The 56,483-nt window shown below is 54.0% G+C and carries 55 protein-coding genes and 1 tRNA gene (2 of these 56 running past the window's edge); 25 read left to right on the forward strand and 31 right to left on the reverse strand.

What is annotated here, in order from left to right; all coding sequences use genetic code 11:
• The 3 genes from QJQ48_RS11010 to QJQ48_RS11020 form a co-directional block, all read left to right on the forward strand.
• On the forward strand, positions 1 to 555 hold the 3' end of the coding sequence (locus QJQ48_RS11010) for a HEAT repeat domain-containing protein (protein ID WP_346291280.1). Its footprint begins 606 nt before the window's first position; only the last 555 of its 1,161 coding nucleotides appear in the window; its start codon lies beyond the left edge, outside the window; the stop codon is at positions 553 to 555.
• A gap of 302 nt (positions 556 to 857) precedes the next feature.
• On the forward strand, positions 858 to 1,766 hold the full coding sequence (locus tag QJQ48_RS11015; protein ID WP_346291281.1) for a LysR family transcriptional regulator: 909 nt from the start codon (positions 858 to 860) through the stop codon (positions 1,764 to 1,766).
• Positions 1,767 to 1,792: 26 nt separating this feature from the next.
• Positions 1,793 to 2,866, forward strand: a complete 1,074-nt coding sequence (locus QJQ48_RS11020) for an anthranilate phosphoribosyltransferase family protein (protein ID WP_346291282.1) — start codon at positions 1,793 to 1,795, stop codon at positions 2,864 to 2,866.
• A gap of 12 nt (positions 2,867 to 2,878) precedes the next feature.
• Here QJQ48_RS11020 and QJQ48_RS11025 read toward each other — a convergent pair whose 3' ends face one another.
• Together QJQ48_RS11025 and QJQ48_RS11030 are read right to left on the reverse strand one after the other, a co-directional pair.
• The gene (locus tag QJQ48_RS11025; protein WP_346291283.1) at positions 2,879 to 4,435 is read right to left on the reverse strand and encodes a TrkH family potassium uptake protein; all 1,557 of its coding nucleotides are present in this window, start codon (positions 4,433 to 4,435) and stop codon (positions 2,879 to 2,881) included.
• 23 nt (positions 4,436 to 4,458) lie between these two features.
• Entirely contained in the window at positions 4,459 to 4,869 is a 411-nt protein-coding gene (locus QJQ48_RS11030) for a potassium channel family protein (protein ID WP_346291284.1), read from the reverse strand.
• 144 nt (positions 4,870 to 5,013) lie between these two features.
• On the opposite strand from QJQ48_RS11030, the gene gcvT reads away from it, so the two are divergent.
• Entirely contained in the window at positions 5,014 to 6,111 is a 1,098-nt protein-coding gene (gcvT, locus tag QJQ48_RS11035) for a glycine cleavage system aminomethyltransferase GcvT (protein WP_346291285.1), read from the forward strand.
• On the opposite strand, the gene QJQ48_RS11040 is transcribed toward gcvT, so the two are convergent.
• From QJQ48_RS11040 to QJQ48_RS11055, 4 genes are all read right to left on the reverse strand, one after another.
• A complete protein-coding gene (locus tag QJQ48_RS11040) occupies positions 6,108 to 7,001 on the reverse strand; it encodes a hypothetical protein (RefSeq protein ID WP_346291286.1) in 894 nt (297 codons plus the stop codon). The two genes, gcvT and QJQ48_RS11040, sit on opposite strands and share 4 nt — an antisense overlap.
• Positions 6,994 to 7,497 carry a hypothetical protein gene (locus tag QJQ48_RS11045; protein ID WP_346291287.1) on the reverse strand — a complete coding sequence of 168 codons (504 nt, stop codon included), beginning with the start codon at positions 7,495 to 7,497 and terminating at the stop codon, positions 6,994 to 6,996. Before QJQ48_RS11045 ends, QJQ48_RS11040 begins: the two co-directional genes overlap by 8 nt.
• A 9-nt stretch (positions 7,498 to 7,506) precedes the next feature.
• On the reverse strand, positions 7,507 to 8,697 hold the full coding sequence (locus QJQ48_RS11050; protein WP_346291288.1) for an MFS transporter: 1,191 nt from the start codon (positions 8,695 to 8,697) through the stop codon (positions 7,507 to 7,509).
• Between the two features lie 104 nt (positions 8,698 to 8,801).
• The gene (locus QJQ48_RS11055; protein WP_346291289.1) at positions 8,802 to 8,945 is read right to left on the reverse strand and encodes a hypothetical protein; all 144 of its coding nucleotides are present in this window, start codon (positions 8,943 to 8,945) and stop codon (positions 8,802 to 8,804) included.
• Positions 8,946 to 9,056: 111 nt separating this feature from the next.
• Between QJQ48_RS11055 and QJQ48_RS11060 the strand changes: the two genes are divergently transcribed.
• The 4 genes from QJQ48_RS11060 to QJQ48_RS11075 all read left to right on the forward strand — a co-directional run bounded on the left by QJQ48_RS11060 (position 9,057) and on the right by QJQ48_RS11075 (position 13,705).
• Positions 9,057 to 10,178 (forward strand): aromatic ring-hydroxylating dioxygenase subunit alpha, encoded by a 1,122-nt coding sequence (locus tag QJQ48_RS11060; RefSeq protein WP_346291290.1) that lies wholly within the window; start codon positions 9,057 to 9,059, stop codon positions 10,176 to 10,178.
• Positions 10,179 to 10,190: 12 nt separating this feature from the next.
• Positions 10,191 to 11,477: an aminotransferase class I/II-fold pyridoxal phosphate-dependent enzyme gene (locus QJQ48_RS11065; protein ID WP_346291291.1), complete on the forward strand. Its 1,287-nt coding sequence runs from the start codon at positions 10,191 to 10,193 to the stop codon at positions 11,475 to 11,477.
• Positions 11,478 to 11,600: 123 nt separating this feature from the next.
• Complete coding sequence (locus QJQ48_RS11070) at positions 11,601 to 12,737, forward strand: hypothetical protein (RefSeq protein WP_346291292.1); 1,137 nt, start codon at positions 11,601 to 11,603, stop codon at positions 12,735 to 12,737.
• Complete coding sequence (locus QJQ48_RS11075; RefSeq protein ID WP_346291293.1) at positions 12,734 to 13,705, forward strand: NAD-dependent epimerase/dehydratase family protein; 972 nt, start codon at positions 12,734 to 12,736, stop codon at positions 13,703 to 13,705. The genes QJQ48_RS11070 and QJQ48_RS11075 overlap by 4 nt, the downstream gene beginning before the upstream one ends.
• Here QJQ48_RS11075 and QJQ48_RS11080 read toward each other — a convergent pair.
• Complete coding sequence (locus tag QJQ48_RS11080) at positions 13,697 to 15,175, reverse strand: phosphoglucomutase/phosphomannomutase family protein (protein ID WP_346291294.1); 1,479 nt, start codon at positions 15,173 to 15,175, stop codon at positions 13,697 to 13,699. The genes QJQ48_RS11075 and QJQ48_RS11080 overlap by 9 nt on opposite strands.
• A gap of 163 nt (positions 15,176 to 15,338) precedes the next feature.
• Positions 15,339 to 15,857, reverse strand: a complete 519-nt coding sequence (locus QJQ48_RS11085; protein ID WP_346291295.1) for a hypothetical protein — start codon at positions 15,855 to 15,857, stop codon at positions 15,339 to 15,341.
• 171 nt (positions 15,858 to 16,028) lie between these two features.
• On the opposite strand from QJQ48_RS11085, the gene QJQ48_RS11090 reads away from it, so the two are divergent.
• Positions 16,029 to 16,102 (forward strand) — tRNA-Pro (locus tag QJQ48_RS11090).
• 83 nt (positions 16,103 to 16,185) lie between these two features.
• Positions 16,186 to 16,353: a hypothetical protein gene (locus QJQ48_RS11095; protein ID WP_346291296.1), complete on the forward strand. Its 168-nt coding sequence runs from the start codon at positions 16,186 to 16,188 to the stop codon at positions 16,351 to 16,353.
• Here the strand turns inward: QJQ48_RS11095 and katG are convergent.
• Both katG and QJQ48_RS11105 read right to left on the reverse strand, forming a co-directional pair.
• On the reverse strand, positions 16,350 to 18,674 hold the full coding sequence (katG, locus tag QJQ48_RS11100) for a catalase/peroxidase HPI (RefSeq protein ID WP_346291297.1): 2,325 nt from the start codon (positions 18,672 to 18,674) through the stop codon (positions 16,350 to 16,352). The genes QJQ48_RS11095 and katG overlap by 4 nt on opposite strands.
• A gap of 104 nt (positions 18,675 to 18,778) precedes the next feature.
• Entirely contained in the window at positions 18,779 to 19,339 is a 561-nt protein-coding gene (locus QJQ48_RS11105; protein WP_346291298.1) for a peroxiredoxin, read from the reverse strand.
• Positions 19,340 to 19,800: 461 nt separating this feature from the next.
• Here QJQ48_RS11105 and QJQ48_RS11110 point away from each other — a divergent pair, with 461 nt between their 5' ends.
• Positions 19,801 to 21,039 (forward strand): cation:proton antiporter, encoded by a 1,239-nt coding sequence (locus QJQ48_RS11110; RefSeq protein WP_346291299.1) that lies wholly within the window; start codon positions 19,801 to 19,803, stop codon positions 21,037 to 21,039.
• A 161-nt stretch (positions 21,040 to 21,200) separates the two neighbouring features.
• Here the strand turns inward: QJQ48_RS11110 and QJQ48_RS11115 are convergent, their stop codons facing one another.
• From QJQ48_RS11115 to QJQ48_RS11155, 9 genes are all read right to left on the reverse strand, one after another.
• A complete protein-coding gene (locus QJQ48_RS11115; protein WP_346291300.1) occupies positions 21,201 to 22,871 on the reverse strand; it encodes a B12-binding domain-containing radical SAM protein in 1,671 nt (556 codons plus the stop codon).
• A 115-nt stretch (positions 22,872 to 22,986) separates the two neighbouring features.
• Positions 22,987 to 24,036: a histidinol-phosphate transaminase gene (hisC, locus tag QJQ48_RS11120; RefSeq protein ID WP_346291301.1), complete on the reverse strand. Its 1,050-nt coding sequence runs from the start codon at positions 24,034 to 24,036 to the stop codon at positions 22,987 to 22,989.
• A gap of 2 nt (positions 24,037 to 24,038) precedes the next feature.
• Complete coding sequence (locus tag QJQ48_RS11125) at positions 24,039 to 24,902, reverse strand: segregation/condensation protein A (RefSeq protein ID WP_346291302.1); 864 nt, start codon at positions 24,900 to 24,902, stop codon at positions 24,039 to 24,041.
• A gap of 120 nt (positions 24,903 to 25,022) precedes the next feature.
• A complete protein-coding gene (locus QJQ48_RS11130; RefSeq protein ID WP_346291303.1) occupies positions 25,023 to 25,391 on the reverse strand; it encodes a lipopolysaccharide assembly protein LapA domain-containing protein in 369 nt (122 codons plus the stop codon).
• Positions 25,392 to 25,530: 139 nt separating this feature from the next.
• Positions 25,531 to 27,144, reverse strand: a complete 1,614-nt coding sequence (locus tag QJQ48_RS11135; protein ID WP_346291304.1) for an ATP-dependent DNA ligase — start codon at positions 27,142 to 27,144, stop codon at positions 25,531 to 25,533.
• A 38-nt stretch (positions 27,145 to 27,182) separates the two neighbouring features.
• Positions 27,183 to 29,120, reverse strand: coding sequence for a sugar phosphorylase (locus QJQ48_RS11140; RefSeq protein ID WP_346291305.1), 1,938 nt, complete (start codon positions 29,118 to 29,120; stop codon positions 27,183 to 27,185).
• A 336-nt stretch (positions 29,121 to 29,456) separates the two neighbouring features.
• A complete protein-coding gene (locus QJQ48_RS11145; protein ID WP_346291306.1) occupies positions 29,457 to 30,029 on the reverse strand; it encodes a YHS domain-containing (seleno)protein in 573 nt (190 codons plus the stop codon).
• A 512-nt stretch (positions 30,030 to 30,541) separates the two neighbouring features.
• Positions 30,542 to 30,943 (reverse strand): type II toxin-antitoxin system VapC family toxin, encoded by a 402-nt coding sequence (locus QJQ48_RS11150; protein ID WP_346291307.1) that lies wholly within the window; start codon positions 30,941 to 30,943, stop codon positions 30,542 to 30,544.
• A 10-nt stretch (positions 30,944 to 30,953) separates the two neighbouring features.
• Entirely contained in the window at positions 30,954 to 31,247 is a 294-nt protein-coding gene (locus tag QJQ48_RS11155; RefSeq protein ID WP_346291308.1) for a hypothetical protein, read from the reverse strand.
• A gap of 558 nt (positions 31,248 to 31,805) precedes the next feature.
• On the opposite strand from QJQ48_RS11155, the gene QJQ48_RS11160 reads away from it, so the two are divergent.
• Positions 31,806 to 32,051 carry a hypothetical protein gene (locus QJQ48_RS11160; protein ID WP_346291309.1) on the forward strand — a complete coding sequence of 82 codons (246 nt, stop codon included), beginning with the start codon at positions 31,806 to 31,808 and terminating at the stop codon, positions 32,049 to 32,051.
• Between the two features lie 99 nt (positions 32,052 to 32,150).
• On the opposite strand, the gene radA is transcribed toward QJQ48_RS11160, so the two are convergent.
• Positions 32,151 to 33,647 carry a DNA repair protein RadA gene (gene radA, locus QJQ48_RS11165; RefSeq protein ID WP_346291310.1) on the reverse strand — a complete coding sequence of 499 codons (1,497 nt, stop codon included), beginning with the start codon at positions 33,645 to 33,647 and terminating at the stop codon, positions 32,151 to 32,153.
• Between the two features lie 318 nt (positions 33,648 to 33,965).
• On the opposite strand from radA, the gene rpaB reads away from it, so the two are divergent.
• The 7 genes from rpaB to QJQ48_RS11200 all read left to right on the forward strand — a co-directional run bounded on the left by rpaB (position 33,966) and on the right by QJQ48_RS11200 (position 40,315).
• Entirely contained in the window at positions 33,966 to 34,694 is a 729-nt protein-coding gene (rpaB, locus tag QJQ48_RS11170) for a response regulator transcription factor RpaB (RefSeq protein ID WP_346291311.1), read from the forward strand.
• Between the two features lie 49 nt (positions 34,695 to 34,743).
• Complete coding sequence (plsX, locus tag QJQ48_RS11175) at positions 34,744 to 35,778, forward strand: phosphate acyltransferase PlsX (RefSeq protein WP_346291312.1); 1,035 nt, start codon at positions 34,744 to 34,746, stop codon at positions 35,776 to 35,778.
• Positions 35,779 to 36,777 (forward strand): beta-ketoacyl-ACP synthase 3, encoded by a 999-nt coding sequence (locus tag QJQ48_RS11180; protein WP_346291313.1) that lies wholly within the window; start codon positions 35,779 to 35,781, stop codon positions 36,775 to 36,777.
• Between the two features lie 128 nt (positions 36,778 to 36,905).
• On the forward strand, positions 36,906 to 37,958 hold the full coding sequence (locus QJQ48_RS11185; RefSeq protein ID WP_346291314.1) for a Rieske 2Fe-2S domain-containing protein: 1,053 nt from the start codon (positions 36,906 to 36,908) through the stop codon (positions 37,956 to 37,958).
• Positions 37,959 to 38,093: 135 nt separating this feature from the next.
• Positions 38,094 to 39,164, forward strand: coding sequence for a magnesium chelatase ATPase subunit I (bchI, locus tag QJQ48_RS11190; RefSeq protein WP_346291315.1), 1,071 nt, complete (start codon positions 38,094 to 38,096; stop codon positions 39,162 to 39,164).
• A gap of 7 nt (positions 39,165 to 39,171) precedes the next feature.
• Positions 39,172 to 39,660 carry a crossover junction endodeoxyribonuclease RuvC gene (ruvC, locus tag QJQ48_RS11195; RefSeq protein ID WP_346291316.1) on the forward strand — a complete coding sequence of 163 codons (489 nt, stop codon included), beginning with the start codon at positions 39,172 to 39,174 and terminating at the stop codon, positions 39,658 to 39,660.
• A gap of 58 nt (positions 39,661 to 39,718) precedes the next feature.
• Positions 39,719 to 40,315 carry a hypothetical protein gene (locus tag QJQ48_RS11200; RefSeq protein WP_346291317.1) on the forward strand — a complete coding sequence of 199 codons (597 nt, stop codon included), beginning with the start codon at positions 39,719 to 39,721 and terminating at the stop codon, positions 40,313 to 40,315.
• Positions 40,316 to 40,374: 59 nt separating this feature from the next.
• Here QJQ48_RS11200 and QJQ48_RS11205 read toward each other — a convergent pair whose 3' ends face one another.
• The 6 genes from QJQ48_RS11205 to QJQ48_RS11230 all read right to left on the reverse strand — a co-directional run bounded on the left by QJQ48_RS11205 (position 40,375) and on the right by QJQ48_RS11230 (position 43,846).
• Entirely contained in the window at positions 40,375 to 40,716 is a 342-nt protein-coding gene (locus QJQ48_RS11205) for a hypothetical protein (RefSeq protein ID WP_346291318.1), read from the reverse strand.
• 117 nt (positions 40,717 to 40,833) lie between these two features.
• Entirely contained in the window at positions 40,834 to 41,130 is a 297-nt protein-coding gene (locus QJQ48_RS11210) for a hypothetical protein (protein ID WP_346291319.1), read from the reverse strand.
• 71 nt (positions 41,131 to 41,201) lie between these two features.
• Positions 41,202 to 41,372, reverse strand: a complete 171-nt coding sequence (locus QJQ48_RS11215; protein WP_346291320.1) for a hypothetical protein — start codon at positions 41,370 to 41,372, stop codon at positions 41,202 to 41,204.
• A gap of 87 nt (positions 41,373 to 41,459) precedes the next feature.
• Positions 41,460 to 42,656: a murein hydrolase activator EnvC family protein gene (locus QJQ48_RS11220; RefSeq protein WP_346291321.1), complete on the reverse strand. Its 1,197-nt coding sequence runs from the start codon at positions 42,654 to 42,656 to the stop codon at positions 41,460 to 41,462.
• A 17-nt stretch (positions 42,657 to 42,673) separates the two neighbouring features.
• The gene (locus QJQ48_RS11225) at positions 42,674 to 43,282 is read right to left on the reverse strand and encodes a LysE family translocator (protein ID WP_346291322.1); all 609 of its coding nucleotides are present in this window, start codon (positions 43,280 to 43,282) and stop codon (positions 42,674 to 42,676) included.
• A gap of 90 nt (positions 43,283 to 43,372) precedes the next feature.
• On the reverse strand, positions 43,373 to 43,846 hold the full coding sequence (locus QJQ48_RS11230; protein WP_346291323.1) for an Lrp/AsnC family transcriptional regulator: 474 nt from the start codon (positions 43,844 to 43,846) through the stop codon (positions 43,373 to 43,375).
• 314 nt (positions 43,847 to 44,160) lie between these two features.
• On the opposite strand from QJQ48_RS11230, the gene QJQ48_RS11235 reads away from it, so the two are divergent.
• The 4 genes from QJQ48_RS11235 to QJQ48_RS11250 all read left to right on the forward strand — a co-directional run bounded on the left by QJQ48_RS11235 (position 44,161) and on the right by QJQ48_RS11250 (position 49,156).
• Complete coding sequence (locus QJQ48_RS11235) at positions 44,161 to 44,925, forward strand: PEP-CTERM sorting domain-containing protein (RefSeq protein WP_346291324.1); 765 nt, start codon at positions 44,161 to 44,163, stop codon at positions 44,923 to 44,925.
• Between the two features lie 176 nt (positions 44,926 to 45,101).
• Entirely contained in the window at positions 45,102 to 46,541 is a 1,440-nt protein-coding gene (locus QJQ48_RS11240; RefSeq protein ID WP_346291325.1) for a TldD/PmbA family protein, read from the forward strand.
• Positions 46,538 to 47,872: a TldD/PmbA family protein gene (locus QJQ48_RS11245; protein ID WP_346291326.1), complete on the forward strand. Its 1,335-nt coding sequence runs from the start codon at positions 46,538 to 46,540 to the stop codon at positions 47,870 to 47,872. Before QJQ48_RS11240 ends, QJQ48_RS11245 begins: the two co-directional genes overlap by 4 nt.
• Before the next feature lie 150 nt (positions 47,873 to 48,022).
• Entirely contained in the window at positions 48,023 to 49,156 is a 1,134-nt protein-coding gene (locus tag QJQ48_RS11250; protein WP_346291354.1) for an AI-2E family transporter, read from the forward strand.
• Positions 49,157 to 49,167: 11 nt separating this feature from the next.
• Here the strand turns inward: QJQ48_RS11250 and QJQ48_RS11255 are convergent, their stop codons facing one another.
• Genes QJQ48_RS11255 through QJQ48_RS11275 form a run of 5 tightly spaced genes read right to left on the reverse strand, consistent with a single transcriptional unit; the run spans position 49,168 to position 54,228 of the window.
• On the reverse strand, positions 49,168 to 50,649 hold the full coding sequence (locus tag QJQ48_RS11255) for a TrkH family potassium uptake protein (protein ID WP_346291327.1): 1,482 nt from the start codon (positions 50,647 to 50,649) through the stop codon (positions 49,168 to 49,170).
• Positions 50,649 to 51,311: a potassium channel family protein gene (locus QJQ48_RS11260; RefSeq protein ID WP_346291328.1), complete on the reverse strand. Its 663-nt coding sequence runs from the start codon at positions 51,309 to 51,311 to the stop codon at positions 50,649 to 50,651. Before QJQ48_RS11260 ends, QJQ48_RS11255 begins: the two co-directional genes overlap by 1 nt.
• Entirely contained in the window at positions 51,308 to 51,736 is a 429-nt protein-coding gene (locus QJQ48_RS11265) for a potassium channel family protein (protein ID WP_346291329.1), read from the reverse strand. The genes QJQ48_RS11260 and QJQ48_RS11265 overlap by 4 nt, the downstream gene beginning before the upstream one ends.
• Before the next feature lie 40 nt (positions 51,737 to 51,776).
• Complete coding sequence (locus QJQ48_RS11270; RefSeq protein WP_346291330.1) at positions 51,777 to 52,430, reverse strand: sigma-54-dependent transcriptional regulator; 654 nt, start codon at positions 52,428 to 52,430, stop codon at positions 51,777 to 51,779.
• Positions 52,417 to 54,228: a sensor histidine kinase gene (locus QJQ48_RS11275; protein WP_428843042.1), complete on the reverse strand. Its 1,812-nt coding sequence runs from the start codon at positions 54,226 to 54,228 to the stop codon at positions 52,417 to 52,419. The genes QJQ48_RS11270 and QJQ48_RS11275 overlap by 14 nt, the downstream gene beginning before the upstream one ends.
• Before the next feature lie 661 nt (positions 54,229 to 54,889).
• Between QJQ48_RS11275 and QJQ48_RS11280 the strand changes: the two genes are divergently transcribed.
• Together QJQ48_RS11280 and QJQ48_RS11285 are read left to right on the forward strand one after the other, a co-directional pair.
• Positions 54,890 to 55,969: a glycosyltransferase gene (locus QJQ48_RS11280; protein WP_346291332.1), complete on the forward strand. Its 1,080-nt coding sequence runs from the start codon at positions 54,890 to 54,892 to the stop codon at positions 55,967 to 55,969.
• Positions 55,969 to 56,483: the 5' end (the start) of a glycosyltransferase gene (locus QJQ48_RS11285; protein WP_346291333.1), read on the forward strand. It continues 562 nt past the right edge of the window; only the first 515 of its 1,077 coding nucleotides appear in the window; the start codon lies at positions 55,969 to 55,971; its stop codon lies beyond the right edge, outside the window. Before QJQ48_RS11280 ends, QJQ48_RS11285 begins: the two co-directional genes overlap by 1 nt.

Genomic DNA, 56,483 nt, shown 5'->3' on the forward strand with positions numbered 1-56,483 from the left:
CTGTGGGACTTGAATCCGGCTGTTTGTACTCAGGCTGCGATCGCCCTCGGACGGCTGGGCACCCCTGCGGCAGGGGAAGCACTTTATCAAGTGCTAAGTCGGCCCCATACCCCAGAGCCGCTCCAGACAGAGATTGTCAAAGCTTTGGGCTGGATATCCTCTGAGAGGACCGTAGCCAACCTAATTGCAGCCTTCGGCACCGCTTCAGCGACGGTGCAGCCAGAAATTCTACGGGCCTTAGCCAATGTCAAAGAGACGGCGCTAAAGACTGAGGTTGTAGATGTCCTGATGGTTTGGCTCAGCCAGCCTCAGCTAACCGAGGCCAGCCAGCAGGCTTTGATTATGACCCTAGCGCGTCTAGGTGACTTGAGAGCCATATCGGCGCTGATTCAACAGCTCGCTCAGCCCCAAAAGCGGATTTATCTCCACGCGATCGCGGCCCTCAAACAGCTAGGAGCCGCAGCCGCCCTGCGGCAAATGCAGCAGATGCAGCAGCAACCCGATCTGCCTCTTGACCTCAAACACGGGATTCAGTCCGCACTAGAGGAGTGGTAGCCGCTACGAAGCTGATTCAAGACCGAGAGTTGAACCGCACTTTGCCAGCATCGGGCCACTATAGTTAGCTGACTCCTGTAGCGAATCTTACGAACTGGCGGGCAGAAGTTCGTTAATGTGGAGCGTGAAATTTAGCGTGGCAGCCGCTAAACCTTTTGCGTATCGGCAAAGGGATTTTGGGGGTTAGCCCATCTGAGAGTAGTCGTTCAGTACAAATGCATTTTTAACTTGATTGGCAAATTGACTCGTTTTTTCATCTTGGCTGATGCTGTTTTCCTCACTTCTTATGCAGTTTCAGTATCATGCGCTTAGAGCAGCTACAGGCTTACTTGGTCATTGCCGAGACGGGCAGCTTTCAGGCGGCAGCGCGTCGCTGCGGCGTTACTCAATCTACGATTAGTCGTCAAATTCAGGCTTTAGAAGCAGAGCTGGGGGTATCCTTGCTGCATCGTACGGCTCAGGTGAAGCCGACAGTAGCCGGAGAATTTTTGCTGCCTCGCGCTCGTCGCATTTGTCAAGAGTGGCGGCAGGTGACTCAAGAGCTAAAGGATTTAATGCTAGGCAAACAGCCAGAGCTGTGCGTGGCAGCCATCCACTCAGTCTGCTCTCACTTTTTGCCTGCTATTTTGGGTCAGTTTGCTAAACGCTATCCAGAGGTGCAGCTCCGGATTACGGCTCTGGGCAGCGATCGCTCGCTGAAGGTGCTGCGCGACGGGCTGGTGGATGTGGCTGTCGTGATGGATAACCCACTCCTCACGACCAGCGCCGAAATGGTGGTGACGCCGCTTTATGAGGAGCCAGTCGAGGTGCTGATGGCCGCTCAGCATCCTCTGAGCCAGTATACGCAGGTGCCTTGGTCAGCGCTGGTTCGCTACGCCCAGGTCACATTTAAAGATGGCTATGGTATGCAGCGTCTGGTCCAAAGCCAGTTTCAGCGCTATGGAACCGAACTTAAGTCAGCCCTGGAACTCAACACGCTAGATGCCTTTCGCGGCGTAGTGCGACAGGGAGAACTGATTGCCCTTTTGCCTCAGTCTGCTCTAGCTGAGAGTCGGCGGGATACAACTCTAGCAATCCGCTCCACAGAAGCCCCTTGTCTAACTCGCAAAGTGGTTTTAGTCACGACTGAAGATCGGCTGAAAATCCCCCCCATCCAGCATTTCTGTGAGCTGGTGCAGCAGGGTAAAGCCCCCAATCTAGCGGTGGCCTAGCAAATTTTTTCTCCTCGTTTTCAGCTATGAGTCAGGCATTTCGATCGCTATTAAAGAAAGTAGGTAGTGGTAGCCATACCGCTAAAGATTTGACCCGTAGTGAAGCCGCCACCGCTACGCGCATGATGCTGCAGCAGGAAGCTACGCCAGCTCAACTGGGCGCGTTTATGATTGCTCATCGGATCAAGCGACCGACCCCAGAAGAACTGGCTGGAATGTTAGACAGTTACGATCAGCTTGGCCCTAAGCTGTCAGCCGTTGAGTCTGCCTATCCGGTGACGGTCTTCAGCGCTCCCTACGACGGGCGATCGCGCACGTTGCCCATCGGCCCCCTAACAGCCCTAATTTTGGCGGCGGCGGCAGCGCCTGTGGTACTGCACGGCGGCGATCGGATGCCTACCAAGTACGGTCTGCCTCTGATCGAAGTCTGGCGGGGGTTGGGGCTTGACTGGCGATCGCTCACCCTAGAGCAGGCGCGGCAGCTCTTAGCCACAACTCACCTGAGCTTTGTCTACCTGCCGCGCCATTTTCCGCAAGCCCAGGCAATGGTGCCCTACCGCGATCAAATCGGCAAGCGTCCCCCCTTTGCCACGATTGAAATTATGTGGTCGCCCTATGCGGGGCCCACCCATCTGGTCAGCGGTTTCGTCCATCCTCCCACCGAGGAACGTACCCTGAAAACCTTTGCCTTGCGGCAAACCCCTCTTTTCACCACGGTGAAGGGATTGGAGGGCAGTTGTGACTTAGCCCGTAGCCGGACAGCGATTGTGGGGCTAGGGCAGTCCGATGGCAGCTTCGATCGCTTACTCCTGAGCTGCCGCGACTATGGCTTTAGCACCGAAGACCCAGAGCTAGACAACGACGCTGATGCGATCGCCCTGCTGCAGAGCGTAATTGACGGCCAGCCCAGCGAGGTAGCCCAGTCAGCTATCTGGAACGGTGGGTTTTATCTCTGTCGCTGTGGCGTCTGTGCGGCCCTAGAAGAGGGATTTGCTTTAGCAGAGAAACTGATCCAGTCAGGGCAAGTTCGCCAAAAACTGGTAGAAGTTCAGCAGGCGATCGCCAAGCTAAGCTTGGCGCTAAGGAAGCGCCAAGCTTAGCTTGGCGCTTCCTTAGCGCGATAGGGGCGATCGCATCTTGCTCAAGTGCCGCAGCGGCATCGACAGCAGCAAAATCACCGGAATAATTTCTAGTCGCCCCATCCACATCAGCAGCGTTAGCGTCACCTTCCCTGCCCAAGCAAGGTTAGGCCCGCTAATCCCTGTCGTCAGGCCAGCGCTACCCAGAGCTGAAGATACCTCAAAAATCACGTCAGACAGCGTGTATTCGGTGCCTACAATGTGCAGCAGAATAAAAGTCCCCAGCGCAATTAGGCTAAGCCAGAGGGCTGCTAACACAGCCGCCGACTCGATCTGACGATTGGCTTCTGTTGAGGTGACAACTCTACCATTTAGCCGGTAGCGCATGAGCTGATGGGGCCGCAAACCAGTGCGCTCAAACCGCCAGATAACTGCTTTGCCAAGATAGACCACCCGGTTGAGCTTGATCCCCCCCACCGTCGATCCCGAAGCGCCGCCAAAAATCATGCCCAAACTTAGCAGCAGCTTAGCCGGAGCACTCCACTGCTGCACGTTCAAGCTGGCAAAGCCGCAGGTGGTCAGAGCCGAAACCCATTGAAAAGCCGAGTTGATCCACTGCCACTGGCCGCTGTACCAGTAAACTTCTAGCAGCAGCCAGCCAAATCCCAACCCCAACAGGATCCACAGCGCTCGATGCTGATTGTCTCGCCAAAGGGCATGAAGCCGCCGCTGCTGCAAAAACTGAAAATGGTTGGCGAAACTAATCGCCCCTAAGATCATCAGAACAATCACAGCTAGCTGAATTCCAGGCCCATAGGCCGCCATGCTGTTGTTGGTAATGCTAAAACCGCCGGTCGAGATTGCCGTCATGCTGTGATTCAAAGCGGCCCACCAAGACATACCGACAATACGCAGCAAAAATATGCCGCCTATCGTATAAATCAGATAAATCCACCAAATATGGCGCACTGTCTGCTGCAGCGTGATCCCAATCCGGCGGCTGCGACCTTCGGCAAAATATAGGCTCTCAGCATTAGTTGAAGGTTCTAAAACAGAAAGCACAAGGACAATCACGCCCACACCGCCGATCCACTGCATAAAAGAGCGCCACCACTGCAGACTGTGGGGTAAGGCTTCTTCCCGCAGAGTCATGGTCAGTCCCGCACTGGTAAAGCCGGACATGCTCTCAAACAGAGCATTTAGGGGATCTCGAAAATAAGTAATAGTGGGCAGAGCCGCTGGATCGCCGGCAATATGATTAGCAATCAGCAAAAACGGCAGCGCTCCAAAAAGAGGGATCATGCCCCAGCTTAGCGCCACCGTCATCAAGGCCTGCCGTAAATGGGATGCACTGGCCTGCCGAAACAGGCGAAACAGGCCCTGACCGACAATCAGCGCTGCGATCGCCGTCAAGACAAACGGCATCACCGCATAATCTTCACCCGCGAGTAGAGCAATTGGCACCGTCACCAAAGCCATCACAGCAGGAATGTGAATCAGCAAGCCCAGATCGCGCAGAACTGTCTTGAAATAAGGATTAATGGGCAACATCTCAGTCGCTTCAAAGAGCTGAAATTTTCGGTTTGACAAAGAAGGCAGACCCGTCAGACTCGCTAGTCTGCTTCAGATTTTTCAATCAGGTGGTAAAGCTGACGAGCAATGATGGAAGCTGGGTTAGCCAACACAATTACGCCGAGCCGCTCGAACATGGGCTGATGCTTAGGTTCATTGATGACGCTAATCAAAGCCTCAATGCCGTACTCTTTGCCCAAAAACATGGCCATCAGATTGGCGGAATCATCCTCTGTAGCAGCGACGATGACATCGGCGGCACCGGCTCTAGCTTCATCCAAGATATTGCCATCAGAAATGCTGGCCTGAAACACATCTACATCGTGCTGCTTGAGCACTTGGCGAGCCCGCTCCTCATTGGCCTCAATCAGGGCAACCTGATGCCCTCTTTCAATCAAAATGTCAATCAAACTAGCGCCTTCTGGAGTAGCGCCAATGACTAGAACGTACAACGATAACTACCTGTTTATATAAACCCAGAGGCATCATAGAAAGCTATCAAGCAGCGGAGCAATAGCCAAACGATATAAATTATCAGTAGCTGCGCTTTTGAAGGATTGCTGGCAGGATATGAAAGGCCCTTATCATTGAACCCCATGACCCTATCGCGGACACCGCTATACGCCTTAGCCTTAGAAAGTAAAGCGCGCTTTACTGACTTCTCCGGTTGGGAAATGCCGGTGCAGTACAGCGGCATTAAACAAGAACACGAAGCTGTACGACAGGGGACGGGCCTGTTTGACATCTCGCATATGGGCAAATTTAGGCTGCAAGGCCCGGATGTCCTCGGCCAACTCCAGCGGCTAGTCCCCTCCGATCTCAGTCAGCTCCAGCCTGGAAAAGCTCAGTATACGGTTTTGCTCAATCCTGACGGTGGCATTATTGACGACCTGATTGTTTACTATCAGGGCTTAGACTCTCAGGGCTGGCAGCGAGTTGTCACAATTGTCAATGCGGCCACAACCCCAAAAGATAAGGCTTGGCTGCTGGAGCAGCTTGACTCCACTCAGGCCAAGCTGATTGATCAATCCCTTGATTTGGCGCTGATTGCGGTGCAGGGACCCGCCGCCACTGCCCAGCTACAAAAGCTGACAGCAGAAGATCTAGCCGCTGTTGGCCGCTACTGTCACACTGAGGGCACAGTGTTGGGACAGCCTGCCTTTTTAGCCCGCACCGGCTATACAGGAGAAGACGGCTTTGAGGTAATGGTGGCTCCAGAAACCGGGGTAGCGCTTTGGCGATCGCTGCGAGAACTGGGGGGAGTGCCCTGCGGTCTGGGCGCTAGAGATACCCTGCGTCTGGAGGCGGCAATGGCGCTTTACGGCCAAGATATTGACGAAACCACTACGCCGCTAGAAGCAGGACTTAAGTGGCTGGTACATCTCGATCGCAAAGGCAATTTTGTAGGCCGCTCAGTGCTTGAGCAGCAGCAAGCCGCAGGGGTTCAGCGGCGACTGGTTGGCTTGCAGCTGGAAGGTCGTAATATTGCTCGACACGACTACCCGGTGCTGCATCAGGGTGAGACTGTGGGCCGGGTAACCAGCGGCACGCTCTCACCCACCCTGGGCTACCCCATCGCTTTAGCCTATGTCCCTGCCGCCTTGGGCAAGGTGGGACAGTCGCTCTCGGTAGAAATTCGCGGCAAAGCCTATCCGGCTCAGGTGGTGAAGCGACCTTTCTACCGCCGCGCTTAGGCCAGCCGCAACAGGAAAAAGATGGCCTGGGGCAGGGGTAGCCACAGCGGTATCAGCAGGAATAGGTTGAGATAGAGGGCCGGCTTGAAGCGCTGGCTGCGAGAACACTGAGCCAATCCCATCAGCAGCAAAATAGCGGCAAAGCTGAAAACTGGAATAATGGCATAGGTGCTGATCACAAAAAACAGCAGGCATTCATCCCGGTGCTGGAACAGCCAGCGGGGCCAGGGAGACAGAAAGGCGATCGCCACAAGGCCCTCAATCAAAATTGTCCAGTAGGATAGCACAATGCTCATGGCTGACATCAGGGGACTGGTGTTGAGCGTGGTCGGTTCGGTGAGGCCAGTCGCTTGGATATCCAGCAGCAGGTTGTAATTATCCTGCAAAGTGTCAGCAGCGACCCCCCCCAGCCAGGTGGCGCCCATCGCCAAGCGCGGATCGACTAAAAAGGTGAGATGCAAAAAGGAGCCGTCTAAGTACTCACCGCCAATAAACTTCCACAAAGTAGCAAACAGAAAGCACAGCCCGATCAGCAGACGGGCATTCCAGGCAAAAATATTGAGGGTGAACTGGCTGAAGGCCGCGATCGCGCAGACTAAAACCCAGTAAGTAATTAAATATTCGTGGTTGACCAGCAATGACCAAAAATAGACATTGTTCCAAACCATCAGCGCAGCTAGGCCACACCAGGCTGTGCGACTGACCAGCAGCCCCGGCAAAAACAGCATAGTCACCGCCAGCAATTTCTCAGGCAGTCGCTCTAGGTAAATATGATCAATGCTCTGCAGCGCCACAATTACCAGCGTCAGTCTTAGGATCAGCCGGTATCGGGGCTGGTTGAGCAGATTGGCGATCGCCTGCCGCCAGCGCCGCCCCAAACTGTTAATCATGGGCTGACACCTCAACAACGGGCGATATCGGCTCATACCAAACCTGACCCAAATGACGGCGATGATAGGGCCGCCAAACCTGCACCGCGACCTGCTCTAAACAGGTTGTGGGTTGACTGGCAGGCTGGGCTACCTGAGCGGTATATACCAGGGGGCGATCGCTGGGCTGCAAGTCGGCCGCTAAAATTCGCTGGGCTAGTGACTCCAGCAGAATTACCTTGGGTACTGTCGTAGTGTGTAGCAGTTCTGCCTGACTCAGCAGCGTACTGGGGGGCCGCAGATCGATGCGAATTAGCTGCCCCTGGCAGGTGGTTGCCTGCACCTGTAGCAGCCGCCGCTCATCGCGATCCACGGAGGCAAACATCCCAAAGCCGCCCCCATGCCAAGCACTGAGACCCACCGTATGCGCTAAAAAAATTTGCCGCAGGGCAATGACCACCAGCAACCCTGGCACGGCCCAGCGCTGCAGTAGCCGCATTGAAGCTTCCTGAAACATGGCTTTTGTCTATCGTCGCTGCCAGCTTAGAATGCCTATAATAACCGCTACACCTGCTGCCGCATAGAATACGCTTTCTCCGGCAAATTTCCAAACTGGCCCAAACACTAGGGGTGAAACAAACTGGCCCAAAGAAGCAAAGCCGGTGCCCAGCGCCAAGACCCCCGATCGCTGACTATCGGGCGACAGGCTGGCCAAACCGCTGTAAAAATTAGGCATTACCAGGCCAAAACCGACCCCGAACAGCAGGGCCGTCAGCAAAATTAGCGACGGATTGATCAGATTGGGGATAGCGGCCAAAGACAGAGCCATGCACAAAAAGCCCACAGCAATCGTCGCTGACAGACCAATCAGCTTAGCTAAGCGATTTGCGCCTACGGCTGACAGCACAGCCGCCCCGATAGAGCGGGCCGCCAGCACAATTCCATTCAGCAGCGAACTGGCCCCAATGGCAGCCTTGAGGTAGAGCGGAGCATATACCACCACCACGTAGAAAACCGCTGAAACTGCGGCCAGTGACATAAACAGCAGCCAAATTTTGCGCTGCCGTAGCACCTGCCGTATACCTTCAGCCTGCTTCAAATCCACCGCCTGCCCCTGCCGCTGATTGCGGGTTAAGAGCGCGACCGCCGCGATCGCCGCTGGCAGCCCCAGCCCATAAAGCCCAAAGGCCCAGCGCCAGTGATACAGTCCCAGCCAGCCCCCCAAAATGGGAAAAATCACCGTGGCGCTAGCAAGAGCGCTGGTGGCATAGCCCATGACGCGCGATCGCGCCTCCCCGCTATACATATTGCTCAGCAGGCCAATACTGCCTGCCGCAATGCCGCCGCTAGCAACGCCTACCAAAGCCCGGCAGAGCAGCAAGGTGCTAAAGCCCGGCGCGATCGCCCCGGCAGCGCCAAAAACGGCATAGGCTACTAGCGACGGCAGCAAAATAGGCAGTACCCCCAGACGGTTCGCCATAAGTCCCAGCGCCGGACTGGCCAAGGCCGTCGTCAGAGTGTGGGTACTCACCAGCAAACCGGCCCAGCCCGGATCGATCTGCAACTGCTCAATAATTTCGGGGAAAACCGGCGCAACCATCGAGCCAGTAGCGCTGGACAAGCAGCCAGCCAGCAAAAGCACGAGCATTACCAGTAGCTGATGCCGAGACTGAATTAGGCGATCGCTTTGGGGTCGGGGAGAATCACAAACGGCCAAGATAGAAAAAACGGCTCCGAAATAGGGGGACAGGGCATTCTGAAACTATAGCCCGAAAGGTTAATATTTGTTAAATCCAGGATTTGCCGCAGCGGTGGCTAAGCTTAACTGAGCGATCTGCCGCTGACAAAGTTCCAGCTTTGGGGAGAAAATGGGTCGGCGATCGCGTCTAACCATTCACGGCTGGGCCGATCATTTTCAATTGGCGCAGTATCGGTATTTGCCCGCCGCTTCCAGCCAAATTGCATCTTCTTCTAGGCAGACAGCCTGTGGAATTCACGGTATGCTAAGGGCTACTCAGAAATAATTAAGCTTTATTTCGTAAAATTTATCTTTACGTTACAGTCTTGCCCTTATCTATGGAACTAGCTGTTCTCAAAGGCCAATCTATTTACCGGCGTGTTCGCGAAACTAGCATCAATCCCAACTACTGGTATCCCGCTGGCTGGGCCGAACAGCTCAAACCCGGCGAAGTTATGCCTGTCACTATTTGGCAGCAAAAAATTGCGATTTATCGCGATGCTTCTGGGCAAGTTCATGCCTTAGAGGATGCCTGCCCTCACAAGGGGGTCGAACTGCACAAAGGCGAAGTTCATGGCTCTCATCTCACCTGTCCCTACCACGGCTGGGAATTTGATAGCGCTGGAAAATGTGTTCAAATTCCCTACTTTCCAGCGGATCAAAAGCTACCCTGCGCTCAGGCTCGCAGTTATCCCACTCAAGAAAAGTATGGCATTCTTTGGCTCTTTCCCGGCGATCCGGATTTAGCCAGTTTGCATCAGCCGCCTGCAGTGCCTGAGTACGATGCCAAAGAATGGTTTATGGTGCGAATTCCAGGCGAGTTCCAGGCTCATTTTTCCATCTGCAACGAAAACACAATGGATGTGTTTCACGGCTTTTTGCACAAAGAACTGCAGGGCTGGTTTGATCCAGTTTTGCTGAAGCTGAAGCAAACCGAGGCCGATGTCTATGCGGACTATCAGGTGTCCTACCAGGGTGTATTGACCAAGCTGATGGGACTGGGCACGGGCAGTGGGGTGACGACTCGCACTGTCTCAATTCACTATCAGTATCCGCACTATCACAGCTCTTTAGAGGGAGTTTCCTCGCTGTACTTGATGCGGCTACCTGTAGGCCCGACGCTGACGCGCTCTTTTTCCATGCTGTTTCTGAAGCTGCCAATTCCTCGCTGGCTACGTCAGGGTAAGCTTGGCAATCTGCTAGAAAAAGCGGTGCTGCATCAAATCTTTCTCAAATTTCTCCATCAAGATGTTGAGATGATGGAAAGTGAGCAGCGCAACTATACGGCCAATCCCCAGCGCAGCTATGTGGAAGTTAATCCTGCCATTATTGCCCTGCAGCGAGTGATTATCGGCCAGTACGAAAAGTTCATGCAACAATCAGATCGGTCATTGAACCCACCAACTGAGATTGCAAGCGACCGTGATTTCGAATTAGTTCAGGATTCTAAGTGTAGGTGAGAGGAATAGATTGTGGACGTCGTTAATGACTACATGCAGCATCTTTATGCCAGTGGCCTCTATCCCGACAAGTTTATCTGCCATCAAAAGCAGGGTAACCTGGTCGAGATTGAAGAACAGACGACTGGCAAGCATCACAAGGTCTTAACTTTTTGCACAAATGATGTGTTGGGACTGGCTCAGGCTGAACCTGTGAAGCAGGCCGCAATTGAGTCGATTCTTCAATACGGTACTTCCAATAGCTCTTGCTCGGTTCTCAGCGGTCGGATTGATCTGCATCGACAGCTAGAGCAAGAAATTTCCGCCTTTAAGCATCTACCCCATACCCATTTATTTCTCAATGCCTGGATGGCGCTGCAGGCGCTGATGGATGGTTTTTGCCATTTGGCGGTGCCCGTCCCTGGCTTTGAGCATACGCGAGAAACCGTCATCTTCACTGACGTACTCAATCATGGCTGTATTATTTCAGCCGTGGTCAACGCTAGCAATCGCTCTGGCAAGATGTTTAGCCACAGTCCCAACGTGCGGGTGAAGGCTTATCGGCACTGCGATATGGACGATCTCGCTCGAAAAGTACGGCGCTATGCGCGTCCGGGCGATCGCGTTATGGTCATCTCGGACGCTGTGTTCTCGATGGACGGGGACGTGGTGCCTCTGCCTCAGATGCTTGACATTTTAGAAAGTCATCCCGGCAGCGTGGTGGTTATGGATGAAGCCCATGCCAGCGGTGCCATTGGTCCCAAAGGCGAAGGAATCTACGATCACTTTGGCATTTCGCCCCAATCGGTAATCGATCGCGGCATTGTGCCCTTAATCATGACGACCTTCTCGAAGTTTGCCGGGTCGGCCGGGGCTGCCATCAGCGCTCCCAACCGGGAACTGATCGACCTGCTGGATGTTTCTCCCACCTCAATTGGCACGATTTCGCTGCCGCCGCCGGTCACAGCCGCCGCCCTAGAAAGCATTCGCCAAGTTCGCCAACATCCGGAACTGGTAGCAACGCTGCAGTCTAATACCCGCTATCTGCGATCGCGCCTGGTTGACGCCGGATTTGAGGCAATTGGTGAAACCAACGTCATTCCGGTGATCTTGCCCCCCGAACTCAAGCCCAAGCCCTTTGCCCGCTGTCTGATGGAAGAGTTCGGCCTCTGGGTTTCACCGATTTGGTTTATCGCCAAGCCGCGTCTGCGCATTACCGCCAATGCCCTCCATACTCAGGCGGAGATGGATCAGCTCGTCGAGGCGATGATGGCCGTCCGTGAAAAGCTGTGCGGCTCGGTGGTGCAGTACACAGCCTAATTGCGGTGTAGGGTGGGCATTGCCCACTCTCTGGTTAATTACGCGGTGCAGATTGTAGGGTGGGCATTGCCCACTCTACGCCTTTTCCGCGACAATGACGGTGATGCTGCCCGGTGATCTGTTATGACCGCAGTTAAAACCCAGTTTGAAATTAAACCTGTTACCACCCCTGACGAGCAGGCCGCCTTTCTCGCGGTACCCGATCGCGTTTATCAGGGCGATCCAAACTGGGTGCAGCCGCTCAAATCCAGTATTGCCAAACAGTTTCAGCCCGGCAATCCGTTCTTTGACTACGGCGAGCTACAGCAGTTTGTCGCCATTTCTAACGCTCAGCCCGTAGGCCGAATTGTGGCGGCTATCAATCAGCGGCTGATTGAGCGAGAAGAGCAGCCTGTGGGTCTGTTCGGCTTTTTTGAATGTATAGAAGAGTTTGCGATCGCTGAAGCGCTGCTAGAACAGGCTTGTCAATGGCTGCGCGATCGCGACATTCCCCTCGCCCGGGGCCCCATCGATCTGTCCACCCACAATAACTGCTTCTTTTTAGTCGATGGATTTGACACGCCGCCGATGGTGATGATGCCCTACAATCCGCCCTACTACGATGAGTTTATGCAGCGGGCGGGCTGGCACAAAGCCAAAGACGCCTACGCCTATGACTTGCCCTTAGCTCACACATTGCCTAGCCAGTTTGAGCGCGCCTGCCAGATTGCCCAGAAAGCGGGCATTACTTTTCGGCCCATTCACACCAAGGGTGAAGCCTTCGAGCAGGACTGCCGCAGCCTTTATCAGCTTTTCACGACCGCCTTTGCCCACAACTGGAGTTCTTCGGCCCGAACTGAGGCGGAGTTTATGGCAGAGGCCAAAGAGCTACAGCAGCTTGTCGATCCAGATGTCTTTGTTATTGCAGAAGATCAGGGCCAAATGATTGGCTTTTTTATGGGGTTACCGGACTACAACATTCCCCTAAAGCAGGTCAACGGTCGGCTCAACTGGCTGGGGATTCTCAAGTTTCTCTGGTATCGCCGCCAAATTGACCGGGGCCGGGTGATTGCCATCTGCGCCCTGCCGGAGTATCGCCGTAAGATGGTGCCGCTGGCGCTGGTCTATCTGGGGATGAAAGGCGGCACTAAAAAGCAAAAGCCTTACAAGCAGGCAGAACTGTCCTGGGTGTTTGAAGATAATCTACCCTCGCGCAAGATTATTGAGGCTTCGGGGGCCCACATTACCAAGACCTATCGCATTTACGAAAAAGCGCTATGAAAGCTTTAGTTACCGGGGCCAATGGCTTTACCGGATCGCACTTGGTTAAAGCCCTGCGCGATCGCGGTGATGAAGTGATTGGCTTTGTCCGCCAAACCAGCGATCTTGCGCGGCTAGCCGATACCGATATTAAGCTGGTTTACGGTGACATTGGCGATCGCCCCGCTTTGGAAGAAGCAATGCAGGGCGTTGACGTGGTGTTTCACATTGCCGCCTATGTAGATCTAGGGCTGGTGGATGCCGCTCGGATGCAGCGGGTTAACGTGGAAGGAACCCGTACGGTTTTAGCAGCGGCAGCGGCGGCTAATCCTCAGCCTAAAGTCATTTACTGCAGCACCATCGGCATTTACGGTGACACCCAGGACCAAGTGGTCAATGAGACTTTCCAGCGCACCCAGGCTGATTTTTCCTCCGCCTACGATCGCACCAAATACCAGGCCCAGCAGCTTGTCGATCAGGCCGCAACTGAGGGACTACACACGGTTAGCCTCATGCCCGCCGGTATCCTCGGCCCCGATGACCCCCATTTTGGCCCGGTGATTCAGCTTTTCCGCCAGCGACGGCTGAAGCTGTGGCCGGGAGGCGATCGCATTACCGGCGTTGTCCATGTCGATGATTTGGTAGCCGCGCTGCTGCTTGCGGCTGAAAAAGCGCCCGCCGGAGCCCACTACATCATCTCTGCCGGAGAACTCTCCACCCGCGAGATGTTTCAAATTTTGAGCCAGCAGACAGGCATTGCTCCCCCGGCTGAACCGCCCGCCACGCTGGTTAGGCTGCTCGGCAACTTGCTCGATCCGGTAGGACGATTACTCAACTGGAACCCGCCCCTCAGCCGCGAGCGGGTTCACTATATCTACGATCGCTGTGTGCGGATTGACGCCAGCAAGGCTCAGCGAGAACTGGGCTGGCAGCCACGAGCCGTCTCAGAAATTTTGCAAGAGCTGGCTGTTTCCGAGTACTTAGTTTGAGGCGTTGCTCACAGCTTCGGCCCAGTCTTTGGCCCAGCTCAGACGGCGATGGACGTCTTCTAAACTGCTGGCTTCCGAGTAGAGCCGCAGCACCGGTTCCGTGCCGCTAAAGCGCACCAGCAGCCAGCTCCCGTCTTCCAGGGTAAACTTATAGCCGTCAATGGTCAGACAGTCTTTAACCGCTTTACCGGCTACGGTTTGAGGCAAATTGGTTTTCAGCTCGTCCAGCAGCCGCGATCGCACTTCCATGCTGGCTAGGGGGAGGTCAATCCGGTCGTATTCAGACTGGTAGCCTGTGGCCTGCTGTAGCTGACTGTAATAGTCACTCAGGTCGAGGCCAGACATGACGACTGCCTCCAGCACGTAAAGCGCCGACATCAGCGCATCCCGCTCAGGAATATGATGACCGTAGCCCACACCGCCCGACTCTTCGCCGCCGATGAGAGCATGATGAGACTGCATCCGATCGGCAATGTACTTGTAGCCAATCGCCGTTTCATGCAGCGACAGGCCGTGCATATTGGCAACAGCGGGAATCAGGTTAGAGCCGCTAATGGTTTTAATCACCTCGCCTTTCAAGCCCTGACGAGTTGCCAGATGATCAATCAAAACCGGAATTAAAATTTGCGAGCTTAGAAAGTTGCCGTGACCGTCTACAGCCGCAATCCGATCGCTGTCCCCATCAAAGACCAGCCCTACCGTCAACCCACCGTCAACTTGGGGCTGATAGGCTTTGATCGTTTCCAAGGTTTTCGCCAAATATTTAGGTAGAGGCTCCGGGGAACCGCCGCCAAATAGCGGATCGGCAGCCCCATTGAGCTCATCAATCGGCATTTCCAGCAGTCGCTCTAGTCCGGTTGCGGCGGCTCCATGCATGACATCGGCAAACACCGTCAGCTTGCCGCTGGCGATCGCGGCTCGAATCGGCTCTAGATTCACCTTGGCCTGCAGCCCTTGGCAGTAGCTAGGCCACGGATCGAAGGTTGATAGCCGACCGGGTGTTGCTGCTGGAGCAATGTCAGTCTGGAGCTGAGCTTCTACTTCTTTGGTCACTTCGGGGGGGACAGAACCGCCAAAAGCGCCTTTAATCTTTAGGCCAGAATAAATGGCTGGGTTATGGCTAGCGGTAATTACGATCGCGCCTAGCGCCTTCTCGGCCTTAGCCGCCCAGCTAAAGGCGGGGGTAGGCGCGTAGGTATCACTCAGCATGACGTCAAAGCCGGTACGAGCGATTGCCTCAGCCGCGGCGCGGGCAAACTCAGGGGAGAGAAAGCGGCGATCGTGACCCACAATTACCGTGTTGCTGCCGGTCATCTCACCATAGCGCTGCTGCAGTACCTGAGCCGCCACCTGCGCTACCTGCACCACCCGCTCAAACGTAAAGTCTGCCGCCATCATGCCGCGCCAGCCATCCGTACCAAACTGAATGGGCTTGCCAATAAACGAGGTGGGAGAGAGAGCGACCGCCATAAAAATACCTTTAGTGGGAAAACCTAAACCGCTTTCACGAGTTTAGCGAGTTGCTTGTAATCCCTACTAGGTTTCACGCTCAAATCCATAAAGAATTCATTTTGCTCGCCCCTTTATTGAGCTTGACCTCAAGCCTCAATAGTCAAAAAGCATAGTCAAAAAGCTAGGCCAGTCGCACCGCTTCAACTACAAAAGGTGCCCTAGCACTTAAAACTAGGCTAGCCATCTGAGACGCTGTGACGCTGAGCCACGCAGACCCTATTGTTGGCGACGACGGGGAGGTCTGGGACAACTCGCGCGTATAGCCGTGGGCAATACAGTGGCCGCAGCTATCTAACGCCGTCAGAGAAACTTCGCCTAGGCTGCGTACCCGAACCTTGATTTGAGAGAAAGGCCGATGGAGCTGAATGCTAATATTGCCCTGTTCTTCCAGCGGCATGATTACCAGGGGAGCGGTCTGGTCATAATATCGAGGATTAGAGGGATACAGGGCGATCGCCCCTTCAAAAACAAGCCCCAACTTTTGCCAGCGATCGCCTACTGGCTGAAACTGCTGTAGCTGCTTAAAATCAGGCTGTAGCCGATAGGGCTGATAGCAAAAAGTAGCTGACTGAGACTGGTGAGAGAGCGGATACTGAAACTGAGGGCTAAAAGCTGATTTAGGAATAGTTTGACTATACACGGCAGTGGTTCCCTGATTGGTGACGATGACTCCTACAGAAAGGATCGGCTGCTTTACGCATAGATACTGACCTGCCTGTGTCACTAATCAAATTGTCTCGGCCTGCAGGCGATCGCCACTGTCTGATTCTGCACAGTGCCCGTCAATATGTGATAGATTGATCGGGTATTACGGGATGTAGCGCAGCTTGGTAGCGCACTTCGTTCGGGACGAAGGGGCCGCAGGTTCGAATCCTGTCATCCCGATTTGTTGAATAGCACTTGATCTGTCATCCATGACAGATTCGTGTCGTCATCACTGTTTTGATGTCGTCAATAACAGATTTGTGTTGCGAAGCTGGCGTGTGCGATCGCTAACGCAGCACCGCCGCAACCCAGCCCGGCAAGACTATCTACTCGTCAGTTCCGCCCGCATCAGAGTAGACCTGTATCACAAAGATAGTGCAGGCGGTTTGGGAGGGCGGACAACTGCCCGCCCTCTATTTCACTGCAATTAAGCAAGATCAAAGCGATCGAGGTTCATCACCTTGTCCCATGCCGCCACAAAGTCATGCACGAACTTCTCTTGGGAATCTCCACAGCCATAGACTTCTGCCAGGGCGCGGAGCTGAGAGTTAGAGCCGAAGATTAGATCAACGCGGCTACCGGTCCACTTAAGTTCGCCCGTTTTGCGATCGCGCCCCTCAAATGCTTGTTCCTCATCCGAAACCGCCTTCCAGGTGGTACCGAAGTCGAGCAGATTCACGAAGAAGTCATTCGTCAACGTCTCCGGGCGATCAGTAAAGACACCATGCTTAGAATCGCCGTAGTTCGCCCCTAAGACGCGCAGGCCACCGACAAGCACCGTCATTTCAGGTGCCGATAGGGTCAGCAACTGGGCCCGGTCTACTAGCATTTCCTCCGTCGATATGGTGTGATCACCTTGATCGTAGTTACGGAATCCATCGACTTTGGGTTCGAGGTAGGCGAAGGACTCTGCATCCGTTTGCTCCGGTGACGCGTCCGTGCGTCCCGGCGCGAAGGGAACAGTAACGTGATGACCCGCATTTTTAGCCGCTTGCTCAACCCCAGCGCAGCCAGCCAGCACAATCAGGTCAGCTAGGGAAACCTGCTTCCCACCGGACTGCGAGTTGTTGAACTCGGTTTGGATACCCTCTAGGATTTGCAGCACTTTAGCCAACTGCTCTGGTTGGTTAACCTCCCAATCTTTCTGCGGTGCCAACCGAATCCGGGCGCCATTGGCCCCGCCCCGCTTGTCAGAATCGCGGTAGGTCACGGCTGACGCCCAGGCGGTTGAGACGAGCTGAGAAACAGACAGACCCGACGCCAGAATCTTGCTCTTGAGAGCGGCAATGTCCGACTCGTTGATCAGTTCATGACTGGCGGCAGGGATGGGGTCTTGCCACAGGAAGTCTTCTGCTGGCACCTCCGGGCCGAGATAGCGCGATTTGGGCCCCATATCGCGGTGGGTCAGCTTGAACCAGGCTTTAGCAAATGCCTCAGCGAATTCATCTGGATTATCGCGGTAGCGCCGCGCAATCGGCTCGTAGATCGGATCTATTTTCATCGACATGTCCGCCGTGGTCATCATCGGGGCATGTCGTTTCGACGGATCGTGGGCATCAGGCACCGTCCCGGCACCAGCATCACCCTTGGGCTTCCACTGCCACGCGCCCGCAGGACTCTTGATCCGCTCCCAGTCATATTTGAACAGGGTTTCAAGGTAGCTGTTATCCCACTGGGTCGGTGTGGGCGTCCAGGCCCCTTCAATACCGCTAGTGATGGCATCGACGCCGACGCCCGTATTGAAAGTACTCTTCCAGCCGAGGCCCTGATCTACAATGGTTGCGCCTTCAGGCTCAGGACCTACATGCGCCGCATCCCCTGCCCCATGACACTTACCGAAGGTGTGCCCACCAGCCGTGAGAGCGACAGTTTCTTCGTCGTTCATCGCCATCCGGCCAAAAGTCTCCCGAATGTCGCGGCCTGAACCCAGGGGATCTGGCTCGCCATTTGGCCCTTCTGGATTCACGTAGATTAGGCCCATGCGCACAGCAGCCAGGGGATTTTCTAGCACGCGATCGCCGCTGTAGCGCTTATCACTATAGTCTGCCTCCCCGTGCCAAGTGGTTTCAGAACCCCAGTAGATGTCTAACTCCGGCTCCCAAATATCTTCGCGGCCTCCAGCAAAGCCCAATGTTTTGAAGCCCATAGACTCTAGCGCACAGTTACCGGCGAAGACCATCAGGTCGGCCCAGGAGATTTTCTGACCGTATTTCTGTTTGATCGGCCACAGCAACATGCGAGCCTTGTCCAAGTTGGCATTGTCGGGCCAGCTATTGAGGGGAGCAAACCGCTGACTGCCTGAGCCAGCACCGCCGCGACCGTCACCGATGCGATAGGTACCAGCGCTGTGCCACGCCATCCGAATGAATAGGGGGCCGTAGTGCCCATAGTCGGCGGGCCACCAATCCTGGGAGGTGGTCATCAGTTCAAAGATGTCAGCCCGCAAGGCGGCTATGTCAAGGGTTTTGAACGCCTCAGCATAGTTAAACGCCTTGCCCATCGGATCGGCTTTGGGAGAATGCTGATGGAGAATGTTCAGGTTCAACTGGTTCGGCCACCAGTCTCTGTTTATCGTGCCTCCACCGGCAGCGAAAGCTTGAGGACTGCCGACGAAGGGGCAGCCGCTAGTCGCACCATTGGCTGAACTGACACCGCTGGCTGCATTGGCTGTCGTGGACTGCAGCACGTTGTCTTCAGTATTGTCTCCGCGACTTGATCCCAGAATAGATGTCACTGCTCGCCAGATTTCCATCAGTTTCCCGCTCATTGGGAACGGACATCTCATTTGGCTATTCGTCATAACTTGTTTCCTACTATGGTTTGAGTGTATCTATGGTGTCTCTGCCCTGCTTTTTCTCAGACAGAAAGCATTGTTCGCCACACTTGCATCAGCACAGCCGTTTGCTCAGGTTTCTGCGCCGCTGGATTGAGATAGTTCAACAAAGTCTCGGCATTGGAAACCACGGGCATGGCCTCAAAGCCATCGGGTTCCACAAACATTTTTTCAATAACTCCGTCTTTCACAAGCATGGAATAGCGCCAAGAGCGGTATCCCATGCCCCGCTCCGAGAGGTTCATCAGCATCCCCATCGCGCGGGTAAAGTCTCCGTTCACATCAGGGATAAAGCGCACCTGATCGGCTCCTTCTGCTTGCGCCCAGGTCGCTAGGGAAAACGGATCGTTGACCGAAATGCAAAGAATTTCATCAACGCCGTTCGCGCGAAACACCTCGGCATACTCGTTGTAGCCTAATAGTTGAATCGGAGAATACGGGCAGGTAAAGGCTCCTGGCACCGCAAACACCACCACGGTTCTATCTTCAAAGAGATCTGCTGTGGAAAGCTGGTACCAATCTCCTGCTGCAAACATCCGAAAAATGACCTGAGGAACACGTTGGCCCTCATGATTTAAGAGCATTTGCCCATCTCCTTACTCGCATTCAGCATCAGTTAGACTCCTAACTACGAGATTGATGAGTAAAGACATTACCCTCGGAACAGCAGTAGCTTGCTCTCATCCCTGGCGAGTTGCCTCGGCAAAGCCAAGAGATAGCCAGTGCCATTAAGCTGAAGAAACCAGCATCTCCATCAAGTCATACTCATCACGAGTTTGTGTATCGCAAGTTTAATCAATCAAGCCCGCCTTTGAGCCTCAAAAATGAAATTGCTTTGCAACACTTAATATCTCTACAAAGTAAGGTGGCTGAGTGGAGATAGCGATGACTTGTCTGCAAGAGAGAGTTTAAGGGCGATCGCAGATTTGCAGCCAGCGGTAAGCGTTTTGGCAGCGCAATCTAGCTTTTAGACGATGGAAGCAGCCGCACTTGCTTTCTAGACTGAAAGACGTTCAATTTTTTTCTACAAAAGCGGCTTTACTACGTGACTTATATCTCACTTTTGCTAATTCTAGGGCTGCTTTTGCTGGTGGTGACGCTGGGATCCGGCTGGATTGCTCGCCTGCCCTTTTCCTACGCCATTCTTTACCTGGTGGTCGGTATTGCTTTGGGGCCACAGGGAACGGGCTGGATTGCCCTGCGGCCCGATGCTGAACTCATAGAGCGCCTCACCGAGTTTGTCGTCATTGTCTCGGTCTTCGGCTGTGGTCTGAAGATGAATCGCCCCCTGAAACCCTGGGCCTGGCAGTCAACAGCACGGCTGATTGGCTTTTTAATGCCGCTGTCAATCGTGGCGATCGCGTTTGCCAGTCACTGGCTGCTGAAGCTGGACTGGGGGGCAGCTATCTTACTAGGAGCCTGCTTGGCCCCAACCGATCCGGTATTGGCCTCAGAGGTGCAGATGGAAAACCCTGACGATGGCGATGAGCTGCGGTTCGGCCTTACCTCGGAAGGAGGGCTGAACGACTCCCTGGCCTTTCCGTTTGTTTATTTTGGCATTTACTGGCTGACGAAAGGCAACTGGCAGGACTGGTTTACCCAGTGGGTAGCAGTTGACCTAATTTGGGCGATCGCGGCGGGGATTGGGATGGGAATAGGCGTAGCTAAGGCGATCGCCTGGATTGATGGCAAGCTACAGCAGCAGCGCCCAGCAGATGACCTGATGGAAGATTTGCTAGCGCTGAGCGCGATTTTGCTGACTTACTCGCTGACGGAGCTGGTTAACGGCTATGGCTTCTTGGCTGTCTTTGTTGCCGGCATCACCATTCGCCGCAACGCCCACTGTGACCCCGGTAAGCGTTTAGCCCAGCTTGAATTCACCGAACAGATTGAAAAGCTGTTGGAGGTCGCCACCATCTTGCTGCTGGGGTCGCTGCTGCAGTTTTCTTCTCTAGTACGCTACGGCTACGACGGATTGATTATTACCGCAGTCCTGCTGTTCTTTGTCCGGCCTATCGGTGCCTGGCTCAGCTTTTTAGGCTGCCGCCTGCCCAAGGCAACCCGGCGACTGGTGGGCTGGTTTGGCATTCGCGGTATTGGCTCAATCTACTACCTGACCTATGCGCTGGGCCATGACATTGGCAGCGCTGTGTCAGAGCGGCTTTCATGGATTATCTATATTGTGGTGACTGTTTCTATTGTGCTGCATGGTATCAGTGCCACACCGCTGATGCAGTGGTACAAGAATCGTCGTCCCGGTCAGGCAGTTTCTGAATCTAGTTAGGCCGGTGCCAGTGCCTGGATTAGGTGATATCCAAGGCATCAGCAATGTCTTGACAGACATTGTTGAAACGATTGGGCGGCTGGATTGACAGTATGGCACCGCCGTCTCTCACTAGAGGCCAACCAGACGCATTCTGAAGCCTAATACCAGAGCCAATCAACTTAAACCAGTGCAGTCGGCGCGGCAGGATTTGCTAACACCGATCGCGCTGTTTTCTGCGCTGCCGGAAACTGTTCGGTTGCTGCCGCTAGGTGCTTGAGCAGCGTCGCCTTCGGCAGCGGCCCCTGAATATGATCCCAGGGTAAAACCTGCTGGGGTTCCCAATCCTGGTGCACGTAAAACTCCAGGGGCGGTATCTGCCCTTTCAGCTCCTTGAAGGCGCGGCGATAGCTGCCTAGGGACTCGCCATAGTGCCGTACCAGCAGCAGCAGCTTAGAAAGGCGGCGATCGCCCCTGGAAATTAGAGTCTGAATCACCGACCAGCTATAGCTTTCTGGGCGAAAGTCAATGCCGCGCGATCGCAGTTGTTTTTGCAACAGCTTCAGTCGCTTCTCGGCCTCTCGGTTAACGCCAAACCACTGAAACGGCGTGTGGGCCTTGGGCACAAAAGTGCTACAGCCCAGAGTCAGCCGCAGTCCGGGAGCCGCCTTTTTCAGCCGCTTCATCATCTCCACCGTCAGATCGAGATCCGCTGCCTCTTCCCCCGGAATCCCCACCATGCCGTAGAGTTTGACGGCGCTCAGCCCTCCGGCTTTAGCATTGACTGCCGCTGCCACAATTTCGTCATTGTCTAGCTTCTTGTTGATAATCTGCCGCAGCCGCTCTGAACCGCTCTCAACGGCGATCGTAATCGATCGCGTGTCATGCTTTACCAAAGTTGCCGCCAGCTTCTGGTTCACCGTCCCTGTCCGCACCGAAGCAATACTCAAGCGCACATCGTCATACTCTGGCTGGTTGAGATAGTCCAGCAGCGCCTCAAACTCAGGATGCTGAGTCACAGAAGCGCCCAGCAGTCCTAGCCGCCGCGTCACGCTCAGTCCCCGCTCGATCGCCGGTATCAGCGAACCTTCCAAGCTGGCAGTGCGAAACGGCAACGTCAGATAGCTAGCTAAGCAAAAGCGGCACATTTCCGGACAGCTCCGCACCACCTCTACCATATAGATGTTTTCCCAAGCGGCCTGCTCCGTGACAACAGTTGAGGCTGAAAGCACGTTGCCGCGATAGGTTTGCTTCTGCACCTGGGCAGGCACCTCTGCGATCGCCTCAATTGCCGCCACTGGGCCATCGGCGCTAGCGTAGCTCACCTCGTACAGGCTGGGCACATAGACCCCCGGTACCTGGGCTAAATGCAGCCGTTGACGCTGGCGATCGGCGTGGCGTACCTGCTGATAAGCATCTATGAACTCGTCTAACAGCGTTTCCCCATCCCCTAGCAGAATCAGGTCAAAAAAGTCGGCAAAGGGTTCTGGGTTAGCCGTCAGCACGGGGCCACCGCCGAAAATGAGGGGATGGCCCTCCTGTCGTTCAGCAGCAAGTAGCGGTACCTGTAGCTGCTCCAGCAGCGCCAAAATATTGACATAGTCCAGTTCCCAGGAGACTGAAAAGCCGACTAGCTCTGGCTGGGAGGGCAAAGACTGGCTAGCATCCGTAAACAGACGCCCGACCTGCAGATCGCTCCGTTGGGCCAGAGTCGCCCATACAAGCTGATAGCCCAAGCTGGTGATGCCGACACTGTAGGTATTAGGAAAACCAAAAATGACCGGAACGGCTTTGGCGTCCGGAACGGCAGGGGTAAACAGCAGCCGCTCAGCGGCAAAATCAGCAGTAGACACGGTTGAAGCAGGCAATTGTTGAGAGTTTGGTACCCCTTCAGGCTAACACTTGGTCCAAAATGAATTAGCTGTTTGATGCCCGCGATCGCCTTGTCCAGTGCCTAGCTGCCACAGCTTATATCAGGCTGACCAAAGCCTCCAGCAGCATTTGGTTCTGAACTGGCGTCCCTACCGTAATCCGCAGCTTGTCAGCTAGCCCTGGCTGATCGAAATAACGCACCAAAATTCCCCGCTGCTTTAGGGCCGCCTGCAAGTAGGCCGCATTTCCCGCTGGCGGCGCTGACAGCACAAAATTGCCCTGAGACTCCAGCACTGCAAATCCCAGATTCTTGAGATCTAGCGTCAGCTGAGCGCGAGCGGCTTTTACCTTTGCCGCGCAGGCATTTTTGTAAGCCTGATCCTGCATGGCAGCGGTGGCAACCTGCGTGGCGATCGCGTCGATGTTATAGCTGTCTTTCACCTTAAATAAGCCAGCCAGTAGCGAAGGTTGAGCAACTCCAAATCCCAGCCGCAACCCGGCCAGGGAATAACCTTTTGATAGCGTGCGTAATACGATTACGTTCTCAAATTCATGCACCAACGGCAGAGCCGAACTTTCAGCAAAATCCACATAGGCTTCATCAACTACCAGGACACCCGCTAACTGGGCTGCCAGTTCTCGCAATTGGGTCAGCGGTACAACATGCCCAGAGGGGCTGTTGGGCGAAGCAATGAACGTCACTGCCCCTTGGGCCGCAACTAGGGCCTCTAGGGGAAGCTGAAAATTCTCGCCATAGGGCACTTCAATTGCTGTCGCCGGATGCAGCGCCGCCAGTGTGCGGTAGAGCACATAGGTCGGCATGGGGTAAACGACTGGGCGAGCGCCTCCCTCAGCGCAGGCGCGAATAATCACGTTTAGCAGCTCATCACTGCCGTTGCCCACAATCACCCAGTCCGGCGGCACGGCCAAAACCTGGCTCACCGCCTGACAAAAAGACTTGGCATAGGGATCCGGGTAGCGCCGCAACCATTCGCTATCGAGCGATCGCAGTACCTGAATTGCCTGAGGGGAGGGCGGATAAGGATTTTCGTTGGTGTTGAGTTTGAGAAAAGGGGTTCCAGGCTTGGGCTGCTCGCCGGGAATATACCCAGAAGTGGTGTCAATAGCGGGGCGAAAGTAGCTCATGGTCAGTCTGGCAGCACGTAGGCAGGCAGGTCTTGCAGATCGGCAAGGGGCATTTTGTTGAGATTGCGGACATGCAAATCCTGATAGAAAGTTTGCTGGTGCATTTCTACTTTGGACTGGGCCGAGAGAAACAGCAGGCCCCAAAAAACGCCAACTTTCTCATGCTTATAGGCTTGTTCGGGCGAGTCGAAGTGATGCTGCTCTAAAGTATCAGGGCGAAATTTCGGCCACAGCTCAATCAGCTTTTCAAACTCAATCCACTCTAAGGCTTCTGTCAGTTCGTCCCAGTAAGCATCTAAAAATTCTTCCAAAGCCGCCGCAATCTCTGAAAGATTTTCCTGGTGAGCCAGCTGGGCGATCGCCCGCACAGCCTGTCGTTTAGACTGCGGTTTGGCAGGGCGCTTCCGTGGGCGGACAGGTCTATCTTCTAAGACCGTAGCAATTAGCTCTAGCTGCTCAATCAGCTCATTTAATGTCACCTGTCGCTTGACAGGCGGCGCAGCCACGGCGCGGCGGCGGAGCTGTCGTTCTAGATTGCGCGGTAGGGGCGCGTCTATGGGGGTTTCAGGGTCTACAAACTCGTCGGCAACGTATTCTTCTTCCACCTCTTCTATTTCACTGCGCACTAGCGTGTCCGCCTTCAACAGCACCAGCATAGCGGCATAGAGAAAGGCCTGTCCTGACTCAGAAAGGCTGGCTTCATAGGCGGTGCGGCCATTGGCAGGGGCGCTGCTAGGCTGCATCTGTAAGGTACTCAAAAAGCGATCGATTACGTCAATCACCTTCACATCCCAGGGATCAATTTCTCCTTGTTCGGCTAGGTCAATCAGAAAAGCGATCGCACTTTGTGCCAGAGGAAGGGCCATAATTACGAGGCGTAGCAGACAGGTTGGGTCAATTAGGTTTCAGCCCGGTCAGGATTTGGCGGATCAAACCGCTGAGATTCAGGCCAAATCCCTACGGTTTGCGGATCTACTAGCCGTTATCTAGTTAGCATAGACTTCACTAGATTCGGCTTCATCCCCATTGCTATTTTTAGAGGCCGGTAGCATCAGCTTTTGTTCCTCTAGCTCCACCCGGTAGCGCTCAATATTCTGCTCTAGTTCTTCAATCCGCTGATCGCGCTGCTGCACCGCTTGGCCTTTGTCCAAGTAGTTTTGCACCTGAATCCAGACGCTGAATACCCAGGCCAGCACAGCTCCGACCCCCATTGCCCCAATCAGCTCTATGCATAGGGGAGCCTGCAAATCCACGCCGCGTACGACATGAATCACCGTAGGATCTGTATTTTCAATGCCAAAGAGGACAAGCGCTAAACAAATTACGAAAATAACTACAAAGTTAACCTGTCGCATCAGTCCGCTCCATAAATCGGCGATCGGTCAGAAACATAAAGTTACCCTCTACTGTAACCGCCAAACTGAACTGTGGCTTGATTACTCAAGAAGTAATTCTGATCGATACAGAAGACAGGCTAGAGGCAGAACTACGAAGTCAATGCGCCGGCTCTATTGACAGCAGCGCCAGGGCCGACTGCAAGGTGTCAGCTTCTTTGGCAGGTTTATCATGTCGCCAGCGCAGGATGCGGGGAAAGCGAACTGAAATGCCGGACTTGTGTCGGCTAGACTCGGCAATGCCCTCAAAGCCAATTTCAAACACGTGAATCGGCTCTACCGATCGCACTGGGCCAAACCGCTCAACCGTGTGGCGGCGAATCCAGCGATCGAGCTTTTCAATTTCGGCGTTGTCTAGGCCAGAGTAGGCTTTGGCGAAGGGCACCAGCTCATCCTCTCGCCAGAGAGCAAAGGTGTAGTCTGTAAACAGGTTGGCCCGCTTGCCGCTGCCGGCCTGGGCGTAGATCAGCACGGCATCTAAGGTCATCGGCTCTACTTTGTATTTCCACCAGTAGCCCCGCTTGCGACCCACTAAGTAGGGACTGTCTAAGGCTTTAAGCATCAGACCTTCAGCGGCTTCAGAGCGCGATCGCCCTCGCAACTGCTGCAACTGTTCAAAGCTCTCGGCTATCACCACTTGGGACGGACTGACACAGTCTGCGCTCGACTGGTCTAACACATTGAATAAATACTGGCGGCGATCGCGCAGCGGTTTTTCCCGAATGTCTTGCCCCTGGTGTTCTAGCAGGTCGTAGGCGATGAAGTGCACCGGACTTTCCTGCATCAGCTTTTTGCTCACCCGCTTACGGCCCAGTCGCTTTTGCAAGGCGTTGAAGTTCATCGGGCGATCGCCGTCCCAGCAGACAATTTCGCCGTCGAAGACGAGGCCATCGGCAAAATTTTCTAGAAAGCAGGTTTCCAGTTCGGGAAACTGATGCGTGACTAGATCTTCTCCCCGCGACCAGATAAAGGCTTCCCCTGCTCGTCGAATAATCTGAGCCCGAATGCCGTCCCATTTCCATTCCGCCTGCCAGCGCGACAGGTCTTCTAGCTGAAATTTAGCTTCGTCAATTTGCGAGGCTAGAAAAAACGGATAGGGCTGGCTAGGGGCGGTTTCTGCGGCTTCTGCGCTAACAAGCTGCTGAAAAAATTCGGCGGTGGGTTCAAAGTCGCCCATGAGGCGATGGGTCAAAACCGCTTCTGGCAGGTCATAGGCGCGGGCTAAGGCCCGGATCACCAGCTTGCTAGAAGCGCCAAAGCGAAAGGCACCCGTGAGCACCTTATTTAAGACAAACACCTCAAATTCCGCCAGTGAAGCCCACCAGGAGACAATCAAGTCCCGCAGCTCCGCCTCAGTCTCCACCTGCTTGACGGTGGGAATCACCTCTTCCATCCAGACGTGGAGCGGCAGGTCTAACGGTTCCGCCTCTAATGAGACATTCTTGAGCAACAGGGCGATCGCCTCGGCAGAGTCTCCCACATGGGCATAGCAGTCTTTAAATAGCCATTCCGGAATATCAGAAATTTGCAGAAATACCTCCCGCAGCACGCGAGAAGTCACCAGGCGGCGGCGGGTTTTGCCCAGCAGCAAATACAGCGCCCAGACCGCGTTGCGGGGCTTTTCAGTTTGAAAATAATCCTGCAGTGCCTGCACTTTGGCATTGGTCGAAGTCGTGGCGTCTACGGCCTGAAAGAGCTGGGTAAATCGCTTCATGGCGCTGAGCTGGCGTCTTACCCGTCATTATGACAAGCTCAGGCCGATTCGATCGCCTGTTCCAGTTCCACAAAGGGCACCAGCCACACCACGTCATAGGGCTTGAGGGCGATCGCTAACGTTTGGTTCTCGGCCCGCCAGCCCCGACGGCCCACCAGGTCATACCAGTGACTATCGGCGGGCATAGCGCAAATAATTGCCCCATCGCTAACCTCAACTTCGGCAACATCTGAATACAGTCCTGAAACGCCCAGCTCCAGCAGAGAAATTTCTAGCTGACAGGGACGGGGGGTGACATTGGTTAAGGTCAGAATGTGCTGCGAGCAGTCCGGTGAAACCCGCAAAACGGCAAATACTTCCGGGGCCAGCGCCAAAATCCGCTGATCGCCATTAGGATGAAAAGCGCTCTGACGCACGCGAATTTCTAGCAGGCGTCCGAGCTGCTGCACAATATGAGCTAGCTTGGACTGAGGATCGGCGATCGCCTGCGTCACCTCAGCCTGATGGATGGCTCGGCGGTTGATATCTCGCTTTGACTGGGTGCGCAGCACTGTTTCGACATCGTTGCGGCTGCCAATCAGGCCGTGTAGATAAATGCCCGGTACCCCCCGTAGCACCAGCGCAATGCTGCGAGAAGCCACATACCGCTTCACCTGAAAGCCAATTTCCTCAGAGCTGCTTTCTAAATTGAGGGCGCTGAACCAGGTGGTGTTGATTTCGTAGGGTTCTTTTTGCCCGTCTTCACTGGTGCGATAGGAGATAAACGCCCCCTGATCGCGAGCCTTCTGTAGAATGAACTGAATTTCCTCCGGCGGTATAATATTTTTCACCCCCATCAGGCCAATGCCGTCGTGGGTGTCCAGGATATTAAAAAAGGTGGTGGCTTCAGAAGGATAGTCTAGGGTCTTGGCCCAATTTGTCAGCGCTGTGGCGTCTTGTTGATAAAAGGTGTAGAGCACCAGCGGCGGCAGGGCAAAGTTATAGACCATGTGGGCTTCGTCTGTGCCATCCCCGAAGTAGGCCACATTGTCGGCATGGGGAATGTTGGTTTCAGTAATCAGCGCCACCTCTGGAGCCGCCAGGCTGAGAACGTCCCGCAGCAGCTTGATCACCTCATGGGTTTGGGCTAGGTTAGCCCCGGTGGTTCCGGGTTCATCCCAGAGGTAAGTCACCGCATCGAGCCGGATAATATCGGCTCCCCGCCGCACGTAGAGCAGCAGTGTTTCCACCACGCCTAGCAAAACGCGGGGATTGCGATAGTTGAGATCAATTTGGTCGGGAGAGAAGGTAGTCCACACCCAGACCGGGCCGTGAATAGAGTGATACTGGGTCAGGATGTCAGAGGTACGGGGCCGCAAGATAATCTGCCGCTGCTCTGGCGAGAGTTCTCCGGGTGAGGTGTAGGCGGTAAACACGTCACGGTAGAGCGGGTTGCCGTTCAGCATTTCTTGAAACGCCTGGCTCTGAGCGGAAACGTGGTTGAACACCCCGTCAAACATGAGCTGATACTGGCTGCCCAAGGCTGAAATATCCTGCCAAGATCCCAGCTTTGGATCAACGACGTGAAAATCCGTAATCGAAAAGCCGCGATCGGAAGAATAGGGGAAAAACGGCAGAATGTGCAGCGTGTTGATCGCATTGGCGAACTTGGGCAACTGCTGCAAAAACTGGGCTAAAGACTCTAGCGGCGATCGCCCTGCTCCCTGCACTAAGTCGCCATAGGTAATCAGCACCAAGTCTTTTTCACTAAAGCGATCGCTCACCTCAGTCGGCTTGCGCTCTGCGGTGCTGGCTACCTTGTGGGCGCAGTGCACCTTAAGTAATCTCTCTAACTCTCCCAGGTAGCGTTTCGCCTTGCTCTGCCCGTAGAGAAAACAGAGACGAGCGAAAAAGCGATCGCGGACTTGAGCGGGTATTTCAATTAGAGGCTGCGTATAATTCGGCGTGGCCTGATAAGCAACTCGTTGACCAGCCATGATCTTATTTAGTAACAAACGATACGGTTTTGTCTCCTATTCTGGCAAAAAGCCCACCGTTTCTGCCAAGCACTTACAATCCTCAACATCTCTGCCGCTTCTATTTCTTTACAAGTCTGGGGACACTATCAAGATTGGCTTTAAAGTGAGCCAGCCTTCGCCTGCGCGTTTATACTGGATGCAATAGCAATCGGGTCGTTTGGAATCAGCACTGGCTAAGCAAAGTACTGATTCGTTATCAAGCTCTCCTTGCATTGTCTAGCTCGTTAAGTGGAAAGTGAATAGGATGCCAAATCTTGTTTGAGATCTGGCATCTTTTTTCTGTGCTATTGAGGTTTAGCTTTCCGGGTTCAGCACGTCCGGCCAGTTTTGATTGGCCTTGGCGATATTGCCAGGAATATCTCTGGCCCAGCGCTGCTGCACTCGCTTGTCGTAGTTGAGATAGAGCTGACCGTCTACAATCTTCCAAGCTTCAGGATCAATCGAGGCGGTATAGCCCTGACTGACAGCCCAAGCGCAGTAGCCTCCGTATTCAGGTGCATACTGTTCCGGGTTGGCGGCGAAAAGATCGCGGTGTTCGGCGCTGGCAAACTGCCAAGTAGCGCCGTTCCAGTCGTAGGTATATTCGGCACTCCCCGACACTGACTCGCCTTGGGTGAAGTAGGCCACTGGATCGGTGCCACGAATGGCAATGCCGTTCTCAGCGTAGACCTGCGGTTCTCCGGTAGGAGCATCATCGGCTGCTGTTTCAGCAGCGGTTGGTTGAGCGTCTGAGGGAGGCGCCCCTGTTTCGGTCGGCGTGGGTACTGTTTCGGCACTGGGGGGAGTAGAGGACTGAGTGCAGCCGACGAGTAAGGCAACGCCTAGCAGCAGCGTGGTGGTCGCAAGCTTTAAGTTGGGATATTTCACAGCAGACTCCAATTAGATACTTATCCGTCTCATCGCCATCAAACTAGGACTGGCTGAGAACTCAATGAGAGCGAACTAGAAATCTCTTTAGAAAGCTATCTCCCAATCTTGTTAAAACCGTTGCCTGAGGCAATTTGACTCTGCACCTGATCCTGAGAATATCCGCGCCAAGATGAAGCAAACGGCTCCAACCGAATATTCGCACTATGCCCATAATCATCATCTGCCAACCTACGGGAGATTGGCGATCGCACTCAATATTGCCTGATATTTCTTGAATAATTCTGACAATAAAGAGTTTATTCTTTGCATTTTGCCAGTAAAGAAAATATTTTTGGCAATAAAATCATCATTGATTGAACTTTTTTTGAAAGAATGCTCTTTTTTCACTTAACATTTTTCTGATTTAGTGAATGTCTAAACAGTTTGTTTATGGCACTGCTTAATTAAAATTCAAAGGCAGAAATTTTAATGTTGTAGTCACAATATTCGTTTCAGTTAATAAGAGCACTCTAGGTTGGAAGCGTAAGAAGTTGCAGTTTAGAAATTGCTAAAAAGTCTTTGGTATTGTGAGTGAGTAGCGGCAAGTCGTGGCGTAAAGCTGTGGCAGCAATCCAAGCATCTTGAGGAGAAATTGGCCGTCCTGCACGCTGGCGATCGCTACGCACCTGTGCCCATTCCCGGCAAAGCGGTTGATCAACGGGAATGACGAGATAGTTTAATAGGTACTGTTCTAGCTGCGAAAGGCGGCGATCGCCCCATTGTCTCAGAATTGCCCACTGAAACAGTTCAGCAATGCTCATAAATGAAAGAGCTAATTCTTTATCCCTCAAGAATGGCAGATAAGGATCAGCATAGTTACTACCTTTGAAAATGAAGGAGGCAATATCTGAATCAATTAGAAGAAGACTCATCAGATTTCAGCTATGTTTTCTCTTGACGCTGATCTTGTAAAAAGGCAAGGAATTCCTCAACTGAGTCTTCTGCGGGCCAAAAATCAGCGGCAAGATCTTGAAGGTCATGAACAGTAGTGGGGCTGCGGACGGCCTGCAGCTGTGAAAGTGAGATGCCTTGCCAAAATTCGGTACTCAGCGCTTTGAGATTAGGTTGCGAATTAGAGGCTAAATCGTTTTGAATCAGGATTTGCAAAAGTTGCTGACGTTCTATTGGTGAAAGTGGTTGAATAGCGGCGATCGCGGCTTCGAGTTGTGGAGTCATAGCACATCTCCCTATAAAGCTTCTAATAAAAGGTAAAAGTGGAACAGTAAAGTGGACATTGCTCACCTTGCGATTGGGTAGCAGCAAATTCGTAGTCTGAAGCGCTTTTGTTGATTGTATTCGCTACATGTTCAAACATATCAAAAGCAAACTATTGACGCCGATCGCCCAATATTCTAAACTCACTCATTAAGCTGTGGCAGTCCAAACGTTACAGCCGTTCACACAGACTCAGAAACCTAGCGGCCCCTGGAGGTGCTGGACACACCAACAGGAGCCTAAACCCCCCAAACTCACACGCAGTTCGGGCAGGTCTAGGGGCGATTTTACCCTTAGCCACCCTACTTTGCGCTGCAATTTTGTGGGGTGGCTATGTTTTTGGGTTCTGGGAATAGGGGAAAGGCAGGAGAAAAGTCAGAAGTTAGAAGGCAAAGGGCAGAAATTAAGCGACGGGGTGATAAAGGCTGAGCGCCTTTCACTTCATCGTTCTGCCTTCATCCTTCATCCTTCGCTTTCCGCCTTCCCCTCCCAGACTCAAACCTAAAAGAGGGAAAAATCATGTTTCAAGAAAACCACGTCAGCGATCGCCCGTCCTGCGCGATCGCCCCGCCTGCCCATGAATCATCTGACTCTGGCGATCAGGTGCGCATTCTCATGTATGGCCCCTGGCCCTGCGTGCGGCTAGAGATTCACCGCCTGCACGTCCTGGGCTATGCCGAAGCGATCGCCTGGAGCAAGCCCATGCCCACCGATAAGCCTGGTGAAGTTAGGGTCATCCTCACTAAACGCTGTCGGTTGGACTAAGGGGGACGGCGAATAGGTCAGTAAAGGCTAATAGGACAAGGCGATCGCACCACTTTCATTCTCTGACCGCGATCGCCGCCTGCTTCTACCTGCCATTCCCTACGATGCCAGCGCCGCCGTAATCGCGTCTACCACCCGCGCCACCGGCATCACCTCCAGCGTGCTTTTCAGCCCCTGTCCCTTGGGCACGATCGCCCGCTTGAAGCCCAGCTTCGCCGCTTCCTTCAGCCGCAGCTCCATCTGCGATACAGGCCGCACCTGCCCCCCCAGGCCCACTTCGCCAATCAGCACCGTGTAGGGATCCACCAGGCGATCGCGGAAACTTGCCACTACCGCGATCGCCACGCCCAAATCTGCGGCGGGTTCCCCCACATTCAGCCCTCCCGACGACGCTACATAGGCATCCAGCTTCGACAGGGGAATTCCTACCCGTTTCTCCAGCACCGCCAAAATCTGTAGCAGACGATTGTACTCAATCCCCGTAGTTGAACGTCGGGGTGAGCTGTAGCTAGTCGGACTCACCAAAGACTGCAATTCCACCACCAGAGGCCGTGTCCCCTCACAGGCCACAATCGTGGCAATCCCCGGCACCACCTCATCCCGGTTGCCCAGAAACAGCTCCGACGGGTTGCGCACCTCCTCCAGCCCTCGATCCACCATCTCAAACACCCCCAGCTCATTCGTCGCCCCAAAGCGATTTTTCACCGAGCGCAGCAGGCGGTGACTGGCAAAGCGATCGCCCTCAAAATACAGCACCGTGTCCACCAGATGTTCCAGCACCTTCGGCCCCGCGATCGCCCCTTCCTTCGTCACATGGCCCACAATAAACAGGCTAATCCCCTCTCGCTTGGCCACCTGCATCAGCGCTGACGTACATTCCCGCACCTGAGACACTGACCCCGGTGCCGAGGTGAGCTGACCATAGTACAGCGCCTGAATACTATCAATCACCGCCACCTGAGGCCGGAGAGACTCTAGCTCCATCAGGATAGTTTCCAGGTCAGTTTCGGGCAGGAGGTAGAGAGAAGAGGGAAATGAGGCAGGTGAGCCTTCATTCTGTTTTGAATTTTGAACTTTGAATTTTGAATTTCCCCCTCCATCTCCCCTCCCTTCCTTATCATCTCCACCTCCCCCTTCTTCCCCAATTCCTAGCCGCTGCGATCGCAGCTTCACCTGCTGCCCAGATTCCTCAGCACAGACATAGAGCACCGGGAAAAAGCGAGCAAGCTGATTGGCAACCTGCAGCAGCAGCGTCGATTTACCGATCCCCGGATCACCCCCTACAAGGGTGAGCGAACCTGGAACAATGCCGCCGCCTAAAACGCGATCGAGTTCTTGGTAGCCAGAGCTGAGGCGGGCTTGGGGATGATCTTGGACCTGGGCTAGGGTTTGGGATAGCCGGGGCTGGGGATCTGACTTGGCAGCGCGGGAAGCGGAACGCGATCGCCTCGCGGTTGTGGAACTAGCGACGGCGCTTTCAGCCGCAATCTGTTCAACCAGGGAATTCCAGCTGTTGCAGACCGGGCAGCGGCCAAAGTATTGGGAAGATTCAGCCCCACATTGATTACAGACGTAAACGGTGCGAGATTTTGGCATAAGCTATAAAACTGATAAAAGCGACTCAACCCTAGGGCAAAACAGCAACATTAATTTACAGAAACATAAGGATTTCTAAAGAAAAGTACGCCTTTTTTAGCAGATGACTTAGCGCTTCCTAACGATATTTTTGCTGGATCCAGGTAGGTAATTGAGGAATCTTAAAAAAGCTTGAAAACACCTTATATAGGGCGTTATCAATAGTTAAATATCGAACATAATGATTTATGATCTTAATATCACTGTACTAAAAGTTTATTAACAGAAATCTATCTGTTGATTCTAGAGATAGACCGTTTGGTAGGAGCATAGAGAGCATTGGAAAACGCTAAAGAAAAGATATTAGTTGTTGACGACGAGGCCAGTATCCGCCGAATTCTTGAAACTCGCCTCTCCATGATTGGCTACGACGTTGTGACGGCAGCAGACGGCGAAGAAGCCTTAGAAACCTTCCGTGACGCCATTCCTGACCTAGTTGTCTTAGACGTCATGATGCCCAAGCTAGACGGCTATGGCGTTTGTCAGGAGCTGCGCAAAGAGTCAGACATTCCCATCATTATGCTGACGGCGTTAGGAGATGTGGCCGATCGGATCACGGGTTTAGAGCTGGGCGCTGACGACTACGTGGTCAAGCCTTTCTCTCCCAAAGAACTCGAGGCCCGAATTCGCTCCGTTCTCAGACGGGTTGAGAAGAACAACACCACAGGCATTCCTAGCTCTGGGGTGATTCAGGTCAATAACATTCGCATCGATACAAACAAGCGTCAGGTCTATAAGGGCGATGAGCGCATTCGGCTAACGGGTATGGAGTTCAGCCTGTTGGAACTGCTGGTAAGCCGCTCTGGAGAACCCTTTTCCCGCTCTGAGATTTTGCAGGAGGTTTGGGGCTACACGCCAGAGCGCCACGTTGATACCCGCGTTGTAGACGTACACATTTCTCGCCTGCGAGCCAAGCTAGAAGACGATCCTAGCAACCCTGAACTGATTTTGACAGCGCGAGGGACAGGCTACCTGTTCCAGCGAATTGTTGAGCCGGGGGAAGAGTAGTCTGAGGATAGTCTGATAAAATTTCTTAAAGTTTCTAAAGATTCAATCAATGGGGTTGACTCAGGCACGAATCGCAATTGATGCGATGGGTGGGGATCATGCGCCCGCCGAAATTGTTTCTGGAGCTATCCGAGCTGCGGCTGAACTCGGTGTGGATGTTCTTTTGGTAGGTGAGCCAGAGGCAATTCGCGCTTCTACGCCCCACCCTGAGAACCTAGCTCAGGTGGAGATCGTTCCGGCAGAAGGCTCTATCGAGATGCATGAGGAGCCATTGAGCGCTTTGCGGCGCAAGCCACAGGCTTCCATCAACGTGGCGATGGACTTAGTAAAGCAGGGGCGAGCCGATGCTGTGGTTTCTGCCGGACATTCCGGTGCGGCAATGGCAGGCTCTCTCCTGCGTTTAGGCCGGATTAAAGGCATCGATCGCCCGGCAATTGGGGCAGTCTTTCCCACCGTGATGGCCGACAAATCGGTGCTCATTTTGGACGTGGGCGCCAACGTGGACTGTCGACCTAAGTTTTTAGAGCAGTTCGCCGTTATGGGGACGGTCTACTCCCAGTATGTCTTGGGGGTAGAAAAGCCTAAGGTGGGGCTGCTGAACATCGGGGAAGAACCCAGCAAGGGTAATGACCTAGCGCTGCGGGTTCACCAAGCCCTGAGCGACAATCCCGCCGTCCCTTTTGTCGGCAACGCTGAAGGGCGCGATATTCTGTCAGGCGACTTTGACGTGGTAGTGTGTGACGGCTTTGTCGGCAACGTGCTGCTCAAGTTTGCAGAAGCCGTAGGTGAGTCCATCCTGCAGATTTTGCGGGAAGAGCTGCCGCAGGGCGTTCGAGGCAAACTGGGTACGCTGGTGCTCAAAAATAACTTGCGGCGGATTAAGCAGCGGGTAGACCATGCTGAACACGGCGGCGGCTTACTGCTGGGCGTGGCTGGTATTGTAGTAATTAGTCACGGTAGCTCTCAGGCACCCTCTATTTTCAACGCTGTCCGCCTAGCCAAAGAGGCAGTAGATAATCGAGTACTGGAGCGAATTCGAGCGCAGTACCAAAAGGTCGCTGCCCCTGCAACAGATGGAGAATAGATGCGGCAACAATTTGAACACGGCGTTTCAATTATTGGCAGCGGCTCAGCCAAGTTAGAGACGGCACTCAGCAACGCCGACTTAAGCCAGATCGTGGAAACCTCGGACGAGTGGATTGCGACTCGTACCGGCATTCAGCAGCGTCACGTCGCCAGCCCGCAGGAGTCGCTCAGGAGTTTAGCAGCGGCAGCGGCGCGGAATGCGATCGCCATGGCCGGACTGACGCCAACCGATATCGACCTAATTCTGCTGGCGACTTCTACGCCGGATGATCTGTTTGGCACCGCCAGCCAGGTGCAGGTAGAAATAGGCGCTGCCAGGGCGGTGGCCTTCGATCTAACGGCAGCCTGCTCCGGTTTTGTCTTCGCGCTAGTGACGGCGGCTCAGTATATTCGCACTGGCACTTATCAAAATATTGTTGTGATTGGGGCAGATTTGCTGTCTCGCTGGACAGACTGGGGCGATCGCCGCACCTGCGTTCTCTTTGGGGATGGCGCGGGAGCTGTGGTGATGCAGGCGAACTCCCGCGATCGCCTGCTTGGCTTTAAGCTATGCAGCGACGGCACTCTGAATCACTGTCTCAATCTGGCTTACCGCAGTGAGTCCCAAACGCTCGTAGATGACATTACCGTTCAAACAGGCAGCTTTGCCCCCATCAGCATGAATGGCCGCGAAGTCTATCGCTTTGCCGTCAGCAAGGTGCCTGAGGTGATTGAAAAAGCCCTGTTTCATGCCGGACTCTCGACTGACGATATTCGCTGGCTGCTGCTGCATCAGGCCAATCAGCGCATTCTAGATGCCGTAGCTCAGCGCTTAAAAGTGCCTGGCGATCGCGTCATCAGCAATATGGCCCGTCACGGCAACACGTCAGCCGCTTCGATTCCCATCGCTCTAGACGAAGCCGTTCGTGATAACCGAATTCAGCCAGGCGATATCATCGCCTCCTCCGGGTTTGGCGCTGGGCTAACTTGGGGAGCCGCTATTTTCGAGTGGAACTAGCTGCCGGTGGCGGCTTGATTAACAACAAGGGCAATATCCCCCTATTTTTTCGTCAACCAGCTGCTGGCTACAGAAGGCCAAGCGGCGTGCTAAGCTGCGATCTTGGCGAGAATGGGTGAGAGAAATCCGTGTCGGCGACAAATCAGTTTTTTCTGCGCAATATCTGGTATCACGCCATGCCTAGCCGGGCGCTAAAGCCGGGCAAAATGCTGGTAAAAACCCTTTTGGGTGAAGCTATTTTGTTCGGCAGAACTCAAGCAGGTGAGGTCTTTGCGCTGAAAGATGTCTGTCCCCACCGGGCTGTGCCCTTGAGCTGCGGCTGGTTCGACGGCGAGGCCGTCCAGTGCTGCTATCACGGCTGGAAATTTGACGCGGCTGGCCGCTGCACCGAAATTCCTTCCCTCATGCCCGACCAGCAGATAGATCTCAATCGCTTCAACGTCCAGGCTTACACAGTTCAAGAAACCCAGGGCAATATCTGGATCTATATGCCAGAGTCCTATCCGGCAGAGGCCGCACCGCCACGGTTTGACGTACCCAAAATTCCGGGGTTTGCCCCCCAGGCTCAGCCCAACGTCACCTATACCATGCGGTTTCCCTGCTTTATCGATCACGCAGTGGTGGGGCTGATGGATCCGGCCCATTCTCCCTACGTCCACCGGGCCTGGTGGTGGCGTACCAGCGAGCTGCATGACGAAGTGAAGTGGTTTGATCCGTCCACCTACGGCTTCACCATGCGGCGACACCGTATTGCCCACGCCGGACGGCTGTACGGCCTAATCGGCGGCGTCCCGGAAACCGAAATTATCTTTTATCTACCGGGACTGCGGACTGAGGAAACCACCACGGCTAAACACCGCGTCGTCAACCTGACAACGGTGACGCCCCTTTCTGAAACCGAAACCGACGTCACCTTTGAGCTGTACTGGGATATTCCCTGGGGCTGGCTGTTGCAGCCGCTGATGATTCCTTTAATCAAAGCCTTCTTGGGGCAGGATCGAGACGTGGTGGCTAAACAGCAAATCGGCCTCCGGCAGGATTCGGTGCTGCGGCTGATCAAGGACTCCGATACCCCCGCCCGCTGGTACTATCAGCTCAAAAACGAATACGCGCGATCGCAGGCAGAAAAGCGCGAATTTGTCACGCCGGTCAAATCGCAGCAGCTCCGCTGGCGGGCTTGATAACTTCCTTGTTTTGCCGTCTCCCTCCTGTGGCACAATGAGAAACAGTCATAAATTTTTGGTTAAATCTGCTCATACGTCTTCAGGCGTAGCCGCAGATTTTTGTTCACTGCTGTTGCCAGTTTTGCGAGTTTTATGTCAGCTCCCCGTCGCGCTGTTTTTCCCTTCACTGCTGTTATTGGCCAGGAAGATATGAAGCTGGCCCTGCTGCTTAACGTCATCGACCCCAAAATCGGGGGCGTCATGATTATGGGCGATCGCGGTACGGGTAAGTCCACTACAATTCGGGCGCTGGCAGATCTGCTGCCTGAGATTGAAGTAGTGGTTGACGATCCCTTCAGCCGTGCTCCGGATGATCCGGCTGTTCTCAGCGAGCGCCCAGGGCAAGGAATTGAAACGGCCAAGAAAAAAGTGCCGATGGTAGATTTGCCGCTGGGCGCTACCGAAGACCGGGTTTGCGGCACCATCGATATTGAAAAAGCCCTCTCTGAGGGGGTGAAAGCTTTTGAACCGGGCCTGCTTGCTAAGGCTAATCGCGGCCTGCTGTATGTCGATGAGGTCAACCTGCTAGACGATCACCTCGTAGACGTACTGCTCGACTCCGCCGCCTCTGGCTGGAATACCGTGGAGCGCGAAGGCATTTCCATTCGTCACCCGGCCCAGTTTGTCCTGATTGGCTCCGGCAACCCCGAAGAGGGCGAGCTGCGCCCGCAACTGCTCGATCGCTTTGGTATGCACGCTGAAATTCGTACGGTCAAAGAGCCAGAACTGCGGGTTCAGATCGTGGAAGAGCGCTCTGAGTTTGATCGCGATCCAGAGGCTTACCTGGCGGAGCATCAAGAGCCACAGGCTGATCTACAGCAGCGGCTAGTCAGCGCTCAAGAACAGCTCAAGGCCGTCAGCATCGACCATGACTATCGGGTCAAAATTTCTCAGATCTGCTCAGAGCTAGACGTAGATGGTTTACGGGGTGACATCGTTACCAACCGGGCGGCCAGAGCGCTAGCGGCTTATGAAGGTCGCAGTGAAGTGACCGTAGATGACATTGGCCGGGTAATTGCCCTCTGTCTGCGGCACCGCCTACGCAAAGATCCGCTGGAGTCAATTGACTCAGGCGACAAGGTTGAAAAAGTCTTTCGACAGGTATTTGGCCTGCCCGAACCAGAACCTGCCGCCAACGGCAGACAGCCAGCAGGGGTACGCTAAACATTACATGGCGCAGCGAATTCTGGGCCTAGACCCAGGACTAGCCATTCTGGGCTTTGGCGTTCTGGACTGTGAATGTTCCAGTCAGCTAGGGGAGTCCAGTACGGCTATTCTTGACTTTGGCATTATCGAGACGCCTGCCAAAACAGCGGTGGGCGATCGCCTCTGCATTATTTATGACGATCTCCACAGCCTAATTGACCAGTGGCAGCCCGATTTAATCTCTATTGAAAAGCTGTTTTTTTATCGCATGGGCAACACAATTCTGGTGGCCCAGGCCAGAGGCGTAATCATGCTCGTTCTGGCCCAGCAGAAAACCCCTTTTGTGGAATTTACCCCGGCCCAGGTAAAACAGGCGCTGACAGGGTATGGCAATGCCGATAAGCAGGCGGTACAGGAAGCAGTCGCCAGAGAACTGTTTTTAGAAAAGATTCCTCGGCCCGACGATGCGGCAGACGCCCTGGCCTTGGCTTTGGCTGCCTGGTTCCAAAGATAGACTTACAATTGCCAGTAGCCGTTTTAGCTATCTGCATAATATCCAGTCACGCAAACACATGGGACGTAACGCAAAACTTCGCCAACAACGACGCCAAGAACGCCAGGGAGATTTGGCAGCAACGGCTGAAAATAGTCCTTTATTTCGTCAGCCCCGCAAAAAGACTCAGCTAGAAGTAGCAGCTCTGCCTCAGCCCCAGCCGCAAACGTCCGCAAACAAATCTTTCTTCGGCAAGCTGTTCTCGCGATCGCGGTCAGATCAATCCGCCTCTTTGGTTTCCGCCGCCGATGAAATGGATCGCTTTTTCGCCACTTATCAGCAGTGGTTAGGCGCGATCGCCTGGGAAGGCTATCAGACTCTAGGCCCAGGGCTGCTCTTGGCTGTCAATACAGCTCAGCAAACTGTCCAGGTGGAATACCTGTCGCGGAAGCTGCTGAAACGGTACTTTCCGCCAGAGTCCCTAGAATCGGCCCAGACAACCCTCAAGCTGTGTGACTTTGGCGAGGAGATAGCCCTGGCTTACACCACTCAGTCTGGAGAAATGATGCTGGGTTCACCGCGATCGCCCGCTCCCCTGCCCGCTGAGTGTCATCGACTTTGGCAGGCCAATGAGCTGGTCATGCCCGACCTGGATCAGCCTGAAGAGGATAGCTAACACAACAAAGGCACCGCAAACTCACGCGGTGCCTTTATGCAATCAGCCTGCAAAGGCTATTACGAATTTTGCTTCACAACCGGGGTGATGCCCTGGCGCTCTAGGCAAGCCTGAAACTCTGACTCGGCCTGGCTGATTTCGTATTCGCTGTAGTCTTCTTTAAGGTCAAAAACACGCTCTAGGTAGTCATTGCCGAACTTGTCTAAAGCCCGCTGCAAGTCGCCTTTGGTGAGCTGTTGCGGTAAGCACTTGGCGATCGCGGATACATCATTACCGCTAGGATCGACAAAATCATTCGTAGCAGCCTGAGCCGGTAGAGCCTGCAGCCATACCGTCATCAGCAAAACAGCCGCTACGGCCCAGCGGCTTAGCTGTTGCAAAGTTTGCTTAAAAGTTTGCATAAGAAATTTCCGTTTAACAACTTTTCTAGCTTTGCAAATATTCATACTTTCAGCTTCCCCCTAAAGAAGGGCCTCAGCTAGAAGTTGATCTCAGCCAGTAGAGGGAATATTGGCGCGCTAAGACTGAGGCGGCTGCTTGTGAGACAGTCCCAGCATGGGTAAAGGGGGACGGGCTGAGCGATCGGGCAGGTAGCGCACTGGCGATCGCTCGGTGAATCTGACTGGCCGGCGCTGACTACGCCACCAGTGCCAAGCCAAAGCACCGCCGCTGGCAGCTAAACCAAAGATGAGGAGTGACCCGCTACTTTCGAGGCCGCCTAAAACAGCATCAACTAGACCCGCCGTAAAAATGAAGCTAACGACTGGCTCTCGCCGATAGGCCAGTCTCAGTAATCGTGAAAACGAATGACTCATGAGTAAATCACACTGAAATACTGTTTCTGAAGCGACCTATTAACTCACTGATGTCTTAAAGCTGGCGCTGACTAATGCAGTCCTAACCAGGTGAGTACGCCTTTTCCGGTAATAAACTCAATCAGTACGACAATAATAAATCCGACCATAGCCGCCCGACCGTTGAGGCGCTCAGCGTATTCATTGAAGCCGGTTTTGGGTCGCTCTATATTAGGTACAGCAGTCGGTTCAGGCTTTGACACAGTTAGCTCCCTTGCTCTCTTGTTTCCATCTTCGACGGAGGTGAAGCTGCCGTCAATGGCGGATTGCCGTCCTGGAGGGCTGAGCGATTAGAGAAAGTTCATAGGATTGACCGGCTCGCCGTTACGCCGTACCTCAAAGTGGAGGTGTGGCCCGGTTGATAGACCAGTGGAGCCAACGGCGGCGATCGCCTGCCCCTGCCCTACCCCCTGGCCTTCACTGACATAGAGCTGGCTAGCATGAGCGTACAGCGTCGTAATTCCTTCCCCATGATCCACAATCACGGCGCGGCCATAGCCCCCGTACCAGCCCGCAAAGATGACGCGGCCTGAGTCAGCGGCCTGAATAGTGCTGCCGTGACTAGCGCCAAAATCAATGCCGGAGTGAAAGCGGCGATAGCCCAAAATGGGATGAACGCGGGTACCAAAGTTACTGGTAATGCGGCCTCCAGCCGGATAGATCATCTGTCCGGTGCCGCGAATAGTGCTGCTTTGGGCCGCAATGCGCTGGCGGATTAGCTCAGCTAGCTTGGCGGAGTCGCGGGCTAGCTGGGCTTCGGCGGCTTCTAGGGCGGCGCTGTCTTGCTTGAGGCGGCTGATCAGCTGTTCTTGCTGCTGAGCTTGGGCTTCGTACTGTTGCTTTTGGGCTAAGAGTTCCTGCTTCGCAAGGGCCACCTGATTCTTCTGATTTTCCACCTCAGCTCGCCGCTGCTGCAGTTCGTCCGCTTTGCGTTTGAGGTCTGCCAGAGTGGAGCGATCGGCAGCATAGACTAGCTTGAGCTGACGCCGCCGGTCGATAAACTGGTTCAGGTCTTGACTCTGCAACAGTACGGCCCAACCGCGACTGTGCTGCTGCCGCTGCAGGAACTGGAGCCGCGCCACTGCAGCCTGCTGCATCCCCTGATAGTTTTTTTCAGCCACTATCAAGTCTTGCTGTAGCTGCTGCAAAAGCTTTTCCGCGGCAGCCAAACGGCGCTCAGTTTCCTGAATTTGGGCGGCAGTAACCTGTATGGTCTCCTGCAGTCCACTCAGGTGCTGCTCAGCAGCCTGCTCTAAATTTTGCAGGCGATCGCGCTCCTGATTGAGATTCGATCGCTTGTTTTCAATTTCCTGCTGCTGCTGCTGTAGCTCTTCCACCGAGGATTCAGTCTGGGCGATCGCTGGCTGGCTTCCTAAACGAATCGGCCAGAAAGCCCCTAGATAGGCAGGCAGAGACAGCAGCAGCAGGCTCAATAACCCGGCGCAGCCCCACCACAGCCACCGCTGAATTCCTTTAGGTCGTCTCATTCGCTGAACCATTTGCCTCAACGCCAACCTAGGGCAACAACACCAAAAGCAGCCATCATCAAGCCAGAAATCCTATTTAACCATCGCAGCCGCTGCAGATCGAACCTGGCTCGAAAAAGATTAACACTCCAGCTCAATAACCACCACCACAGCGCCGAGCCAAAAAACACGCCTAAAACTAGCACGCTTGAGTCTAAATAGCTGCGATCGCCTTCAGCCAGTCCTAATCCAGCGAAGATAGCCACAAACGAAAGAATAGTTGCCGGGTTGGTCAGGGTCAGTCCCAGCGTAGAAAGGTAGGCCCCTAGCAAAGTGGACTGGGGGGCGATCGCAGCGGCATCAGTAGCAGGCCGACTGACAAAAATCTTGGCACCGAGATAGATCAAAAACAGGCCACCGACGAGCCGTAACCAGAGGGTCTGACTGACTAAAAACTGGGTCAAAAAGGTCAGCCCAAATCCGGCAATGCAGCCATAGAGGCCATCAGCGGTGGCCGCGCCCAAGCCAGAGACTAAACCTGATAGACGACCCAGAACTAGGGTACGGCGAATACAGAGGATGCCGATGGGGCCGACCGGGGCGGCAATGGAGAGGCCGAGGAGTAAGCCTTGGAGGAGCAGGGGCATAGTTTGGGAAGGTGGTAGAGGTAAGGAAGGTGGTAGGTGAGGAAGGTGGTAGAGGTGAGGAAGATGGTAGAAAAAAGCGCGGGTGATGGGTTAGGAGTTTTCGTCAAAGGGGGGAACGGGCAGGAGGAAGTTTTCTTTGACGGTGGAGAGGACAATGATGGTGCGGGTTTTCTGAATACCGGGGAGGCTTTTGAGCTGATCGCTAATTAGGTGTTCGAGGGCTTGGGTACTGCGACAGCGAACCTTGAGCAGGTAGTCATCTTCGCCGGTAACGTGGTGGCATTCCTGAATTTCCGGCAATGCCATTACCTTGGAGATAAAATCCTGCCGGGATTGGGGCTGGTCGAGAGTGACGGCAATAAAAGCGGTGAGGAGGTAGCCTAGCTGCTGCGGATCGACCTGGGCGTGATATCCCCGGATAATTCCTCGTTCCTCTAGCCGTCTGACCCGATCGGCAGCCGCTGGTGCGGAAAGTCCTAGCACAGCAGCCAGTTCTGACCAGGTGATACGAGCGCGCTGCATCAGACAGGCGATCGCTTTGAGATCGAGCGGGCCAAGGGGCATAAAAATCTTGGTTGAACCGGGTGGAGTGGCTGCGGTTGATTCAGCTTGACTAGCCTATAGCCTACAAAAACCAAGAATTAATGGCGCATTAGGCTTAGAAAATAAGGTTTTAACCCTATTTTTCTTTTGAATCAAAAGTTAGCCGTCAGTTTTTAGCCTCGATCTTGAGCGTCTTCGATGAGGCGATTGTGAAGCAAGTTCGCTGCTGTAGTTAACTTTCGGTGAATAGGGGCGGTTCTAAGCCGAATGGCCGAGTGAGGTCAAAAAAATTCTGTGTAATTTGATACTTATAAGCCATTTGGTAAAAGCTAAAGATGATCAAGTTAAGCGCGATTTTGGGCTTGGTGGTGACGGTTTCTCTGGGGATGGTGAGTGGGGCAGAAGCCTTCACCTTAACGCCAGCTCCAGACTTCACCGATTCTGAGTTCGAGGACTTAGTGCGCAGCGGCGGATTTACTGAGCTGTTTGTAACTGAAAGTCGCGCCGGCAATAACGGCAATTCCGGCGATCGCGAGTTGGGGATTAACGGGCCGCTGGTGCCTAATAGTTCAGGCGGATTTGACCCCGTGACTCCGGTGGCTGAGGGGCAACGCACCTGGAATAGCGGGCAAGTTATCAACTTTGAGCTAATTTTTGACGCCGTGACTAATCTGGCGCGCTACACCGTGGGCAGTCAAACCCTGACGGCCAATTTTAACGCCTTTGATCCCAACAGCCTCTATATTCGCACCCGGTCTGAAGGACGCAATGGCGGCACCGCAGCTTTCACCCTGCAGAATCTACAGCTTGACGATGGCACTGGGTTTCAAGCTTTGCCTAATGTGCTCTCTAGCGGCAGCGATCGCGACGTCAGCTACCTAATCGTTTCTGATCTAAACGCCTCGTTTACGCTGCGCGGTGAGCAAATTCTAGCCTGGAGTGGCGACTATCCCAGAGGCTCTCGCCTAGCCAGCCAGATTAAAGTAGGGAGCAGCCCGGCTGAACCGGTACCTGAACCGATGACCCTGCTTGGCAGCCTAGCCGCAGTCGGCATGGGTCTGGGTCTAAAGCGCTATCAGGAAACAGCCAGAGAAGCTTGAGGTCTGCACTAAGGCAACTTGGCCGATAGCAAACTTAAACCTCTCAAAGCAAGCGATCTTAGCCGTAGTGGCAGAGATCGCTTGTTTGGTATGAGATATAGCGGGCTGATCTCAAGAAATTACTAGAATAGGGAAAGCCCCCGCATCATTGCTCAACCAAAAATCAAACAGCCAACATGATCGAAGCGCTATCTCAGTGCCTGAGTACCCTCTCTCTTCCGGCAGACTGGATCGGTATCCGAGCCGTCAAAGAGTCTATTAACCAGCGATCAATGCGGGATGAGAAGCCTCAGCGCAACTCGCGATTGCTCAATCGGGGCGCTATGGTTGAGGTGCTGGCCCAAGGGCAGCTTGGCTACGCCGCCACAAACGTTCTCTCCCCTACCGGACTGCAGCAGGCAGCAAAAGCCGCTTATCAGCAGGCGATCGCTGCTAGCCAGTGGCAGCTGCATCAGACTCAGCCCGCCGTCCGGCCTGCCGTGACGGGGCGCTATCAGTCAGTCCAGCGGAAACCTTTTGACGCCCTGAGTCCGGCAGACATTAATGATGTGCTGGCCCGTCTCTGCCAGCAGCTGCAGGTGTCCGACAAGATTGTGCAAACCAATGCCACCGCGATCGCCAACGAGACAGAATCTTGGTTTGTCAGCAGCAGTGGCGCCGAAATTTACCAGCAGTTTTTCTTAGTAGAAACTCACTTTGGCGTCACAGCCCAGGATGAAGGCGTGGTGCAGCAGCGCACAGACAACGGCCCGCTGGCTCACTGCTATCAGGGGGGCTGGGAATTTTTTTTAGGGCCAGATCTGTGGCAGCGGGCAACCAATATTGGCGAACAAGCGATGGAGTTGCTGAGCGCGCCAGACTGCCCGGAAATGCCGACGACGCTGGTTTTAGCGCCTGACCAGATGATGCTGCAAATTCATGAGAGTATCGGCCATCCCCTAGAGCTAGATCGAATTTTAGGCGATGAGCGCAATTACGCCGGAGGCAGCTTCGTCAAGCCAGCAGACTTTGGTCAGTTGACCTATGGCTCACCGCTGATGAACATCACCTTTGATCCGACGGTGGCTGAAGAGTTTGCCAGCTATGGCTTTGACGATACCGGCGCACCCGCGACGCGAGAATACCTGATTCGCGCCGGCATTCTAGAGCGGGGGCTGGGCAGTCTGGAAAGTCAGGCGCGCCTGGGCGTGCCGGGAGTTGCCTGTGCCAGGGCTTCCCTGTGGAATCGACCCGCGATTGACCGGATGGCAAACATTAACTTGGAGCCGGGCGATCAGTCCTTTGCAGCGCTGATTGGCAATATTGAGCAAGGCGTCTATATGCAGACCAACCGCTCTTGGTCAATCGATGACCAGCGCTACAAGTTCCAGTTTGGCTGCGAATATGCCCAGCTCATTGAGCAAGGAAAACTGACAAAAACCCTGCGCAATCCCAACTACCGGGCCACAACGCCCCAGTTCTGGCGCAGCCTCAAGGCAGTGGGCGATCGCTCCACCTGGCAGGTCTATGGCACGCCCTACTGCGGTAAAGGTGAACCCAATCAGGTGATTCGGGTAGGGCATGGCGCCCCTGTGTGCGTTTTTGAGGCGATCGAAGTTTTTGGGGGAGCGGCATGAGATTAGTCTGGGAAACGCTGTTTGAGCAGCTAGCAGACCGTCTGCGATCGCAGCTTCAAGCTGAAGAGACTTTTACCCTGACGCTGTCGGGGGAGTCCAGCCAGTTCGTCCGCTTCAACCAGGCCAAAGTACGCCAAAGCGGTCTGGTGCAGGATGGGGAACTGCAGCTGACGCTAATGAAGCAGCAGCGCATCGGCGATCGCCACCTGCCGTTTACCGGCGATCAGGCTGAGGATTTAGCCCAGTTGCAGACCGCTTTAACCGAACTGCGGGCTGAAGTCGAGCAGCTTCCCGCCGATCCCCATATCGTCCTGCCCAGCGGCAGCGCCACCAGCCGTGAAAGTCACCACGGCCAGCTACTGGCTCCGGAAGCCGTCGCGGCGACGATTCTAGCGCCGGTGCAGGGGTTGGACTTTGTCGGTATTTATGCTAGCGGTCAGGTGATCCGGGCCTATGCTGACTCGGCGGGGCAGACTCACTGGTTTGAAACTGACACATTCACGCTGGACTATTCCTGCTTTACGGCTGATGGACAAGCCGTCAAGGGCACAGTAGCCGGTAGTGACTGGGATGAAGCCGTCTATCAGCACACTATTGACCAAACTAAGGCACTGCTGGCTAAACTGGCGCAGCCGCCTAAGCCGATTGCACGGGGTAGCTATCGCACCTATCTAGCGCCCGCCGCAGTCGCAGATTTAATCTCTATGTTCTCTTGGGGCGGCGTCAGTGAAAGCGCTATCCGGCGGGGAGGCAGTCCTTTTGGGCTGATGCGTCGAGGCGAAAAGCAGCTATCGCCTAAATTTACCCTGGTTGAAGACTTTTCCCAAGGTCTGGTTCCCCGATTTAATGAACTGGGAGAAGCAGCGCCGCAGCGCCTGCCGATTATTGCTGCAGGAGAGTTGCGCCATAGCCTCATTAGTTCTCGGACCGCCAAGGAATACGATATTGACTCAAACTATGCGGCGGGAGGAGAATATTTGCGATCGCCCAAAGTTGAGCCAGGCGATCTGGCTGAGTCAGACATTCTGGCGGCTTTAGACACGGGCCTGTACGTTTCTAATCTGCACTATCTCAACTGGAGCGATCGCCCCCAGGGCCGCATCACGGGCATGACTCGCTATGCCTGTTTTTGGGTAGAGCAAGGAGAAATCGTCGCCCCGATTCAAAATCTTCGCTTTGACGACAGCTTCTACCGTATCTTCGGTGAGCAGCTATTGGCCCTGACTGATTTCCGCCAGTTTATTCCCGAAGTAGGCACCTACGGCAACCGTTCTTTGGGCGGTGCTTATGTGCCTGGTGCCCTAGTCGCAGACTTTACCTACACCCTTTAGCAATCTAGTTGCCTAAAAAGATTGCTAGCCAACAAAATAGCTATAGGATTAGTTCTTGCGGCTAAGCCTGTCAAACAACAGTAATTGCTTCATTTGTCTGAGCGTGAGCTGTGATCAATTTCTTCTTTGGAATAGTGACCTGTGAATCGCATATCTGAGCAGCGGCTGACGTTTTCATCCGGCAGTCTAATTATTCTGATTGCCGCCGTTCCCCTCCTAATTTTGCTATGGCAGCTAAAGGGGCTGATTTTACTGCTGTTAATCTCAGTAGTTTTGGCCTCCTCAATTGCTCCCGTCGTGGATTGGGCAGAGCGCTATCGGGTGCCGCGCTGGCTTTCGGTAGTCTTAATTTATCTGCTTCTAATTAACGTCATTGTTAGCGCTATTTTTCTGGTTGGTCCGACTATCTTTGAGCAGATTGAACGGCTAATTCGGCAAATTCCGCTGTCTCTGAGAAGCGTATTCGCCTACATCGAAGCGCAGGTGATGGATCTCAACGATACCCGCCCTGATCTAGCGGGTGAGCTATTCAACCAGGTTCTAGACGTTCAGGCTCTGACCCGCTGGGCGATTCAGTCTAGCCAGCAACTTTTGGTGCGCTCTTACGGAGTTACGACAGGCATTTTAGGCGGCGTGTTTAGCCTGATTCTGTCTCTGTTTTTATCGGGCTATATGCTGGCCGATAGCCGGACGCTGATTAAAAACTTGGTGCGGCTGCTGCCTCAGCCCTGGGACGCCCGCGTAGAAGCGCAGGTAGCTCCCGTAAGCTATCGCATTGGCAGCTATATTCGCGGGCGGCTGATTGTCTCGGCTATCCTCTCGGTGGCGACCACCACCAGCCTCAGCTTTCTAGGGCTGTCGGAGTTTGCTTTAGGATTGGGGGCGATCGCGGGTGTTACTAACCTGATTCCTTTCCTGGGGCCGATTCTGGGGGCCATTCCGGCTATTGTCCTAGCGGCGTCTCAGGGCGGCTGGACGTTTCTCTGGGTGATTCTGCTCTACGTGATTTTGCAAAATCTGGAAACCTATGTGCTCGATCCGCTGCTGGTGGGGTCTTCCGTGGGCGTACATCCGCTGTATCAGCTCCTGGCAGTTCTCGGCGGCACTCAGGTCTTAGGCATTATTGGAGCGCTGATTGTCCCCCCCTGGATTGCCGGGGGCGCGGTCGTGCTAGAAAATCTCTATCTGCGGCCTAAGCTCATGGCGGAGCGGCGAAAACAGGGCAAAAAGAGCGATCGCCTGCGGGAAGAAGCGCCCGTTGAGGCCACCGCCCTGCCGCGCTAGCTGACCTGACTTTAAGCCTTGCCAAGCAGTACAGGCCGCGTGTCTTTCACCAGACGCACCACCCCAACGAAGACAGTAAAAAACTCCAAGCGACCTAAAAACATGCCCACCGTTTCGGCCCAGAGCAGACTCGCCGGAGCATCAGCAGCCGTAACGCCTACGGAAAGTCCCACCGTGCCCATGGCGCTGGCATATTCAAATAGGCTTTCCTGCAGGGTATAGCCGTGGGCGGCAACTACTAAACTGCCAACCGCATAGATTAGCAAATATAGAAAAATAAACAGGCTCACCTGACGGATCTGGCTGTCTTGCAAAAAGCGCTGGCGATCGCCCTGCCAGATGACTGGCTCACTCACCGCGCTAGGGGGCATGAGCAAACGCCGTACTTCCCACATCAGGCTACAGTAAAGCAGGTAAATCCGAAACTGCTTGATCCCGCCCGCAGTGGAGCCAGCCCCACCGCCAATGAGCATCAGCACAATCAGTATTAGCCAGCCTAGGCCGTTCCAGTCCGTATAGCCCACAGTAGAAAATCCGGTGGTGGATAGCGCCGTCACCGTCTCGAAAATAGCGACGCGCACCGCTTTGCCAGTTGTCGGGTAAAAGCCCGCTGCTACGCCCAGAAACAGAATCAGAGCACACAGCGGTATCACAATTGCCTGCAGCCGCACCTGGCCATTGCGCACCACAGACTGAAACTGTCCGGTCAGCAGCAGGTAGCTGGTGACAAAGTTGAGCGCCCCCAAAATCATCAGCACAATCGTGACAATTTCAACGGCGGGGCTATCCCAGTAGCCAATTGAGTCTGGGCGCGTGGAAAAGCCGCCGGTCGAGAGGGCCGCAAAGGAGTGATTCACCGCATCAAACCAGCCCATCCCGGCCAATCGCAGCGCCACAGTGCCCACAGCCACATAGCCGGAGTAAATCCCCAAGACTAGCTTGGCTGACCGCTGCACGTTGGGCACAAGCTGCTCGCTGCGGCCCTCAGCACTGCTCAAGCCGGAACCCGATGGTCCCGCGATCGCGCTTAGGGTAATAATTGCCAATCCGGCCCCGCCAAACAGCTCCATGATGCTGCGAAACAGCAAAATCAGGTGAGAAGTCTGCGTCACATCTACGACCGAAAGCCCCGTGGTTGTCCAGCCGCTGGTAGATTCAAACGCTGCCTGCGTAAAGTTAAGCCCGTCCAGCAGCAAAAAAGGAACGGTGCCAAACAAAATGGCTAGCAGCCAAGCCAGCACCACAATCACGGAGCCTTCCTGCAGCGTTAGGCTGGCAGCAGGTCTGGGCAAGAGCGATCGCCAAACCCCAAAGCCTAATCCGCTGAGGCCAAGACCCGGTAGCAAAAAGCCCCAGGCGAGTCGCCACTCTTCTGGATAGGCCAGCAAAGCAATCAGCGGTGCCAGAATGGCCAGCCCTGAAATAAAGCACACCAGTCCGGTATAGGCCAAAACGGCCCGGTAACGCCGCTGCAAAAACTGCTGATATCGCATTAAGGCTCTCCTCCTGCCAGCGCCCGCTGAGCCGATCCATAATGCTCGCTTTCGCTGACTAGAATGAGCCGATCTTCAGCGCGCAGGTGCATCCACTTGCTGGGAATCAGCACCCGCCCGCCGCGAATGATGCAGGTGATGGCCGCCCCGGTCAGCTTTAGATCCTGAATCTTGTGTCCTACTGCCGGACTGGTATCCTGCAGCGTAAACTCGGTGACCGTGACGTCGCTTTGGCTAATCGGCACCAGATTTTTGACATCCTGATAATCCGCCTGCTGCTCAATCAGCGATCCTAAAATTTCCGTAGCTGAGAAAACCATCGTCACCCCCAGCTTTTGGAACACCTCGCGGTTGTCCGGGTCATTCACTAGGGCAATGGTACGAGGCACGCCGTAGCGATCTTGGCCGATTTGACAGGCAATCAGGTTATCTTGATCGCGGTTAGTCAGCGCTAGCAGCACGTCAGCGCCGTAGGCTTCAGCTTCCTGCAGCAGCAGCGGATTGCTGCCGTCTCCCACCATCACCGTCGCCTTGACTTGGCGCGAAAGCAGCACCGCTTCCCCTTCGTCTGGCGTAATGATGGTGAGGTAGTAGCCTTTACTGGTGAACTGCTTGCTGAGAAAGTAAGCCAGCTTACCGCTGCCAATTAAAATCACTCTCATGACGATACTTCACCTCTGGTTTGAAGTGCCTGGACGAACTGCTCGGCTGAAAGCTGGGTAGGGCTGATGGTTTCAATCTCAAACTCGCGGTAAATCGCTTCACGAGCTGGGTCAAACACACGGGCCAAGACGGTGGGAATATTGAACAGCTTTTTGGCGATCTGGGCCACCATCAGGTTGAGGTTGTCCTGATCGGTTACGGCCAAGAGACAGTCAGCTTTATCAGCTTTGGCCGCTTTTAGGGTGGCCATCTCAGTGGCATCTCCGGTAATTTGAAAGCCGCTAAATTCGCTAGAGAGCGACCTGAACGCGCTATCGTTGCAGTCAATCACAACGATACTATTTCCTTCGGCGCTGAGACGGCTAGCCAAAATTGACCCCAAGCGGCCACAGCCCACCACCACAATATATTTAGAATTAGCCATTGCCATAAGAGAAGAAAGCGAGTTAAAAATTAGTCGAACATTAGAGACTAGGCCGCGTTTTTGGATTGCGGGTGGCCCGGTGCAGATTTTGCTGGGCCGGTTCGTATGTGGGATCTAAATCCAGAGCCACTCGATAGTTTTTTAGAGCTTCGAGGCGATCGCCTTTGACTTCCAAAAGCTCTCCCAAGAAGTTAAATGCTTCCGGGCGTTCTGGATGCGCTCCGATCGCCTGCTTAACTTGGCTAATAGCCGCATCAAAATTACGCTGACTGGCCTGGGCCTTGGCGGCGGCCATCAGATCGTCGTAGCTGCTGGTGTCTTGAGGCTGCAGCGATCGCCCCAAAACCTGAGCCACTAAATCGCGAATTTCCTGGGGTGTAAACGGCTTTTGCAGAAAGTCCACCGCTCCTAGCTTCATCACCTCAACGGCGCTGTCCACCGTACCATGAGCGGAAATTACGATCACTTTCAAATCGGGCTGGCGGTCTTTGAGCTGTTTGAGCACTTCGACTCCGTCCATGCCTGGCATCCGAATGTCCAGCAGCATTAGATCAAATGTGTCTTTTGCCAGCTGATCGAGGGCGTCTTGGCCGCTGACCGCCGTTTTTACCTCATATTGAGCGTCTAAAGACTGAGCGACCGTTAAGCGAATGTTTTTCTCGTCGTCAGCGACAAGCAGTTTAGCTTTCGACATGGGCAAGATCTCCGGTTGAACGTTGATTAGCAGCAGCGATCGGTAGCGTCAGGCTGAAGCGGCTGCCTGACCCAGGGCTAGACTCTACCCAGATGGTGCCACCGTGGGCTTTGACAATTTCTTTGCAGATAGCCAGTCCCAGGCCGGTACCGCCCGTATCGCGATCGGTTTCGACTTGGACGAATTTGTCAAAGATGCGGCCCTGATAGGCTGGGTCAATACCGGGGCCGTCGTCTTCAACTGAAATCCGGATCCAAGTGCCCTGAGGCTGAGCGGCAACCAAAATTTTGTGCTCAGCGTAGCGCAGGGCATTGGCAATCAGATTGGTCAGCACCCAGGTAATTTTGTTAGGGTCAGCGTTGACCTGGGGTAGATCGTCGCCAGTCTGGGCCTGGAGCTGAAGCTGCTTCTCTGCAACCTGCACCTGAAACAGAGCGATCGCTTTTTCAATCAGCAGCTTCGTATCAACCGGCACGCGGGCCATCTCAATTCGGCCCGATTCAATTTTGGAAAGATCCAGCAGCTCATTGACTAAGTTGCGCAGTCGCTGCACGTCTTCTTGAGCCGCCCGCAGCAGATCCTGCTCCCGCTCTGCCAGCTTGCCCTGAGAGCTTTCCAACAGCAAATCAATGCTCATTGCCATGCCCGTCAGCGGCGTGCGCAGTTCGTGAGAGGCTGTCATCACAAACTCGCTTTTGAGCTGATCGATTTCCTTCAGCTGGGTGATATCCTGCAGCAGGACGACCACGCCTAAGCGCTGCCCGGTTTCAGTTTTGACCGGCGTAATTAAATAGCGGTAGTGCTGGGTGGTTTGGCGCTCAACCGTGAAAATAGCCTCATCTTCCTCAGGTTGCAAGAACTGACCTGACTCAGCCGTAGCCTGGATTTTTTCAAACAGGGAGCGATTGTCAATCGCTTCTAAGCAGTGTTTACCCATAGCCTGAGTCGGCGTAGTGCCGAAGAGACTGGCCGCTGTGGGATTAATCGCAATAATCAGGGCGCTGTCGTCTACGACTACAATACCGTCAGTGATGCTGTTGACAATGGCGTCGCTGCGCTGCTGCTGCGCCATGATTTTATTCACGTTGAGGCTGCGATACTCGCTCAGCCGCTGGCTCATGCGGTTGATGCTGGCGGCAAGCTGTCCTAGCTCATCGCGCGATCGCACTGTCAAGGCAACATCATAATTTCCTTCAGCAATTTGCTCCGCCGCCTGGTTCATCGACTGCAGGGGCCGAGTTAACGCCCGCGAAAAAATCAGGCTCAGCATAAAGCCCAGTGCCGCTGCGCCAATACCGGCCGCGCTCATAGAGGCGATCGCCTGCCGCGAAGTGCGACCCGCCTGCTCCGCCGCCTGAATCATTGTCTGCTGATTAAGCTGGCGCAGTTCAGCTACAGCTTGGCGCACAGCCGAAAAATCTGGCTGAACGGTCGTCTGGTAAAAGTCTGTGGCGGCGGGTGATTCATCTAGCTGCTGCAGCTCGGCCACGCTGATCAAATAGTCTCGATAGCTGGCTTCAAGTGCTGCTAGAATATCGGCCTCACCGGCAATGGTGACATTATCTTTGGCCCGACTTAACCACTGCAAAAAGTCTATTTCGTTCGTTTGAAACAAAGCAATGCTATCAGCATCATCATTCAGCAGGTCAATTAAGGTAGCGCTGTCCTGCCGCTCAATGGAGTCCAACATGCCGTTTGCGGCGCGAATACTCTGATAGTTTTCCTGCAGAATGGCATCGCTGGCTTTGCCCAAACGCCATAAGTTCCAGACGCCCCAACAGCCAACTAGAATTAACAAGGTTAGCCCGAAACTGTAGCCAGCTAGGATCTTAGTCCTTAGTTTCACAAAAGCCTGAACTCCTGAGCATTTTCTGATTATCAGCGACTTCAAAGAATCTGCAATCAGTCAGTTGATAGAGCAAAAGCAGAGATAGGTTAAAGAGATTCAGGCTGATGTTAGCTAATTCAATAGACAACAATACTCAGTGTTTAACAATCTCTGCCTATAGCTAAGACAATTTTTATCAATCGAAAGACATATCTATTTACAGCGCAAGATAGATTTTGGAATAGCCTCCTAAAACTAGCAAACTAATTTGTGTCAGACCTGTTTGGGCAGACAATCATGAGCACAAGTATTTCTGCTTAAGTAAGTAGGTCTGATTATTTATAGGACGCATTTCGACTTCGCCTCAATGCTCGATTCATGGCTAGGCAGGGGGTTGAGCGAAGCCACAAACCGGCAACCTAAGTTGAACTTGATTTGCCCCTCCTACTTTGAGACAGGTTGAGAGTTGCGCATTTTTTCTTTAAAAAATCAACTACCTAGAGTAAATAGATGGAGTCTAAGCATCAATACCGCAAGGATGTTTTAAATATTTAATAGAATTCATAGACTTTTGAGAACATATTTGCGGTTAATGCTCGCTTCTAAGCATTTCTCTCTAGTTTTTGAATTCATGAAAGTTGCCGTTATTTGTCATCTAGAATACCCAATTGCCCAACCCTTTGCCGGAGGTCTAGAAACCCATACCTGGTTTCTCTGTCAATCGCTGATGGCTAGAGGTCATCAGGTAACAGTCTTTGCCAGCGGAGACTCAGATCAGCGCCTGAATTTAGTTCCTTTAGTGGCTAAATCTTTTGCCTTAGAGAAAGCTATGTCAGCGGCTGAAAAAGATTTCAAAAAGGAGATTGTTTATCAAAAACTACTTCATCAGATCAATCGCAGTGATTTTGACCTGATCCACAATAACTCGCTGAATCATATTCCTTTTTTAGCGGCTCAAAATCTTAGAATACCTATGCTGACAGTCCTGCATACGCCGCCTTTTGCCAAATTGTTTGCCGCCGCTAGAAGCGTACCTGCCTCTGCTCAATTTAAGCTGCTAGCGGTTTCTCAAGCGATCGCTCAGCAGTGGCAGCCAGTCACTAGCGAAGTTGTTTATAACGGCACTGATATCAGTCAGTGGACGTTTAATCCTCATCCTGAGCCGAATTCCGCTCTCTGGTTTGGCCGTTTTGTTCCAGAGAAAAGTCCTCATGAAGCGATTTTAGCTACGCAGCTAGCCGGATTTAAGCTCAAATTAGCTGGGCCAATTTCAGATGCAGACTATTTTCGTCAAAAGGTTCTGCCGCATATTGATGGCGATCGCGTTCAGTATTTAGGCCATCTTTCGCATCAGCAGTTAAAAACCGTTGTTGGGCAGGCTGCTGTCTTTGTCAATACGCCCAGTTGGGCAGAACCCTACGGCCTGGTCTATGCCGAGTCTCTCGCCTGCGGCACCCCCGTCGCGGCTTTTGAGAGCGGTGCGGTGCGAGAAATTATCGATGATACCTGTGGCTGCGTCGTGCCCCAGCGCTGCCTGACCCAGTTAGCCGCTGCCATCCACAGCGCTGCCCAGCGATCGCGGCAGCAGTGTCGGCTCAGGGCGGAAAAATTTTGCTCGCTGGAAACGATGATCGATCACTACGAAGCCCATTACAGACAGTTGCTCTCCGCCTCGGTTGAGCCACTGCCTGAGGTTGCAGGAGCAGCCTAATGATGAAAATTGGCTGGTTCTTTAATGCCCACGGCTCCGGTCACTATCACCGCCTCCAGGCCATCCTGCCCTATTTTGCCAAGACGACTCAGCTCACCAGCCTCAGCTATCAGCCAGCCCAGCTCACGCATCAGGGCAACCAAGTCCCCCACATCACCCTGCCAGCCTATAACCAAACTGGCCTCAACCCTTACTTAAGGAAACAAGCCTGGCAGACCCTACACGGTATGCAGCTTAATCACGGTGTCAATGCGCCGGTTTTTGCGGCGCTTACTCGCTGGCTGGCGACGTGGCGACCCGACCTAATGGTGGTTGATGTCGCTTTGGAAATTGCCCTGGCAGCTCGGCTGTGCGGCATTCCGGTTGTCTATGTGCGGCAGCATGGCAAACGCTGGGACTTGGGGCATCAAATCGCCTATGAGGGCAGCATGGCTCTAATTGCTCCCTTTTCGGCAGCAATGGAGCAGGCTGACTGTCCAGGCTGGATTCAGCGAAAGACCTGGTATAGCGGCGG

This window comes from Sphaerothrix gracilis Ecp01, assembly GCF_030405905.1.
Classification (GTDB): domain Bacteria; phylum Cyanobacteriota; class Cyanobacteriia; order Phormidesmidales; family Phormidesmidaceae; genus Sphaerothrix; species Sphaerothrix gracilis.

Excerpts from the sequence above, each read along its gene's own strand:
- QJQ48_RS11125 (WP_346291302.1), bottom strand. The coding sequence starts at position 24,902 with ATGGCCCTTCCTCTGGCACAAAGTGCGATCGCTTTTCTGATTGACCTA.
- QJQ48_RS11070 (WP_346291292.1), top strand. The coding sequence starts at position 11,601 with ATGACCGCAGTTAAAACCCAGTTTGAAATTAAACCTGTTACCACCCCT.
- QJQ48_RS11235 (WP_346291324.1), top strand. The coding sequence starts at position 44,161 with ATGATCAAGTTAAGCGCGATTTTGGGCTTGGTGGTGACGGTTTCTCTG.
- katG (WP_346291297.1), bottom strand. The coding sequence starts at position 18,674 with ATGGAAATCTGGCGAGCAGTGACATCTATTCTGGGATCAAGTCGCGGA.
- QJQ48_RS11020 (WP_346291282.1), top strand. The coding sequence starts at position 1,793 with ATGAGTCAGGCATTTCGATCGCTATTAAAGAAAGTAGGTAGTGGTAGC.
- QJQ48_RS11060 (WP_346291290.1), top strand. The coding sequence starts at position 9,057 with ATGGAACTAGCTGTTCTCAAAGGCCAATCTATTTACCGGCGTGTTCGC.
- QJQ48_RS11230 (WP_346291323.1), bottom strand. The coding sequence starts at position 43,846 with ATGCCCCTTGGCCCGCTCGATCTCAAAGCGATCGCCTGTCTGATGCAG.
- QJQ48_RS11015 (WP_346291281.1), top strand. The coding sequence starts at position 858 with ATGCGCTTAGAGCAGCTACAGGCTTACTTGGTCATTGCCGAGACGGGC.
- QJQ48_RS11210 (WP_346291319.1), bottom strand. The coding sequence starts at position 41,130 with ATGAGTCATTCGTTTTCACGATTACTGAGACTGGCCTATCGGCGAGAG.
- QJQ48_RS11220 (WP_346291321.1), bottom strand. The coding sequence starts at position 42,656 with ATGAGACGACCTAAAGGAATTCAGCGGTGGCTGTGGTGGGGCTGCGCC.
- QJQ48_RS11160 (WP_346291309.1), top strand. The coding sequence starts at position 31,806 with ATGTTTCAAGAAAACCACGTCAGCGATCGCCCGTCCTGCGCGATCGCC.
- QJQ48_RS11135 (WP_346291304.1), bottom strand. The coding sequence starts at position 27,144 with ATGAAGCGATTTACCCAGCTCTTTCAGGCCGTAGACGCCACGACTTCG.
- radA (WP_346291310.1), bottom strand. The coding sequence starts at position 33,647 with ATGCCAAAATCTCGCACCGTTTACGTCTGTAATCAATGTGGGGCTGAA.
- QJQ48_RS11040 (WP_346291286.1), bottom strand. The coding sequence starts at position 7,001 with ATGATTAACAGTTTGGGGCGGCGCTGGCGGCAGGCGATCGCCAATCTG.
- QJQ48_RS11075 (WP_346291293.1), top strand. The coding sequence starts at position 12,734 with ATGAAAGCTTTAGTTACCGGGGCCAATGGCTTTACCGGATCGCACTTG.
- plsX (WP_346291312.1), top strand. The coding sequence starts at position 34,744 with ATGGGGTTGACTCAGGCACGAATCGCAATTGATGCGATGGGTGGGGAT.
- hisC (WP_346291301.1), bottom strand. The coding sequence starts at position 24,036 with ATGAGCTACTTTCGCCCCGCTATTGACACCACTTCTGGGTATATTCCC.
- QJQ48_RS11255 (WP_346291327.1), bottom strand. The coding sequence starts at position 50,649 with ATGCGATATCAGCAGTTTTTGCAGCGGCGTTACCGGGCCGTTTTGGCC.
- QJQ48_RS11265 (WP_346291329.1), bottom strand. The coding sequence starts at position 51,736 with ATGGCTAATTCTAAATATATTGTGGTGGTGGGCTGTGGCCGCTTGGGG.
- QJQ48_RS11205 (WP_346291318.1), bottom strand. The coding sequence starts at position 40,716 with ATGCAAACTTTTAAGCAAACTTTGCAACAGCTAAGCCGCTGGGCCGTA.
- QJQ48_RS11180 (WP_346291313.1), top strand. The coding sequence starts at position 35,779 with ATGCGGCAACAATTTGAACACGGCGTTTCAATTATTGGCAGCGGCTCA.
- QJQ48_RS11270 (WP_346291330.1), bottom strand. The coding sequence starts at position 52,430 with ATGTCGAAAGCTAAACTGCTTGTCGCTGACGACGAGAAAAACATTCGC.
- QJQ48_RS11240 (WP_346291325.1), top strand. The coding sequence starts at position 45,102 with ATGATCGAAGCGCTATCTCAGTGCCTGAGTACCCTCTCTCTTCCGGCA.
- QJQ48_RS11225 (WP_346291322.1), bottom strand. The coding sequence starts at position 43,282 with ATGCCCCTGCTCCTCCAAGGCTTACTCCTCGGCCTCTCCATTGCCGCC.
- QJQ48_RS11140 (WP_346291305.1), bottom strand. The coding sequence starts at position 29,120 with ATGGCTGGTCAACGAGTTGCTTATCAGGCCACGCCGAATTATACGCAG.
- QJQ48_RS11150 (WP_346291307.1), bottom strand. The coding sequence starts at position 30,943 with ATGAGTCTTCTTCTAATTGATTCAGATATTGCCTCCTTCATTTTCAAA.
- QJQ48_RS11200 (WP_346291317.1), top strand. The coding sequence starts at position 39,719 with ATGGGACGTAACGCAAAACTTCGCCAACAACGACGCCAAGAACGCCAG.
- QJQ48_RS11260 (WP_346291328.1), bottom strand. The coding sequence starts at position 51,311 with ATGAGAGTGATTTTAATTGGCAGCGGTAAGCTGGCTTACTTTCTCAGC.
- QJQ48_RS11055 (WP_346291289.1), bottom strand. The coding sequence starts at position 8,945 with ATGCAATTTGGCTGGAAGCGGCGGGCAAATACCGATACTGCGCCAATT.
- bchI (WP_346291315.1), top strand. The coding sequence starts at position 38,094 with ATGTCAGCTCCCCGTCGCGCTGTTTTTCCCTTCACTGCTGTTATTGGC.
- QJQ48_RS11080 (WP_346291294.1), bottom strand. The coding sequence starts at position 15,175 with ATGGCGGTCGCTCTCTCTCCCACCTCGTTTATTGGCAAGCCCATTCAG.
- gcvT (WP_346291285.1), top strand. The coding sequence starts at position 5,014 with ATGACCCTATCGCGGACACCGCTATACGCCTTAGCCTTAGAAAGTAAA.
- QJQ48_RS11155 (WP_346291308.1), bottom strand. The coding sequence starts at position 31,247 with ATGACTCCACAACTCGAAGCCGCGATCGCCGCTATTCAACCACTTTCA.
- ruvC (WP_346291316.1), top strand. The coding sequence starts at position 39,172 with ATGGCGCAGCGAATTCTGGGCCTAGACCCAGGACTAGCCATTCTGGGC.
- QJQ48_RS11105 (WP_346291298.1), bottom strand. The coding sequence starts at position 19,339 with ATGCTCTTAAATCATGAGGGCCAACGTGTTCCTCAGGTCATTTTTCGG.
- QJQ48_RS11130 (WP_346291303.1), bottom strand. The coding sequence starts at position 25,391 with ATGCGACAGGTTAACTTTGTAGTTATTTTCGTAATTTGTTTAGCGCTT.
- QJQ48_RS11280 (WP_346291332.1), top strand. The coding sequence starts at position 54,890 with ATGAAAGTTGCCGTTATTTGTCATCTAGAATACCCAATTGCCCAACCC.
- QJQ48_RS11045 (WP_346291287.1), bottom strand. The coding sequence starts at position 7,497 with ATGTTTCAGGAAGCTTCAATGCGGCTACTGCAGCGCTGGGCCGTGCCA.
- QJQ48_RS11245 (WP_346291326.1), top strand. The coding sequence starts at position 46,538 with ATGAGATTAGTCTGGGAAACGCTGTTTGAGCAGCTAGCAGACCGTCTG.